The 57,671-nt window shown below is 36.1% G+C and carries 50 protein-coding genes and 3 tRNA genes (1 of these 53 running past the window's edge); 21 read left to right on the top strand and 32 right to left on the bottom strand.

The window, feature by feature from the left end; all coding sequences use genetic code 11:
• The 9 genes from HQN85_RS02530 to HQN85_RS02490 all read right to left on the bottom strand — a co-directional run.
• Positions 1-5,558: the 5' portion of a YDG domain-containing protein gene (locus HQN85_RS02530; protein WP_173268773.1), read on the bottom strand. Its footprint begins 4,954 nt before the window's first position; the window shows 5,558 of its 10,512 coding nt (coding positions 1-5,558); it begins with the start codon at positions 5,556-5,558; the stop codon falls past the left edge of the window.
• 714 nt (positions 5,559-6,272) lie between these two features.
• A complete protein-coding gene (locus HQN85_RS02525) occupies positions 6,273-6,569 on the bottom strand; it encodes a hypothetical protein (protein WP_173268772.1) in 297 nt (98 codons plus the stop codon).
• Between the two features lie 8 nt (positions 6,570-6,577).
• Positions 6,578-8,104: a class I SAM-dependent DNA methyltransferase gene (locus HQN85_RS02520; RefSeq protein ID WP_173268771.1), complete on the bottom strand. Its 1,527-nt coding sequence runs from the start codon at positions 8,102-8,104 to the stop codon at positions 6,578-6,580.
• A gap of 145 nt (positions 8,105-8,249) precedes the next feature.
• Complete coding sequence (gene tnpA, locus HQN85_RS02515; RefSeq protein WP_173268770.1) at positions 8,250-8,708, bottom strand: IS200/IS605 family transposase; 459 nt, start codon at positions 8,706-8,708, stop codon at positions 8,250-8,252.
• A gap of 104 nt (positions 8,709-8,812) precedes the next feature.
• Positions 8,813-10,135 carry a restriction endonuclease subunit S gene (locus HQN85_RS02510; RefSeq protein ID WP_173268769.1) on the bottom strand — a complete coding sequence of 441 codons (1,323 nt, stop codon included), beginning with the start codon at positions 10,133-10,135 and terminating at the stop codon, positions 8,813-8,815.
• Positions 10,135-12,954, bottom strand: a complete 2,820-nt coding sequence (locus HQN85_RS02505; RefSeq protein ID WP_216847207.1) for a type I restriction endonuclease subunit R — start codon at positions 12,952-12,954, stop codon at positions 10,135-10,137. Before HQN85_RS02505 ends, HQN85_RS02510 begins: the two co-directional genes overlap by 1 nt.
• Before the next feature lie 168 nt (positions 12,955-13,122).
• The gene (locus HQN85_RS02500) at positions 13,123-13,386 is read right to left on the bottom strand and encodes a helix-turn-helix domain-containing protein (RefSeq protein WP_173268768.1); all 264 of its coding nucleotides are present in this window, start codon (positions 13,384-13,386) and stop codon (positions 13,123-13,125) included.
• A 93-nt stretch (positions 13,387-13,479) separates the two neighbouring features.
• On the bottom strand, positions 13,480-13,737 hold the full coding sequence (locus tag HQN85_RS02495) for a hypothetical protein (protein ID WP_173268767.1): 258 nt from the start codon (positions 13,735-13,737) through the stop codon (positions 13,480-13,482).
• Between the two features lie 36 nt (positions 13,738-13,773).
• Complete coding sequence (locus HQN85_RS02490; RefSeq protein ID WP_173268766.1) at positions 13,774-14,589, bottom strand: hypothetical protein; 816 nt, start codon at positions 14,587-14,589, stop codon at positions 13,774-13,776.
• A gap of 369 nt (positions 14,590-14,958) precedes the next feature.
• Here HQN85_RS02490 and HQN85_RS02485 point away from each other — a divergent pair, with 369 nt between their 5' ends.
• From HQN85_RS02485 to HQN85_RS02480, 3 genes are all read left to right on the top strand, one after another.
• Positions 14,959-15,597, top strand: coding sequence for a DUF6266 family protein (locus HQN85_RS02485; protein ID WP_173268765.1), 639 nt, complete (start codon positions 14,959-14,961; stop codon positions 15,595-15,597).
• 478 nt (positions 15,598-16,075) lie between these two features.
• On the top strand, positions 16,076-16,465 hold the full coding sequence (locus HQN85_RS15680) for a hypothetical protein (RefSeq protein ID WP_216847206.1): 390 nt from the start codon (positions 16,076-16,078) through the stop codon (positions 16,463-16,465).
• On the top strand, positions 16,384-16,908 hold the full coding sequence (locus tag HQN85_RS02480) for a C40 family peptidase (protein WP_173268764.1): 525 nt from the start codon (positions 16,384-16,386) through the stop codon (positions 16,906-16,908). The genes HQN85_RS15680 and HQN85_RS02480 overlap by 82 nt, the downstream gene beginning before the upstream one ends.
• 1,356 nt (positions 16,909-18,264) lie before the next feature.
• On the opposite strand, the gene HQN85_RS02475 is transcribed toward HQN85_RS02480, so the two are convergent.
• A complete protein-coding gene (locus HQN85_RS02475) occupies positions 18,265-18,927 on the bottom strand; it encodes a YceI family protein (protein ID WP_173268763.1) in 663 nt (220 codons plus the stop codon).
• Positions 18,928-19,806: 879 nt separating this feature from the next.
• Here HQN85_RS02475 and HQN85_RS02470 point away from each other — a divergent pair.
• Positions 19,807-20,694, top strand: coding sequence for a winged helix-turn-helix domain-containing protein (locus HQN85_RS02470; RefSeq protein WP_173268762.1), 888 nt, complete (start codon positions 19,807-19,809; stop codon positions 20,692-20,694).
• A gap of 207 nt (positions 20,695-20,901) precedes the next feature.
• On the opposite strand, the gene HQN85_RS02465 is transcribed toward HQN85_RS02470, so the two are convergent.
• The gene (locus HQN85_RS02465; protein WP_173268761.1) at positions 20,902-21,657 is read right to left on the bottom strand and encodes a hypothetical protein; all 756 of its coding nucleotides are present in this window, start codon (positions 21,655-21,657) and stop codon (positions 20,902-20,904) included.
• Between the two features lie 22 nt (positions 21,658-21,679).
• Positions 21,680-22,117, bottom strand: coding sequence for a hypothetical protein (locus HQN85_RS02460; RefSeq protein ID WP_173268760.1), 438 nt, complete (start codon positions 22,115-22,117; stop codon positions 21,680-21,682).
• Here HQN85_RS02460 and HQN85_RS02455 point away from each other — a divergent pair.
• Positions 22,096-22,455: a hypothetical protein gene (locus tag HQN85_RS02455; protein WP_173268759.1), complete on the top strand. Its 360-nt coding sequence runs from the start codon at positions 22,096-22,098 to the stop codon at positions 22,453-22,455. The two genes, HQN85_RS02460 and HQN85_RS02455, sit on opposite strands and share 22 nt — an antisense overlap.
• A gap of 150 nt (positions 22,456-22,605) precedes the next feature.
• Here the strand turns inward: HQN85_RS02455 and HQN85_RS02450 are convergent.
• From HQN85_RS02450 to HQN85_RS02435, 4 genes are all read right to left on the bottom strand, one after another.
• Positions 22,606-22,679, bottom strand: a tRNA-Pro gene (locus tag HQN85_RS02450).
• Between the two features lie 53 nt (positions 22,680-22,732).
• A tRNA-Pro gene (locus tag HQN85_RS02445) sits at positions 22,733-22,806 on the bottom strand.
• A 96-nt stretch (positions 22,807-22,902) separates the two neighbouring features.
• Positions 22,903-22,989 (bottom strand) — tRNA-Ser (locus HQN85_RS02440).
• A 65-nt stretch (positions 22,990-23,054) separates the two neighbouring features.
• Positions 23,055-25,061 carry an HD family phosphohydrolase gene (locus HQN85_RS02435; RefSeq protein ID WP_379115649.1) on the bottom strand — a complete coding sequence of 669 codons (2,007 nt, stop codon included), beginning with the start codon at positions 25,059-25,061 and terminating at the stop codon, positions 23,055-23,057.
• A 213-nt stretch (positions 25,062-25,274) separates the two neighbouring features.
• Between HQN85_RS02435 and HQN85_RS02430 the strand changes: the two genes are divergently transcribed.
• From HQN85_RS02430 to HQN85_RS02400, 7 genes are all read left to right on the top strand, one after another.
• Entirely contained in the window at positions 25,275-26,132 is an 858-nt protein-coding gene (locus HQN85_RS02430; protein ID WP_173268757.1) for an SPFH domain-containing protein, read from the top strand.
• The gene (locus HQN85_RS02425; protein WP_173268756.1) at positions 26,133-26,669 is read left to right on the top strand and encodes a hypothetical protein; all 537 of its coding nucleotides are present in this window, start codon (positions 26,133-26,135) and stop codon (positions 26,667-26,669) included.
• Positions 26,653-26,832 (top strand): Arc family DNA binding domain-containing protein, encoded by a 180-nt coding sequence (locus HQN85_RS02420; RefSeq protein WP_173268755.1) that lies wholly within the window; start codon positions 26,653-26,655, stop codon positions 26,830-26,832. Before HQN85_RS02425 ends, HQN85_RS02420 begins: the two co-directional genes overlap by 17 nt.
• Before the next feature lie 892 nt (positions 26,833-27,724).
• Entirely contained in the window at positions 27,725-28,903 is a 1,179-nt protein-coding gene (locus tag HQN85_RS02415) for an acetyl-CoA C-acyltransferase (RefSeq protein ID WP_173268754.1), read from the top strand.
• Positions 28,904-28,909: 6 nt separating this feature from the next.
• On the top strand, positions 28,910-29,839 hold the full coding sequence (locus HQN85_RS02410) for a hypothetical protein (RefSeq protein WP_173268753.1): 930 nt from the start codon (positions 28,910-28,912) through the stop codon (positions 29,837-29,839).
• Between the two features lie 108 nt (positions 29,840-29,947).
• Complete coding sequence (locus tag HQN85_RS02405) at positions 29,948-31,543, top strand: peptide MFS transporter (protein WP_173268752.1); 1,596 nt, start codon at positions 29,948-29,950, stop codon at positions 31,541-31,543.
• Between the two features lie 103 nt (positions 31,544-31,646).
• Positions 31,647-32,375 (top strand): polyprenol monophosphomannose synthase, encoded by a 729-nt coding sequence (locus HQN85_RS02400; RefSeq protein ID WP_173268751.1) that lies wholly within the window; start codon positions 31,647-31,649, stop codon positions 32,373-32,375.
• 68 nt (positions 32,376-32,443) lie between these two features.
• Here HQN85_RS02400 and HQN85_RS02395 read toward each other — a convergent pair whose 3' ends face one another.
• The 5 genes from HQN85_RS02395 to proS form a co-directional block, all read right to left on the bottom strand.
• The gene (locus HQN85_RS02395) at positions 32,444-32,950 is read right to left on the bottom strand and encodes a YdeI/OmpD-associated family protein (RefSeq protein WP_173268750.1); all 507 of its coding nucleotides are present in this window, start codon (positions 32,948-32,950) and stop codon (positions 32,444-32,446) included.
• A gap of 47 nt (positions 32,951-32,997) precedes the next feature.
• Positions 32,998-33,852: a TIGR02757 family protein gene (locus HQN85_RS02390; RefSeq protein WP_173268749.1), complete on the bottom strand. Its 855-nt coding sequence runs from the start codon at positions 33,850-33,852 to the stop codon at positions 32,998-33,000.
• Between the two features lie 81 nt (positions 33,853-33,933).
• On the bottom strand, positions 33,934-35,073 hold the full coding sequence (locus HQN85_RS02385) for a cystathionine gamma-synthase (protein ID WP_173268748.1): 1,140 nt from the start codon (positions 35,071-35,073) through the stop codon (positions 33,934-33,936).
• Between the two features lie 63 nt (positions 35,074-35,136).
• Positions 35,137-35,829, bottom strand: coding sequence for a hypothetical protein (locus HQN85_RS02380; protein WP_173268747.1), 693 nt, complete (start codon positions 35,827-35,829; stop codon positions 35,137-35,139).
• Between the two features lie 19 nt (positions 35,830-35,848).
• A complete protein-coding gene (proS, locus tag HQN85_RS02375; protein ID WP_173268746.1) occupies positions 35,849-37,321 on the bottom strand; it encodes a proline--tRNA ligase in 1,473 nt (490 codons plus the stop codon).
• A 163-nt stretch (positions 37,322-37,484) separates the two neighbouring features.
• Here proS and HQN85_RS02370 point away from each other — a divergent pair, with 163 nt between their 5' ends.
• Together HQN85_RS02370 and HQN85_RS02365 are read left to right on the top strand one after the other, a co-directional pair.
• The gene (locus HQN85_RS02370) at positions 37,485-38,399 is read left to right on the top strand and encodes a hypothetical protein (RefSeq protein WP_173268745.1); all 915 of its coding nucleotides are present in this window, start codon (positions 37,485-37,487) and stop codon (positions 38,397-38,399) included.
• A gap of 18 nt (positions 38,400-38,417) precedes the next feature.
• Complete coding sequence (locus HQN85_RS02365; protein WP_173268744.1) at positions 38,418-39,926, top strand: OmpP1/FadL family transporter; 1,509 nt, start codon at positions 38,418-38,420, stop codon at positions 39,924-39,926.
• A gap of 100 nt (positions 39,927-40,026) precedes the next feature.
• Here HQN85_RS02365 and HQN85_RS02360 read toward each other — a convergent pair whose 3' ends face one another.
• Both HQN85_RS02360 and HQN85_RS02355 read right to left on the bottom strand, forming a co-directional pair.
• Positions 40,027-41,859, bottom strand: a complete 1,833-nt coding sequence (locus HQN85_RS02360) for a UbiD family decarboxylase (RefSeq protein ID WP_173268743.1) — start codon at positions 41,857-41,859, stop codon at positions 40,027-40,029.
• 95 nt (positions 41,860-41,954) lie between these two features.
• A complete protein-coding gene (locus HQN85_RS02355) occupies positions 41,955-42,434 on the bottom strand; it encodes a Dps family protein (protein WP_173270187.1) in 480 nt (159 codons plus the stop codon).
• A gap of 175 nt (positions 42,435-42,609) precedes the next feature.
• Between HQN85_RS02355 and HQN85_RS02350 the strand changes: the two genes are divergently transcribed.
• Together HQN85_RS02350 and HQN85_RS02345 are read left to right on the top strand one after the other, a co-directional pair.
• A complete protein-coding gene (locus HQN85_RS02350) occupies positions 42,610-43,923 on the top strand; it encodes a LysM peptidoglycan-binding domain-containing protein (protein WP_173268742.1) in 1,314 nt (437 codons plus the stop codon).
• Positions 43,913-44,551: a uridine kinase family protein gene (locus tag HQN85_RS02345; protein WP_173268741.1), complete on the top strand. Its 639-nt coding sequence runs from the start codon at positions 43,913-43,915 to the stop codon at positions 44,549-44,551. The genes HQN85_RS02350 and HQN85_RS02345 overlap by 11 nt, the downstream gene beginning before the upstream one ends.
• Before the next feature lie 71 nt (positions 44,552-44,622).
• On the opposite strand, the gene HQN85_RS02340 is transcribed toward HQN85_RS02345, so the two are convergent.
• The 4 genes from HQN85_RS02340 to HQN85_RS02325 form a co-directional block, all read right to left on the bottom strand.
• Positions 44,623-45,282 carry a 3-oxoacid CoA-transferase subunit B gene (locus tag HQN85_RS02340; protein WP_173268740.1) on the bottom strand — a complete coding sequence of 220 codons (660 nt, stop codon included), beginning with the start codon at positions 45,280-45,282 and terminating at the stop codon, positions 44,623-44,625.
• Positions 45,283-45,322: 40 nt separating this feature from the next.
• Entirely contained in the window at positions 45,323-46,036 is a 714-nt protein-coding gene (locus HQN85_RS02335; RefSeq protein ID WP_173268739.1) for a CoA transferase subunit A, read from the bottom strand.
• Positions 46,037-46,200: 164 nt separating this feature from the next.
• Positions 46,201-48,570, bottom strand: a complete 2,370-nt coding sequence (locus tag HQN85_RS02330) for an endonuclease MutS2 (protein WP_173268738.1) — start codon at positions 48,568-48,570, stop codon at positions 46,201-46,203.
• A gap of 5 nt (positions 48,571-48,575) precedes the next feature.
• Complete coding sequence (locus tag HQN85_RS02325) at positions 48,576-49,043, bottom strand: DUF4296 domain-containing protein (protein ID WP_173268737.1); 468 nt, start codon at positions 49,041-49,043, stop codon at positions 48,576-48,578.
• A gap of 71 nt (positions 49,044-49,114) precedes the next feature.
• Between HQN85_RS02325 and HQN85_RS02320 the strand changes: the two genes are divergently transcribed.
• The 5 genes from HQN85_RS02320 to HQN85_RS02300 all read left to right on the top strand — a co-directional run bounded on the left by HQN85_RS02320 (position 49,115) and on the right by HQN85_RS02300 (position 53,659).
• A complete protein-coding gene (locus HQN85_RS02320; RefSeq protein WP_173268736.1) occupies positions 49,115-49,801 on the top strand; it encodes a YggS family pyridoxal phosphate-dependent enzyme in 687 nt (228 codons plus the stop codon).
• Positions 49,801-50,271, top strand: coding sequence for a GNAT family N-acetyltransferase (locus HQN85_RS02315; RefSeq protein ID WP_173268735.1), 471 nt, complete (start codon positions 49,801-49,803; stop codon positions 50,269-50,271). Before HQN85_RS02320 ends, HQN85_RS02315 begins: the two co-directional genes overlap by 1 nt.
• Positions 50,268-51,068, top strand: a complete 801-nt coding sequence (locus tag HQN85_RS02310) for a DUF3298 and DUF4163 domain-containing protein (RefSeq protein WP_173268734.1) — start codon at positions 50,268-50,270, stop codon at positions 51,066-51,068. The genes HQN85_RS02315 and HQN85_RS02310 overlap by 4 nt, the downstream gene beginning before the upstream one ends.
• Positions 51,068-52,333 (top strand): aspartate kinase, encoded by a 1,266-nt coding sequence (locus HQN85_RS02305; RefSeq protein WP_173268733.1) that lies wholly within the window; start codon positions 51,068-51,070, stop codon positions 52,331-52,333. The genes HQN85_RS02310 and HQN85_RS02305 overlap by 1 nt, the downstream gene beginning before the upstream one ends.
• Before the next feature lie 147 nt (positions 52,334-52,480).
• Positions 52,481-53,659 (top strand): THUMP-like domain-containing protein, encoded by a 1,179-nt coding sequence (locus HQN85_RS02300; RefSeq protein WP_173268732.1) that lies wholly within the window; start codon positions 52,481-52,483, stop codon positions 53,657-53,659.
• A gap of 52 nt (positions 53,660-53,711) precedes the next feature.
• Here the strand turns inward: HQN85_RS02300 and HQN85_RS02295 are convergent, their stop codons facing one another.
• The 5 genes from HQN85_RS02295 to HQN85_RS02275 all read right to left on the bottom strand — a co-directional run bounded on the left by HQN85_RS02295 (position 53,712) and on the right by HQN85_RS02275 (position 57,327).
• Complete coding sequence (locus tag HQN85_RS02295; protein ID WP_173268731.1) at positions 53,712-53,909, bottom strand: cold-shock protein; 198 nt, start codon at positions 53,907-53,909, stop codon at positions 53,712-53,714.
• A gap of 84 nt (positions 53,910-53,993) precedes the next feature.
• On the bottom strand, positions 53,994-54,629 hold the full coding sequence (locus tag HQN85_RS02290) for a peroxiredoxin (protein WP_173268730.1): 636 nt from the start codon (positions 54,627-54,629) through the stop codon (positions 53,994-53,996).
• Positions 54,630-54,675: 46 nt separating this feature from the next.
• Positions 54,676-55,599 carry a DUF72 domain-containing protein gene (locus HQN85_RS02285; RefSeq protein ID WP_173268729.1) on the bottom strand — a complete coding sequence of 308 codons (924 nt, stop codon included), beginning with the start codon at positions 55,597-55,599 and terminating at the stop codon, positions 54,676-54,678.
• A gap of 74 nt (positions 55,600-55,673) precedes the next feature.
• Positions 55,674-56,759: a S1C family serine protease gene (locus HQN85_RS02280; RefSeq protein ID WP_173268728.1), complete on the bottom strand. Its 1,086-nt coding sequence runs from the start codon at positions 56,757-56,759 to the stop codon at positions 55,674-55,676.
• A 1-nt stretch (position 56,760) separates the two neighbouring features.
• Entirely contained in the window at positions 56,761-57,327 is a 567-nt protein-coding gene (locus tag HQN85_RS02275; protein ID WP_173268727.1) for an RNA polymerase sigma factor, read from the bottom strand.
• Positions 57,328-57,671 lie beyond the last annotated feature (344 nt).

Here is a 57,671-nt window from a genome sequence, read left to right as displayed (position 1 = left end):
TTTGTCGGTGCTTCGTTTACGTTAGTAACTGTGATGGCAACTACCTTTTCGTAAGTTAATGCGTCTTGATCGGTAATGCGCAAACGGATAGAATAGCTACTTTTTGCTTCATAATCTGGTACACCAGTAAATTTCAAACTCGTACCGCTAATGGTAAAGAATGCATTATCCGTATCCCCTGTTCCTGACACCAACGAATAGCTGTGGCTACCTGCAGGATCTGGATCACCTGGACTTAAAATACCTACCGTTGTGTTTGCAGCCGAATTTTCTGCTATCGTTGTTTGGGTTAGGAAAATATCAGTTGGTGCTTCGTTCACATTAGTAATGGTAATGTTAAACACCTTTTCAAAGCTTAATCCACCCTGATCTGTGGTACGTACTCGAATGCTGAAACTATTTTGGTTCTCGAAATCTGGAGAATTATTAATTTTTAAGCTGTTGCCACTAATGGTAAAGGCGGCATTGTTCGTACTTCCAGTACCCGCGACCAAGGTATAGGTGAAGGTATTTCCAGCATCAGGATCAATAGTACTTAAAGTGCCAACAGTTGAATTTGCAGCCACATTTTCATTAATTGATGTTGCACTTAAAGATAGATCTACAGGAACCTCATTTACATTGTTAACGCTAAGAGTTAATACTTTCTCAAAGGCTAGGCCCCCTTGGTCAGTAGACCTTACTCTCACAGAATAACTGCTTTTGGTCTCAAAATCAGGTGAGGTAGTAATTCTCAAACTTGTAGCAAAAATAGAGAATAAGGCATTATCAGTATCGCCTGTACCAGACACCAGCGTATAGGTAAAGGTATTTGAAGCATCGGGATCTGTTGAGGAAAGTAAACCAATAGGCCCAGCTGATATATTTTCATTAAATGAACTTGAGCTCATGGCAATATCGGTTGGTGCTTCGTTAAGGTTGTTAATGGCAATGGCAAATACTTTCTCAAAGCTTAATCCGCTTTGATCTGTTGTTCTAATGCGCACTGAGTAACTCGATTTGGTTTCAAAATCTGGTGAAGCATTGATTTTTAAATCGCTTCCACTGATGGTAAAGGCTGCATTATCGGTATCGCCCGTTCCAGTGACTAAGGCATAAGTAAAAGTATTACCTGCATCTGGATCTGTGGTACTTAACGTTCCAATTGTCGTATTCGCAGCTACATTTTCGTTTATCGCAGTTGCACTTAAGGCTACATTCGTAGGCGCTGAATTCACCCTAGTAACGGTTAGTGTATATAATTTGTTCGTTATTCCATTTTCGGCGGTTACCAATATATCTATTGTGTTCGTTCCAACGTTCAGTGCTAAAGCACCAGAGGCAACACCGCTAGTTAAAGTAGCGTTGGCCCCTCCGTTCACACTTACTTTCAGTGTTGCACCAGCTTGAGCCTTAGTTGCTGTAACAGTAGTAGATGTAGTTGCATAGGGCACATTAGCTGTATAGGCTACTGTACTAGCGCTAAATGTAGGTAATAAGCCAGTTGCAGTTGTGGTTAATGCCGATAGGTCTGCATTATTTGATGCGATTAGCGCAGTTGCCGACGGGGCGCTTGCTCCAGCACTATTGCCTGGAATATCTGTAGCAGTACCCGCTGCAACTGAAATACCCAAGGTACCAGATCCACTTACTCCGTTTAAAGTTGCAGTATATGCCGAACCGCTTCCTGTTAAGCTTAAAGAACTATAGGTAGCTGTACCCGTAGCATTAACGGTAATGTTGCTCGACGTAAGCGTTGAAGTGTTAAAGTTAGCATCAACATACGCTATACTAAAGGCTGCATTAGCACCAGGAGCAACTATAGTAGCCGTTGGGGTGATGTTAATTGCAGGACCTGTTTTATCAAAAGTCAGAACTGTACCGTAGTCTGTATTGGATTGTGCTCTTACATTTCCAGCAATATCGGTAGCTGCAAATGTCCATGGCACATTGCCTTCTGTATCGCCTGTAGCTAAGGTGTAGGTAGCTGTCCAATTTTTATTTCCGTTAGATCCTGTAGCCGTTACCGTATGTCCCCCAATAGTAATGGTGGTAGATTGAAGAGGCTCATTGAAGCCAATAGATAGTGTCACCACATCGCCAACCTTAGCGTATTGGATTGATGAGCCATTGTTTGAAAAATAAGAACCAGTTGCTAACACTGGCGCTGTATGATCTAGCGTATACACCTGCCCTGAAAGGTAGGCTGCATTCAAATTTGGAGTTACACCCCTTGTACCGGTAAAATCAAGACGGAAAGTTCCATCTCCTGTAACTGAAGTAATAGGAACCGTCCAGGTGGTACCAGAACCCGTAGGCGTGCCAATAGTACCATTTGCTGTGCCTGTTTTTGTCAAAGTGAAATCACTTGCATCAACTCCGGTAACAGACTCAGAGAAAGTAACGGTATAGTTAATGCTAGTAGCGTTTGTGGTTTGGGCATCAACCCTTACAATTGAAGTTACGGTTACCGCTGGACTGATGGTCATACTCACCATAACCACATTGCTTTGCAAACTGCCATCACTAACCTTATACGTAAACGAATCGGTAGTTGTATTTGAGCCATTATGTGTATAGGTGAATGTTCCATTGGCATTCAATGTAAGCGAACCATTTGTTGGTCCAGTTACCAATATTGCAGTTAATACATCATTTTCCGGATCTGTATCATTAGCTAATATATTCGGCGAACTAACCGTAAGTGTTCCTGCGTTGTTCACACTATAGCTATCTGTAACAGCTACCGGAGCTTCATTCACATTGCTCACGGTAATCGCATAGGAGTTTTCAAAAGTTAACCCATCTTGATCCGTGATGCGAAGTCTGATCGAATAACTATTCTTTGCTTCATAATTAGGTACTCCTGTAAAACGTAAAGCATTCCCAGATAGATTAAATGAACCATTATCTGTATCGCCAGTTCCGCTTACCAATAAATAAGTATGGCCACCCGCTGGATCTGGATCTGAAGGGCTTAAGGTACCTACAGTTGTGTTAGCCACAGCGTTTTCGGCAATGGATGTACTAGAAAAGAAAATACCATTTGGTGCTTCATTCACATTATTAATGGTAATGTTAAACACTTTATCAAAAGTTAAGTTTCCTTGATCAGTTGTTCTCACTCTAATGCTAAAGCTGTTTTGATTTTCAAAATCAGGCGAAGCCTTAATGCTTAAACTATTCCCACTAATGCTGAATGCTGCGTTATCTGTATCGCCAGTACCCGCTACTAAGGAATAGGTAAAGGTATTTCCAGCGTCAGCATCGGTGGTACTCAATGTACCTACAACCGTATTCGCGGCAACATTTTCGTTAACTGAGCTAGCACTCAAGGCTATATTGGTGGGTGCTGAATTTGATGGCGCATTTATTGGAGATCCAACTTGGATATTGTTAACCCCAATCCAAATGTTTGAGGCAGGGGAATAAATCCTTACTTCATCAATATTATTAAAAGCAGCTGTTAATTGCCCTGCTTGATTAGCCGTAAATGAAGTGCCATTTGTAGGTATGTTTAAAGCGATTGAACCTACCGGTGTGCCATTGTCATATCCTGTTAATACGATGGAGCCCACAGCACCCCAATCTTGCATTTGAATTGATTTTAAAGAGAAATTTGATGCTTGACTAGCACTTTTGATAACCAATGCCGAGAAACCAGTGTTTGTGATACCTGGATCTGGACCTGGGGTAATACCGTTAAAACCATTTGCAGAAGCAAACCAAGCAGCATTTTCCCATCTCATTGTTGTTCCCGCAGTATATGTTCCACTCGCTTTATTTCCTGCAAAAATCTGAAGATCTAGATCACTGATTGTTGCCGAAGTACCATTTCCATCAACAGCCATACTGCTCATGCCTGTGCTATTGGTAAAGGTTAGAGTTGGCGAAGTTGATAAAAGCACACCTGTGGATGTCGTGGTGAAACTCTGTATATCTGAGTTATTATTCGTACCCACACTATTGGTTCCTTTTGCTCGATAATAATAGGTGGTGTTTCCGTTTAAGCCTGTAATATTTGCCGAAACTGAAGTAGCACTAGCACTTGCCGTTAAGGTGGCAGGTGATGCGGCAACGTTCACCACACCCGATGCTAAGGTAGGCGAAGTACTGTAATCGAAACTAATGGCACTTGTAGCTAAATTAGATGGATTTACCGAAGCGTTTAAGGTTGCCGTTGTACCCGCAACTGAAGTTGCCGCAGCATTGGTAATGGATGGTGTTGCGGTAAAAGCAAAATTGTCTATGGCAATATATTGGAAACCGCCACCTAAGGTAATTTCAAGCTCATCTATTAAGGTATTGCTATTATCTGTTCCCGTACTAAAATCAACTAAGGCAAAGCCATTGTAATTGGTACCTAAACTTACCGAAGTCTGAAAAATTCCAGATTTGGTAAACGTATATTGTTGAACTCCGTTTTTCTTTCCAGTGAAGGTAATCGTTCCTCCATTTGTAGGTGGGGTACCGCTTGCATTAGCAGATGGATAAACCCACATCGTTTTAACTGCAAATGGTGTTTTATTAGTCGTTTTGATGGTGTTTACCTGACCAGCTGCAGTATTTCCGTCATTGCCAATATAAAAATTAGAACCTATTGTTGCCGCTGGTGGATTAGCGGCATTTACACCATAACCCGTATAGTTTTGCACTGCCAATTTATTACCCAGCGTGAACTTCAACCCTGTTGTGGCATTGGTAAAGGTTTGTGCAGCTGCTGTAGCTCCTTCAAAATACTCTACATTTCCTGGACTTGCTGCCGGACCAGAACTACTACTATTTAAAAGACGGAAATTATCAACCGCAAATTCTTGAGTGCTACCTCCATCTGCGCTTACGCGAAAACGAAGTGACATTGTAGTTCCTGTACCTGTAATAGCCCAGTTAAACTCTCCAAAAGTACGCGTTAACTCTGTACCATCTCCAATCATATCACCATTGGTATCTTCTCTTAAATTTCCTCCAGTTCCAGCTTCAGTTCCACCATAAAACCCTCCTGCTCTAACCCATCCTGTATTATCAATATTGTATTCTACTTCCAAAAAATCGTAGGTAGATGGAAAGGAATTTTTATTTTGCCAACCTTGGCTTGGTAGGGCAGCAAATAAACCTTTAAATGTTAAACCCGATTTACCACTAATATCTATTCCAGTCCAAGTAATATTTTGTATTTTATCGCTTGCATTAGTGGTTGTAGTGCCTATCCTGTCAGTATCTTCGCCAGCCCAAAATTTACTCCCTTGCATACCCGAATAAACTGTTTGGGTATAGGGGGCAAAAGGCTGGTTTAAAACAATGTTACTTCCATCTGTTCGTAGAAAGTAACTGGTATAAGGTGAAGATAGCCCAGCCCCACCTTGATTATATGAGGATGTTCGTGTACCTGCACTTGGCGCACCAGTATCTTCAAACGTATCACTCCAAAATTGAGTTTGCGCTTTAACATCTGTTAACGTAAGCAATGCCAGCACAAGGCCTGCAACTACTGCCAACGAATGGCTTTTAATTGATTTAATAAATAGCGTAGCATTAATGGAACGTGTACGCGTACCAGCTGGTGAGATCATGTTCATCATATAATTTAGTCCGGAGTTTGAGTTTTGAGTAGAGTTTGTTTATTACCTTTCCTTACCTCGACCAAGCGAGTTGGTTGAGGCATATAGCAATCTTATGCATAAGCATTCTTGATACCTATGTATGGATTAATCATTCGGAAAATTCTGGTTAACTAGGCTGCGATTTGACTAGCAAAAAACAAGATTGAGCGTAATTGAGATTAAGTGTCATGAGTTGAGAGGATAAGGGATGATATGGAAATGCTTTTATAAAAGGGATTGAAATTGATAATGAAATAAGAATTGAGGCTCTTCAGGCTTCCCACAAACAAAGCTATCCTTTCTGCTGAAGTAGGCAATTACCAGGCTTGTTATTTCCTTGTGCTTGCTATCTAGGTAGATTGCATAGCGAATACCCTTAATTTGCAGATACTGCAAACAGGGCAATGATGCGATTATACGGCTTGAGAGAGCGATAATTTTCACTGGTTAACGTTTATCTGGTAGTCGTTCTCTCTTACAAAAGAACGATTTCCCGAAAATAGAAATTTTACAGAAATTAAGCAAGGCAGATTAGCCTCGCTTTTCTAACATTTATGATACATTTCCCAGAATCGTATGTGAGGTTCTATACTTTATACAGTTTGCACAGTAAGATTAAATGCCAATAATTAGTACCCTATTTTTAAGAGGAGAGTAATAATTGAGAGAGCGTTAATTTAATTTTATATGAATTTATCTTTTTAATAAACCTAAATGCAATAGCAAACCTAAGGCTGGGGAATGAGTTCGTGGTACGAAGGGTCTGAAATTTTCTGTTCTAAAGTCCATTAGTTCTAAATAAGCTTGATGAACCTTTATCAAATCCATTGCCCATTTTTTACCACTAGACATACGTATGAAATTCATCATATTATCTTCTACACCCAAAACTTTATATTCTCTTCCATTTAAGCTTTTAAAATTTGTGATAGGCAAAACAAATTCTTTAAATTTAGCAAAACTGATTGTTGGATCCGTCTTTATATACATAATATTAATTAAACTTCTTCACTCTTCTCCAGCTCACTCACAATCTCCCTAAAACTTGCCAATCCTGCCTCAATATTATCAATAATCTCCAGTGCCAAAACATCAGGGTCCGGCAAATTATCCAAATCTGTTAAACTTTGGTCTTTGACCCAAAAGATATCCAAACTGGTTTTATCGCGGGCAATGATTTCATCGTAGCTGTATTTCCTCCAGCGACCGTCAGGGTTTTCTTCGCTCCAGGTTTCTTTTCTCTTATTGATGTTGGAAGAGTTATAGCATTTAACGAAATCTGATAAATCAGATTCTGCCAATGGCTTTTTCTTTAGGGTATGATGAACATTAGTTCTATAATCATAAAACCAAACTTCTTTAGTCCAAGCTTCTTTATTAGCGGGCTTGTTATTAAAGAACAATACATTCGCTTTTACACCATTGGCGTAGAAAATACCCGTAGGCAAACGTAAAATAGTGTGTAGTTCTGTTGTCTTCAACAATTGCTTTCTAATTTCTTCTCCTGCACCACCTTCAAACAACACATTATCTGGTAAAACAACTGCCGCTTCACCATCAATCTTCATTAATGATTTAATGTGCTGCAAAAAGTTCAACTGTTTATTACTTGTGGTTTCCCAAAAATCCTGACGGTTGTAGCTGATATCTTCTTTTTCAATATCGCCATCTTCATTGGTAACGGTCATCCCGCTCTTTTTGCCGAATGGTGGATTGGCCAACACATAATCGTAAGTCTGGCTTTCGGCTGCAATTAACGCATCGTTTGATTTTACCAAAGGTTCTGCATCTATTTCTCCGATACCATGCAGATATAAATTCATCAAACACATTCTGCGTGTACTGGCTACAATTTCATTTCCATGAAAAGTACTGTTCTTTAAGAACATCTTTTCGTCTTTATCCAGTTTATTGTTTTCAGTTAACCAATCATAAGCTGCCAGAAAGAAACCGCCCGAACCACAAGCCGGGTCAATAACAGTTTTCATAGGCTTAGGTTGTACACAGGCTACCATTGTTCTAATTAATGCTCTTGGCGTAAAATATTGCCCTGCACCCGATTTTGTATCTTCTGCATTCTTTTCCAGTAAACCTTCGTAAATCGTTCCTTTCACGTCAGCACCCATCAAACTCCAGTCTTCTTTGCCAATCATGGTAATGATGCGTTGCAGATTAGAAGGGTCCTGTATTTTGTTCTGACTCTTTACATAGATTTGTCCCAACATTCCTTTTTCTGTACCCAAAGAACGTAATGCCTGAATGTAAAACGATTCCAGTTCTGCACCGTTTTTTGAAACTAAGTTCTCCCATGAACAAACTTCTGCACCTTCCACTTCTTTTCCTTCTACATCTTTAAGTCTTGGTAGTTTCAGGTTTCTGTTATAAGGTGGTTTATTTAACTCGTCCACCATTTTAAGAAATAGCAGATAAGTGATCTGTTCCAAGTAATCTCCATACCCAACGCCATCGTGGCGCATTACATTTGCCAGGTTCCATATTTTTGATACGATTGCTGCTTCTGTCATTTTAATTTGTTATTTGTAGCTCCGGAGGAGCGAAATCCTAATAGCTCTATTTTTTTAGATTGTCAAGCTCCGTAGGAGCGAAATATTATTAGCCACATCGTGGCGAATTATCAATAGCTCCGTAGAAGCGGAATATTAATAAAGTTTATTCTTCATCAAACAAATATTCATCTTTAAAATCTATTTGATAGGCTTTTAAAAATTCCATATATTCTTCTTTAAAGGTTTTTTTTCTATGATGCTCTTCTTGATTTTTGATGTATTCAATTACATTGGGAACAACCGATTGACTTACGGTAAATGCACCAAAACCGGTTTGCCATTCAAAATTGATGTTTGTCAATTTTTTCTCGTTTACCCATTTAGATGAATTGGCTTTTATATCCCGAATTAAATCGGATAAATTACAATTGGGTTTGGTACCTATTAATAAATGAATGTGGTTTGGCATTCCATTTACAATCATTAGTTTCTGGTTTTTATTGGAAATAATACCCGAAATGTATTTATATAATTCGTCTTTCCATTTTTCTGAAATGAAATTGTTTCGTCCTTTTACAGCAAAAACAATATGAAAATATAATTGTGTGTAGGTATTTGCCATTATAATTAAAATGTTGCTATTTATATGCCGCTCCTACGGAGCTAAATATTGATGTTTGATTGTTTTGCTATTCATATTTCGTCACGATGTGGCTGTTTTTGATTTTATTTCTTTTGTTTAATTGCTTGCTTTTGTTCCGCTTTTATCCGTTCCAGCAGTACACTTGCAGGTTCATAATCTGCAGCTTTTTTGCATTCTTCCAATTCCTTTGCAGTTAACAAACTACCCTCAAATGCTTTTTTAAGGATGCTCTGGCGCAAGGCTTCGGCTTTTTCTAAACTTTCTTTGATGTTTTGTTCGATAGAATCACAAACGGATAAACGGGATTCGATTTGTTTGACGATTTTGTATTGTTCATCAGGATTTGGAACAGGTATTTCTAAGTTCTCTAAAAAATCAACATTAATATTTTTTTGAGCCGTTGCTGATGCAACTCTATCAATCTCCTGTTTTGTAAGTTGAATATAATAATTAAGATAATACAAATTAAGAACTTTGATGTCAGAAGTTATTCCAACAACACTATCAGGAAAACAAGCATCAAATCCGAGAAATGCTGTTTCACCTATATTTGCGGCTATGGTTAAACATAAAGTTCCTTTTGGCCATAATTTACTTTGAGCTAATCCAAATTCAGAATAGGCATTTTCATATTCTTTTACAATACCGCCATTTGCTTTTCTTATCTCTCCAGTTTGAATAAATGGATAATTTCCTCCAAATAATCTTTGGTCATTCCTTGGTCGGTGTTTAGACTTACCTCTTTTGACAACACTTACGTCACCTAATAACTCTCTTTTCCATTCCCCCTCAAAAGCCTTTTTCAAAACCGCTTGCCTGTAAATTTTTAATTGCTGTTGTGCTTTTTTTAAATCGGTAACACCGGCATCTAAACTGCTAAATAAACTTTCTAATTTTTTAACAATGGCTCGTTGTTCGGGAAGGGGTGGTAAAGGTATTGGTATATCAGCAATAGTTCTTGATGATAAATGTTTCACTGTTACTGAAGATGTTTCAGAATGTATCGCATTTAAATAAGGCTGTAACACAAAGAATAAAAACTGTTTGTTGTAAAGTTTTGATTCATTTCTTAATCTGCAAACTCGCTGATTTAAAAGCCCTCGTTCTCCTGGCCATTTGGATAACTTAAAGTCACCATCCATCCCAATCAGGAAATCTCCTTTTTGTACTACAAAATCGTCTGAGTATTCTCCATTAAAATAATTTTCAGTTTGTTCATCCGCAATATCTCTAATCCTAATAAGAGGCACACCTTCTTCTCTTGTAAAATATATAGAAGAAAATGCGTATCCATTTTGTATTTCAATAATATTACCAAGAAATACCCTTTCCCAGTCATTACAAATATTTAATAAGGGGTATTTATTTTTCTCAATAATCTGTTTCGGTGCTAGTCCTAATGCCATTATGCAGCTAATGCTTCATTTAATTCGTTAATAATACTATCCATTTCATTACCAAATAATTGGTACATCTTTCCTCTTCCGCCTTTGCTGTCAAACGGGTTATAATCTAAATCGTCCAGTTCAATATGGTAAGAACTTACAATGTGGTCTTTTATCATTCGCAGCCAATCCATTTGCTCGGTGCTAAAGCGGTTGTGCTGTCCAGCATTTTGTGCAAAAATCCAACGCTTAAAATTCTCGTCAATGGTTTTATCAAAAGGTTTCAGTTCTTCATCTATGCCACACACTTTTCTAATTAAAGAAACCAATGCCGTCAGTTCATCTTTCGGGCAGTCGCTTTTCACTTCTTCTATACCCGCATACGCATTCCAAACGTGAGCCGGAGCCAACAACGGTTTTTCCAGTTTCAGTTTATCCATTACTTCTTTTATCATTTTAAAAGTAATGTTGCGGCGGTTATAAGGCTGGTCGTAAAAAATACTCAGCGCCTGTATCTCGTCTTTATTGGCTTTCAGGTATTCGCTGAAATCGTTAATCAGGGCTTTGGCTTTGTCCATCGATTCTGTGTCCCATTCTGCTTTGGTCACTTCATCCAGATTAATATGGTCAATAATCTGGTCGTGCTGTTTGCGTACATTATCAATATGGTCGTTCAGTTTGCCGTTAAAGGTGAGTGACGCGGTTCTCAGCAAAGCTTCCTGCGCTTCTGCTCTGGCTTCTGCTTCTTTGGCAGGCGTACGTTCATCAACCGGGATTTGTGCAATAATTGCATTTGCTTTATCGGCAATAACATCGGCATCAAAAGCCTCAATCAGTTCGCGGGTCATCTGCTTTAAGCTTTTCCCTTTTGCCAATTCCTGTATTTTCTCTTTTTCGGCATCGGTCAGTTGTTTTTCCAGACGGATGAGTCGGTTTGCCAATGAAAGATACACGTCTTCTTCCTGCACACCCATTGTCACGGCCTGCAACAAATCTTTCAACGGAATAGTTGGCTGTCGCTCCAATGGACGGCTGTCGGTCTTTTTAGATTTGGTGGCACCTACTGCATCCACAATCACGAAATGCGTTTTAGCATCGGCAGTTTTGGTCACCAGTTTTAATTTATCAGCAGAAATGGTACGGGTACCACGTCCTTTCATCTGTTCAAAATAATTGATGCTTCTCACATCCCGCATAAACAGCAACACCTCCAAAGGTTTCACATCGGTTCCGGTTGCAATCATATCAACCGTTACGGCAATACGCGGATAATAGTCGTTCCTAAAACGGTTAAGCACCGATTTCGGGTCTTCTTCTATTTTATAGGTTACCTTTTTACAGAAATCATTGCCTTCTTCAAATACTTCTCTGATGATGTTGATGATGTCATCAGCGTGGCTGTCGGTTTTGGCAAAGATCAAAGTTTTCGGCACTTCATATTCACCATTTTCATCAAAACGATTCGGGAAAATATCCTTTCTTAATGCATCTCTATAAGCAGTGATAATTGTTCTGATTTGGCTGATGTTGACTACCTTTTTATCTAAATCATTTCGCAGATAAGCGGTATCTTCATCTTCCTGTTGCCAGCGTTTGGCTCTGGAAAGTTTATCTCTTCTGTCCACAAACCAACCTTTCTCTATCAAGGCTCCTTTGGTGGAAATATCGGTTTCTATTAAATAAACATCGTAAGGAACGTTCACTCCGTCAATCACCGATTCTTCATATGTATATTGGCTGACTACATTTTCATTAAAGAAACCAAAAGTTCTTTTATCAGGCGTTGCAGTTAAGCCCACCAAAAAAGCATCGTAATAATCTAACACCTGTTTCCAAAGGTTATAAATAGAACGGTGACATTCATCGATAATAATAAAATCAAACTGCTCAATAGGAACTTTCGGATTGTAGGCAACCGGAATGGCATCTTTTTTTGCCAACTGTTTTTCTATCCACGATGAATTTTCATTGGGATTGATTACATCTTCATCCTCCTCCATTTCTTCACCCTGCAAAATAGAATACATCCGCTGTATAGTAGAAATACAAACCTGACTTTCATCGGCGATATAGCTCGACGTCAATCTTTGTACGTTATACAACTCTGTAAACTTGCGGTTATCATCCTGTGGCTGAAAAGCTCTGAACTCCTGCTCGGCTTGCTCTCCTAAGTTTTTGGTATCTACTAAAAACAAAATGCGTTTAGCCTTTGCAAATTTCAGTAAGCGGTAAATAAAAGTAGCGGCAGTAAAGGTTTTTCCGGCACCCGTCGCCATTTGAATTAATGCTTTTGGTCGGTTGCCTTTAAACGATTTCTCCAAATTATTAATGGCAATAATCTGCGCCGGACGCAAATTTGTTTCATCCAATACGGGATAATCAGCAAACCTTCCTCTTAAACTTTTTTCTCTCTTCGACCATTCCAATAAAGTCTCCGGCTTATGAAAACTGAAAACATTTCTGCCCCGAGGCTTTGGGTCGGTATAATCGGTAAATCGGGTAACAACACCCGTGCTTTCGTAAATGTATTTTAACCTTTCTGTATTTTTGAAAAACTTCAGGTCAGCAGTTGCATATTCTTTTGACTGCTCTTCAACAACGGTAAGCCGATGACCTTCATCTTCCTTTTTAGCTTCAATTAAACCTAAAGGTTTTTGATTTACGAAAAGCACATAATCTGCCGGACCAACACTGGTTTGGTATTCCCTAACAGCAATGCCTAATCCTACGCTGAAATCTATATGATTTTTTGATTGAACATGCCAACCTGCCAGTTGCAACATCGCATCAATTTGGTCGCGAGCTTTTTGTTCTGGATTTTGATTGAGTTCGTTATTCACCGAGTTGTATTACTTAGTTTTGTTGCAAGATAATAATTTAATTTAGCTATTGTTTAAATCTTTATTGCTTCCAAAACGTAGTCAATTCTAATATTAACTTTTCGCCATTACCAAATTATAGCATTGTTTTAAATAAAAGTATGGTTTTCCGTAATTCCATTCCCACACTCACCCCTTCTCCAACCTTTCCATCATCTTTTTATGATAATAACATTTACCACCAATCACTACTGGCTTAACGAAACCTTGTTTACGCCAACGATACAAGGTGCGTTCGGTTATTTTTAATTCGCGACATAGATCGTTATTATCTAACCATTCATCAGTATTAAAGGCATTGCCATGGATGTGTTCTAGCAAGAGCATCATTTGCTGTTGCATCACGAGTAATTGCTGTAACTGTTCTTGTAAGGCTATCATTTCCATGGGCATGTGTTTTAATACCACAAATAGAAATTTTTGGCTATCAATACACAGGTTGCAAGGGTTGCAAATTGAAAGGCAACTCCGCAGATATGTTTAGTCCTATTTAAGCTGGTTTAAGGCATTCACCATTTTAATAAGCTTCCCTTTAAGATGAGTGATGGTACTACTTTCAGCGAGGTAATACTTATTCCGTAAGCTTTCAAAAGAAATGTCTTTGCCTTTTACTGTGGTGTAATAGGTAATGACAAAATTTAAGAGTTTAGAAATATCTGTATCCTTAAAAATAGCCTGTTCCTTAAAAAGTTTGAGCAGTAGCGCCAACTGATCTACCGATAAATTCAAGGCTATTTTTTCCATGTTGGTCGAGTGCATGGGTTCAGGTGCTGTAATTTCTCACATCGTTTCTAAATAGACACGCTCGGCTAAAATCCACGAACTCAATACCTCAATTACACTGTCTGTAGCTGGCTCGAAAGCATAGCCTGGTTTAGGCTGAATTAAGCGCAAAGTTTTGAATTGAGCACTTAACACGTTTAGTTTGGCTGCTTTGCCATCTGCTTGAGCTAACTCCGCCATATGCAAATTTCTGCAATACACCATAAAGGGCAGGTAGTTAAAATTTAGTCGAACAAGTAATAAAATCACCTGCTCGGTACTGTTTAACCTCGAACTTTTAAAATGGATAGCTTCCAGCTCTGCCAGCAGCAACTCATTGTAATGATACTGCGCATACGACATTTCCTGTTGCTTTTGTATCGCTTGATGATGCTTCGCTAGCACCAGTAACAATTTTTTGTCCACCCTATGCTTTCTAAAATATGCAGTTAAGCTAACTTTTTTCGCGTTAAAGCAATGTCGCAAGGCCTTTAAGTTGAAATGGCTAATCACATTTTGCGAATCTAGTTTCGCTGTATGCTGATCCTCTATTGCATTAATGAGCTGTTGCAAGGGTGCAAGCAGCAAACTCAAACCCCTAAAATCTTTAGGATGTTGACATAAGGTATTGCACATCGTCACTAAACAGCGATGCGTATAACTGATAAATGCAATGAGCTGAGCTTCCGAATCATTGGCTAGCACCTTTTCAGTCAATAATTCATTTACCTGCAAACAGCATTCTTCAAACCTTGTTTTCAGGTTATCGGGTAGCTCCTCATGTCCTTCCGACTGCTGTATCAAGGCAGTCATTTCTTTTAGTCGGTCTTTCATCAACGCCTAATCTTGTCTTACAATTTGTAGCAGGGATGATTTCGGCTTAAAATCTAAACTAAACAAATTATGATCTCTTAGAGAAGATGCGCTAGAAATGTAACATATTTTAACATCTGGTTTTCTCCCAGATTGCGCCTACACTCCTCCTAGAAAACTGCGTTTGAACAGAACAATACCAGAACAAACCTAGGAGAAGTCTAGGAGAAAACTACTTTTTCACTGACAAATCCAGACATTTTCGGACATCTTCGGACATCCGCCCGTCGATGCTTTTTTATCTCTACTAGGCACCCTACTTTCGTTTAACATTCGTTGTCGACACTCGAAGTTTTAACAGATTATTAACCCTTTAAAAACAAAGAAAAAATGGGAACATTTAAAAAAGGAATCCTAGGTGGATTCTCAGGAAAAATAGGCAACGTGATTGGTGCTAGTTGGAGAAACTTAGATGTAATGCGCAGCTTACCAAAAAAGAGCAACAAGCTACCAAGTGAAATTCAAATGGAGCAACGAATAAGATTTGCTTTGGCAATCGGATTTTTATCGCCGATCAAAGGTCTCTTAGAGCAAGCATTTGGCAGCACACAGGGCAACAAATCGAGGTTTAATTTAGCTACAGCTTATCATATTCAGCAAGCGGTAACGGGTATCATGCCCAATTTAGACATCGACTTTACCAAGGTGGTGATTTCAAAAGGCGAATTATTGGGTGCAAAAAACGCAGCAGTAAGCGCTACCAATGCGGGTGTAGTAGATTTTATCTGGGAGAATAATGCGGGCACTACTTTAAGTGCGATAGATGATCAAGCCATCTTATTGATTTATAACCCAGCTAAAAAGCTGTACGTAACTGATCTTTCATTTACAAGACTGGTGGGGGCTGCATCCATAGTGGTTCCGGCAGAATTTGCTAATGATGTGGTGCATTGTTATATGGGCTATCTTGCTGCTAATGGCAAAAACGCTGCTACCAGTGTGTACTTGGGTACGGTAACGGTGTTGTAAAAAAACTCATGCATTTAATATCGGCGGTGCTAAGGCGCCGCCGATATATTACATGAAATTGGGATAAGCATAGCTTTTTATAGCTATCACAATGGTCGTGATTTAAAAATCATTGATCTTGAGATCTATTTGTAGTTCTGTCGCTTCGCGGACAAACTTTTATTCACGAGTTTTTGTGTTTATAAAGGTATTCATGCTTGCTTCGCAGGTTTCCTATAGATGAAAAAAGTATGCAAATACCGCAGCAAAGCGAAGCTCATTTATACAATTTACAAATATATGCTCATAAATAAATCCACGGCTGCGCCCTGTTCTGTTAACATCAGTAGCTAGGCTAATTTCTGCATCCCGAACAGGCCAAGGCCGACTTTAGTAGAACGAAGAGGATGTACTTAGGCTTGAGTTAGTTGAACAGCGAAGTGCTTAGTCCGAATTCACGTTAAAATTAGTTTAGTATTAACCCTGGGTTTGCTTTAGCATGCCCTTAAATTTTAAAATGATGAACATTACCTTAAAAAACGTACCAACACGCTTCAGAAATATAGTCATGCTCAAATGGCTATTCCCTTTGTTGGTGACCATTTGGCTAATTATGCCAAAACTTATTCAGTTTCTTTATCCGCTTTCGGGGATGATAGACGCTGGTATTTTACAATTAATTGGATTAGGCTTTGCCTGTTGGCTGCTGGCACTCAGCTGTGCAATGCTCCTTAGCAAACCTATACACCGACATTTCACCTTGCTGTTAGTGCAAGATCATGTAGCACCTTTAACATCACTTACATCATGGCAACAACACGTATTATACTTGGCCTTTTATGCTGTATTGGTACTCTCGGCAACGGGATGTCTAATCGCCATTTGCTAGTACAACATAGCGCACAAAAAGAACTTGTAGCTATTGCCATTACACAACTGGGCGTGAGAGAGACGGGATCAAATAACCACGGTGCACATGTAAAGAAATACTTAGCTTATACGCATTTAAAGGAAGGACATTCCTGGTGTGCTGCTTTCGTGAGTTGGGTTTTTGGTCAGGCAGGATATAGTCAACCACAAACGGCATGGTCGCCGGCTTTATTCCCCAAAGGAAAGCAGGTGCTCGTTCCGCATTCTGGTGATGTATTAGGTTTGTATTCGACTGAAAAAGGTCGGATTGTACATTGTGGATTGGTAGAAAGAACGCAAAGTGATTGGGTGATTGCTATTGAAGGGAATACCAATGTTAATGGGAGTAGTGATGGTGATGGGGTGTATCGGAAGTGGCGCCATCGAAAGACTATTGCGTTATATGCGCATTGGTTGCCATGATTTGGTTTTATTTAGTTGTTAAAAGATACCTTCTCTTGAAATTAGAGAGGGTTTCTTTTTTAGTTCACGTCAGCTCTTTGGGGCACTGCTTTCTAGACTCGTCATACCCAACTCGATTGGGTATCCTAATGCGAAATACATTCAAAAAGTTTAGTTAACCTAAATAGTGTCGATCTCTTGCCGCGGGGGCAAATAAGCTATCGTCATTTCGAGCGTAGCCGAGAACCACGTTTGCTCAGCGAAGCTAAATCTTTACACTAAATAATAAGTTCAAAGATTTAGCTTCGCTTTCTTTTAGTTCTCCATTTCGCTGCGCTACAGTCGAAAGGAGGGATTATTGTTTTTCCGCTCTTTGCCGCGGGGGCATCAAACTTTTCCCTTGATGGAAAAGTATGCAAAAGATCAAGCCAGGAACGAAGCTTCCCCGCTATAGGCTCACGCATGGCCCGCCGTTCCTGTCTACCCTACGCTCTTGGGTTCCTGCCAAGACAATTTGATAGTGATGAGAGTAATGGATCGTCATTTCGAGCGTAGCAGAGAAATCTTTACACTAAGTAATAATTCAAGGATTTAGCTTCGCTTTCTTTTAGTTCTCCATTTCGCTGCGCTCCAGTCGAAATGACGGATTATTATTTGTCCGCTCTTTGCCGCGGGGGCATCAAACTTTTCCCTTGATGGAAAAGTATGCAAAAGATCAAGCCAGGAACGATGCTTCCTCGCTAGGCTTACGCTGGCCCGCCGTTCCTGTCGGCCCTACGCTCTTGGGGCAGTGCTTTCTAGACTCGTCATACCCAACTCGATTGGGTATCCTAATGCGAAATACATTCAAAAAGTTTAGTTAACCTAAATAGTGTCGATCTCTTGCCGCGGGGGCAAATAAGCTATCGTCATTTCGAGCGTAGCCGAGAACCACGCTTGCTCAGCGAAGCTAAATCTTTGCATTTTGCACTTTTTGTTGTCCGCTCTTTGCCACGGGGGCATCAAACTTTTCCCTTGATGGAAAAGTATGCAAAAGATCAATTCAGGAACGATGCTTCCTCGCTAGGCTTACGCTGGCCCGCCGTTCCTGTCGGCCCTACGCTCTTGGGTTCCTGCTAAGACAATTTGATAGTGATAAGAGTAACGGATCGTCATTTCGAGCATAGCCGAGAACCACGCAGTGCTCAGCGAAGCTAAATCTATGCACCAAAACCACGCTTGCTCAGCGAAGCTAAATCTTTCCATTTTGCACTAAGTATTAGGTCCAAAGATTTAGCTACGCTTTCTTTTAGTTCTCCATTGCGCTGCGCTCCAGTCGAAATGACGGATTGTTGTTACCCTTTCAGTGCAATATAGGTTTTACGGTCTTGTCTACTCCTATTTATGCTTTGCTACAACTTTGATGTCGAATTCAAGGGTGTCGGAAATGGTTTGATCGGCTAAATTCTCTAAGAACTTCCCAGATTTATAACGGATCCCCCACTCCGTTCGGTCAATATTCAGTTTGCCACTTGCATTAACAACTCCGTCTTTAATTTGTACTTGAGCAGTAAATGTAACTGGTCGTGTGATGCCTTTAATGGTAAGGTCGCCTGTAATTTGCATCATTGCTGTATGTAGTGGCTCAACTGCAGTAATTGTTATCGTAGCAGTAGGAAAATTTTTGACATCAAAGAAATCAGGGTTTTTTAAGTGATTAATTAATCCATTATTTTTTCCATGCTTATTGTCTTCAATCGTATTCATGTCTACCTCCAATGTACCACCTATGAGTTGATTGTCTTCTACCTTCAACTCACCTTTCGAGAAATAAACATATCCTGTATGTGCATTAGCGCCAATTTGCATTGCACCTCTCCAAACTACTACACTTTCCTTTGTATCGATTGGCACGTATTTTTCATCGCCCACATGTAATGATACCGGATTTGCTGATGCATTTGCATTGTTTTTCTTTTCTTCTTTTATTGGTCTACTGCAAGCAAAGGACAAGGTTGTAGTGATAATAAGGAGGTAATTTAGGGGTAGTTTGTTGTACATAATTGTAGTTTTTAAGGGTTTAAATATTTAATTAATTCAAGTTTTAAAGTCAATCCTTAGTTGTGTATGCTCTTTGTATATTCACATTTATGCGTCATACCACGAAGCCTTAGCTGTGTCCGCTCTTTGCCGCGGGGGTGAATAAGCTATCGTCATTTCGAGCGTAGCCGAGAAACCTTTACACAAAATACTAGGTTCAAAGATTTCTCCATTTCGCTGCGCTCCAGTCGAAAGGACGGATTGCTATTTGTCCGCTCTTTGCCGCGGGGCATCAAACTTTTCCCTTGATGGAAAAGTATGCAAAAGATCAAGCCAGGAACGATGCTTCCACGCTCTGGGCTCACGCTGGCCCGCCGTTCCTGTCTGCCCTACGCTCTTGGGTTCCTGCTAAAGTATCGTCATTTCGAGCGTAGCCGAGAAACCTGTGCACTTTGCAAAAGATAGGTCCAAAGATTTCTCCATTTCGCTGCGCTCCAGTCGAAAGGACGGATTGTTGTTGGTCCGCTCTTTGCCGCGGGGCGAATAAGTTATCGTCATTTCGAGCGTAGCCGAGAACCACGCAGTGCTCAGCGAAGCTAAATCTTTGAACTTTGCACCAAAACCACATTTGCTAAGCGAAGCTAAATCCTTGCCCTTTGCACTAAGATAACTTCAAAGATTTAGCTACGCTTTCTTTAGTTCTCCACTTCACTGCGCTCCAGTCGAAAGGACGGATTGTTATTAGTTTCGTTGGTATCATAATTTATTTTTAATATTGACAATTGTTTTAACGTCCAATAATGATTGAGTGGAACGGCAGCGAAATTACTTTGATGGGTGTATGCTGAGGAATTTGGATTGTAAATAAAAATGTAAACTTTGTAAATAAAATAATTGACAATGTTTGATCGGCAAAATCTCCTGTTCGGGAAAGGAAAGTACCTGTTAGGATCAATACTATTCTTGTTTATTGCTATCGCCTGCGTGGCTTTTCGCATGGAGGATAAGGATGATTTTGAGCATTCTAGAAGGGAAATTTCGCTTCGCAAGATTGGTGATGAACTCCTTTTGCAATCGGGCGATAGTACTTCTCGAGTACTTCCCTTAAAAAAGATCGCTGACAACGAATACCAAATCAGCTTTGAGCATGACCTTAGCTTTCAACCAGAGGTATTAGTCAATACCATTAGAAATTTGCTGATTAAAGATCCACTTACTAGCGACTATATTGTTAACGTACTTAACTGTAAAAAGGACAGTATAGTTTATGGCTATGCGATTTCAAAAGATAAAAAAGATGATATCGTGAGCTGCATAGGAAGAAAGCAACCTAAAACATGTTATACTATCAATATAAAATTTAAACCAAAGGGTGTAGCTATCGCAAAGAATGAATACTTTTTAGGCGGTCTGTCGTTTTTAGCTTTTATTGGGTTTGTGTTCTTAGGCACGACAAAACCAAAAAGGGCTTTACTTCGCAATGATCAAGAAACCGGTGTATTTACCTTAGGATCTATGTTCTTCGATATGAAAAATCGAATACTTACCATACATGGGCAACCGATAGAGTTGACTAAAACTGAAAGTCGTGTACTTGGCATTTTTGCATCCAGTCCTAATGAAACGATCGAACGCAGCAGGCTGCAAAAAGAAATATGGGAAGATGAGGGTGTAATTGTAGGTCGCAGCTTGGATATGTTCATTTCTAAATTGAGGAAGAAGCTCGAAGTTGATCCGAATATCCAAATTGTTGTGGTTCGAGGTAAAGGATATAAGTTGGAGATTTAATGCCTTTTGTTTAAGGTTTTCTTTGGATTTCGTCATGCTCAGCTTGACTGGGCATCTTAATGCTGTAGCGAGGAAATATTAAGCTCAAGGGAATGACTAGCCAAAAATGTGAAGTATATTTATCGCATTACGATTCCCGTCTTCACGGGAATGACGAACACGTTTTAATGGGAATAACGAAGATCAGACGTTACTCATTTACTTTTATTACTCACAGCCTGTAAAATCAATTTTAAGGAATTTACTCGACTTCCATTGTATCCAACCCTCCATTGGTATATATTCCCTTGACTCATCCATACATTCGTTAGTTGAGCGTATTTTGATTTGATCTCCTTTCACGTCTAACACCGTAAATACTTGGGATGCGCTTTGATCAAGGATTTTTCCTGAGGCATCTTTTAACAAATTGCAGGGTCTTAGCACTACTATACTATTTTTTAGGTAATCACTCCAATTAGTGTAGGTAAACTTCACATCGGCCTTTTTAACTTTTCTCTTTTCCTTGTTCACATAAACAATTAAATATTCCTTATTGGTAGCTGGGTTTTCTGCATCAAAATCAAATGCGGCAAAATCGTAATTCGTCACTAATTTTCTAGCGACGGTTTTCTGTGGCATATCAAGGGTATAGTAGGACTGGTTGTCGTTTAGGACCAAGAAACCAAAAATACTTCCATCCATATCATAGAAATTTAACCTCTTGTGCAAATCCAGCTCAAAAGAGATAATACCCTCACCTCTGATTTGGTCTTCCGTGTAGGTAGAAAAAACATTGGGCTCTTCATATTCCAAGTGTTCGCCTGGCTCACATGGGCCTTGATTTAATGAAGCCTTTACTTCCTTCTTATTTGCTGAATCTGGTTTCGCCTCCCCTTTCACGTTTGGCGTTTTTGCAGCTTGCTGGCAAGCAAATAGTGTTATGGTGATCGCTAGAAAGGTATAGATGAGTCTATTTTTCATGAGGACAGATTTTAGTGCTAAGCTATAGATATCGCAAAGCGTTAGTTTGCAAAATCCATAAGAAGATTAATAAAATAGGCAAAATGGAAAGGATAATTTTCACTGGTCTTTTTAATGTAGTATGGCTTTGTCGATTAGTAAGGACGTTAAAGACGCCTATTACCCCCCATATATATAGGCCTAAGGAGATGATAAGATAAGGTGTGAAATTCGAGGTACCGATGCCTAAGGCCACCTCGTAAAACAATGGCGAGGTAATAAGCATACAAAGAGCGCCGATGATAGCAGCAGTTTTACGCTGGTAAAGCGCTAACGTGGATGCGCCTACAAATAGCACAACCGAACTTCCTAAATTAATGTAAGGTAAAACATCAGTAGGTTCGTCGAATCCCCAAAAGAACATGGTGAGATAAAAGATAAAAAATCCATATCCAAAAAATGGAATATACAGTTTCAGCATATACGCTTAGATTACGTCGAACAATTTTAAGTGAAAATTCGATCATTAAATTCATTTTAGGTAACGAATGGGAACTAACATTAGTTTTAAAAGTACAACAAAATCATCTAGCAAAAGCTAATCTGTTTACTGTGTTGAATGGCTCAGATCCTGTGATATGGGTATTTGAGACAAACTCAAGCCTGCCATCTCGTGCCTCAATGCTTGCATTTTTGTTTCCCACCATCCATAAAGCCTTTGGCTTCATGCTGTTTGAAAACAAAAAAGCCTTTTCTGCTATGCAGAAAAGGCTTATCATGTGTCGGGATGGCAGGATGACCTACGTTTCACTGCGGTGAACCTGAGAAGGGGAGATCCAAACCAAAACCCTTCGCCCCTCTCATTTTTCGGGACTTGTTTTTTGTGTTGCCCCTGCGCTTTCAAGCTTTGAGCTTGAGCTGGCTGCAAAACAAAAAACCCCGTAGCAAAAGCTACAGGGTTTTAGTTTGTCGGGATGGCAGGATTCGAACCTACGACCTCCTGCTCCCAAAGCAGGCGCGATACCGGGCTACGCTACATCCCGAACTTGGTATCACCTTTTTTGACCCTTTTGCGAAAGTGGAATCATACTTTTTGTCGGGGTGGCAGGATTCGAACCTACGACCTCCTGCTCCCAAAGCAGGCGCGATACCGGGCTACGCTACACCCCGAAAACTTAGTATCACCTTTTGACCCTTTTGCGAGGGATTGCAAAGTAACGGTTTTAATATGGGAAAAACCATTAAATTGAAGTTTTAAATTTGATGCGGAGGAAGAGGGATTCGAACCCTCGGTACCGTTGCCAGTACGACAGTTTAGCAAACTGTTCCTTTCGGCCACTCAGGCATCCCTCCGTATACTCAAAATATCCGTTTTGAGGTTGCAAATATAGCAATTCATTGATGTTTACAAAAAAAAATTATGTTGTTTGTAAATAATCTATTCTTACATGATAGATACTCATTAGCATTGTCTTGAATATCAGCTTTATAGTTTCTAAATCTTTTAATGTTAAATCGCAATTATCTAACTGATCCTGCTCTAGTTTGTAGTTAATTATTCTTTCAACCAGGTCATTTATACTTTGAGCATCTGGATTTTTTAAACTTCTTGAGGCTGCTTCCACAGAATCTGCTAGCATTAAAACGCCTGTTTCCTTAGAGAAAGGAATGGGTCCGGGGTAACGGAAAATATTCTCATCAACAAATTTCTCAGGTGAGTTCTTTAAAAAAGATTGATAAAAATAATCTACACGTGTATTACCATGATGCGTTCTAATAAAATCGATTACATTCTCTGGCAATTTATGCTTGCGTGTAATCTCTATGCCTTTATGTACGTGTTTAATAATGATTTGCGCACTTTGTTCATAAGGCAACTTATCGTGGGGACTGGTTGAGGTATTTTGGTTCTCGATAAAATATTGTGGGTTCTCCATTTTACCAATATCGTGGTATAATGCTCCTGCCCTTACCAATAATGAATTTCCGCCAATTTTAAAAATAGCTGCTTCTGCAAGATTTGCTACTTGTAGTGAGTGCTGGAATGTTCCTGGAGCTTTGAACGCGAGCTCCCTCAACAATTTATTATTGGTATTGGTAAGCTCTATTAAAGCCACATCTGAGGTAATTCCAAATACACGTTCAAATGCATAAATTAACGGATATGCCAATAAGGAAAGTAATACACTAAAAATAAAAGGCAAGAAGTTCATCCATTCTATTTGTTTGATAGATCCTTCTCTTAACAAGGCTATACCCACAAAAGACACAAAATACGCTGCCAAAATAAAGAAAGCAGACACTAACAATTGCTCTCTCTTAATTAGGTTTTTAATGCTGTAGATAGCCACCATACCCGCAGTAGTCTGATAAAACACAAACTCGAAGCTATTTGGCACAAAAAACCCTGCCACTAAAATTACCAGCAAGTGCAAATTGAGTGCTAAACGCGTATCAAACAATATCCTGATAATAATGGGTACAATACAAAAAGGAATGTAATATAAGCTAGGTAAGTTGAGTTTTATAGCCCAAGTTAATGCCAATAGCATAGATGTAATGACCAACAAAAGCAAGGATAGCTGACGATTATCGGCAAAAATATCTTTCCTAAATAGAAACAAAAATACCATCAACAAGGTAATGATAAAGCCTACTAGTAATACTTGCCCTAAATAAACCAATCTATTGTCACCTATGGTTTTGGTTTGGGCTTCATAAGCATCTTTATAGGATAGCAGTTTTTGATACACTTCATCGTCAATAATATTACCCTTTGCCACAATCAACTCACCTTTTTGCACCATACCTTTCGTTGTAGAAAGACTATTAAGTGTACTATTTTGAACGGTGAGGGTTAATTCTTCATCAAAAATAATGTTGGGTTTTAAATGGCTTTCTACTAAATCTATAACGGCATCTTTAACTCTTGCGTTAATAGACCTGTAGTTGCTTTTAAAATAATCTAAGGCACTTTCTACAGTGAAAACATCCTGAGAATTACTTTTTATGGAAACGTTATTATTGAGCAACGAGAAATCGTAATTTTTCCCATCTTTTTGATGTTTAGCGGTTAATCCGATGATCCCTTTCTTGTATACCAGCTCTAGCATTTTATAGGCCGCTTGCTTAGCGCCCTCCTTTTCATTTTCTGCAAATGCGTTGGACTTCCATTTTACGTCGAATTCATTCAAAAAGGCTTCGCTTTGTCCTTTAAATACATCCTCATCATATTTATAAATAGGTAGTACATTATTTAATGCGTCTTTTTTATCGATCACTACCTGAGGTGAGGTTTTTAAAATAGCAAAACTAAATGGAGAAATTAAATCTTTATTCATCCAGGTCTTGCCCTTCTCAAATTCATATCTAAATCGTGGTTGTTTTGGCAAATAAAGTGTAATGACAAACACACAAACTACCATCATCACATACTTAATGTTAGATGAATATTTACGATAAAGTACTTTAGGATTTTTTCTGATTTTGGCCAAAATAGTACAGGTTGATTTACCCAAAATTAAGATTATTTCATCATAATTAACCTATTAGCGAATTAACTAATTGACTTATTGTAAATTTTATTTGCTTATATCGAAATTTATGCTTCACTTTATGATATCAAATTAATATCAATCATGTATCAAGAAAAAATTATCAATCCACCATCTGGCTACTTAGCATTAGTTTTATTTTTAGGACTTTTAGCTACTGCCATATTTTGCTTCGTCGCAGAAATGTTTGTTTTTGGGAGCATCATTTTAACGCTTAATTTCTTGCTGGTTATGCCAGGATTAATTATTGTAAACCCTAACGAATCAAAAGTATTAACCCTATTTGGGCAATATGTGGGCACCGTAAAATCGGACGGTTTCTTTTGGGTGAACCCTTTTACTTCTAAAAGTAAATTATCACTTCGTGCACGTAACTTAAACGGTCAACAATTGAAAGTTAATGATAAAATGGGTAATCCAATTGAAATTGCGGCAGTTATTGTATGGCAAGTTAAGGAAACGGCAAAAGCCACCTTTGCTGTAGAAAATTATTTGCAATATGTGAATATACAGAGTGAGGCGGCAGTTAGACATTTGGCAAATAGTTTTGCCTATGACCATATGGAAGATGAAAGCGCAGAGATTACCTTAAAAGATGGTGCCGAAAAGGTAAGCGTTCTTTTAGAAGGAGAATTAAACGAGCGTCTTTCTAGAGCTGGAATTGAAGTAATTGAAGCACGTATTTCTCACTTAGCTTATGCACAAGAAATTGCAAGTGCCATGTTACAACGTCAACAAGCTACCGCCGTTATTGCCGCAAGAAGATTAATTGTGGAAGGTGCAGTTGGTATGGTGGAGATGGCTTTAGACAAATTATCTCAAAAAGGTATTGTAGAGTTAGATGAAGAACGTAAAGCCGCAATGGTGAGCAATTTATTAGTGGTACTTTGTGGAGATAGACATGTGCAACCTGTTGTAAATACTGGTACACTATACAATTAGATGGAATTTAGAGAAGTACAAAAGTTAAAATTATGGTGGTTATATATTCTTTTGGGTATAGAGACCATCATAACTGGAAGTATTTTATTTTTAGATAAGGGTGGAATAACGATGCACGATTTAAAAGCAAGTTATTTTGCCCCCATTTGGGCATTGGTATTGCCTTATGTGTTAGTTCATTTTATTACAAACAACTCCCTTACTTTAGTGATTGATCAATGTGGGCTAAGTTATCGATACTGGCCATTTACAAGAAGACGAGAAATCTCATGGACTAAGATCACTAAAATTTACCTTCGAAAATATGATGCATTTGGGGAATATGGTGGTTGGGGAATAAAATATCGCCTTTGGTTTAAATTTAGTGACAAAGCTTATATTTTTAACGACAACAACGTAGGTTTGCAATTAGAATTGAGTAATCACAAAAAACTACTTTTTAGCACCACTAAAGCAGATGAGCTTTCACTTTTTCTCATCAACTTAAAACGCCAATATAACATAGGAGCTATAGAAACCGATGTCAGAGAAAGATAAAAAAGCATTTGTGTTAAGAATAAACCCAGCATTGCTTAAAGAAATAGAGCAATGGGCGGCTAATGAGTTTAGGAGTACGAATGGGCAAATTGAATTTCTATTAAACGAAGCTATTAAAGCAAAAAAGAAAGTTAAAGCTAAAAAATCAGGTTCTGAAGAATAAGCTATCGTCATTTCGAGCGTAGCCGAGAACCACATTTGCTCAGCGATGCTAAACCTTTGCACTCCTAAAGATAGGTTCAAGGATTTCTCCATTTCGCTGCGCTACAGTCGAAATGACGGATTGTTATTGTCCGCTCTTTGCCGCGGTGGCATCAAACTTTTCCCTTGATGGAAAAGTAAGCAAAAGATCAAGCCAGGAACGAAGCTTCCACGCTATAGGCTTACGCTGGCCCGCCGTTCCTGTCTGCCCCACGCTCTTGGGTACGAGCTAAATCAATTAGACAGTATAAGAATATGCTATCGTCTTTTCGAGCGTAGTCGAGAACCACGTTTGCTCAGCGAAGCTAAATCTTTGCATTAAGTATAAGTTCAAGGATTTAGCTTCGCTTTCTTTTAGTTCTCCATTTCGCTGCGCTCCAGTCGAAAAGACGGATTGTTATTCCGCTCTTTGCCGCGGGGCATCAAACTTTTCCCTTGATGGAAAAGTATGCAAAAGATCAAGTCAGGAACGAAGCTTCCACGCTGTGGGCTCCCGCTGGCCCGCCGTTCCTGTCTGCCCTACGCTCTTGGTTCCTGCCAAGACAATTTGATAGTGATAAGAATAAACGAATCGTCATTTCGAGCGTAGCCGAGAACCACATTTGCTTAGCGAAGCTAAATCTTTGCACTAAATATACGTTCAAAGATTTAGCTACGCTTTCTTTTAGTTCTCCATTTCGCTGCGCTTCAGTTGAAAGGACGGATTGTTATTTGTCCGCTCTTTTACTGGGCGTATCACGCTGTCGGTCAGCTTTAAATCATAAAGCTAGCGCTCGGAAGTAAAAAACAAGGTTTAATGCAGAAATCTGTGCTCAAATAGCTAAATTGCGCCACCAAATATTAAATAATATTATATGAAAGATGTAGTCATTGTAGCTGCAATCAGAACGCCTGTTGGTAGTTTTGGAGGCTCATTAGCTGGTTTTTCTGCTACTCAATTAGGCGGATTTGCCATTAAAGCAGTTGTAGAAAAAGCAGGTTTAAAACCAGAAAATATTCAAGAAGTTTATATGGGCAATGTGCTGTCTGCCAATTTGGGACAAGCACCTGCTACACAAGCTGCAAAATTTGCAGGCTTACCAGATTTACCTGCCACTACTGTAAATAAAGTTTGCGCATCGGGAACTAAAGCCATTATGTTAGCTGCACAAAGCATTGCGCTTGGACAAAATGATATTGTAGTAGCTGGTGGTATGGAAAGCATGAGTAATGTACCTTACTACTTAGACAAAGCTCGTAACGGCTATCGCTTAGGTCATGGGCAGCTTACAGATGGCTTGATAAAAGATGGCTTATGGGATGTTTATAACGATTATCACATGGGTTCGGCAGCAGAATTATGTGCCGAAACGTGTGGCATTACTCGCGAAGCACAAGATAACTTTGCAACAGAATCATACAAAAAAGCACAGGCTGCGCAAGCAACTGGAAAATTCAGTGAAGAAATTGTTCCTGTAGAACTTAAAGATCGCAAAGGCGAGATTACTTTATTTAGTAATGATGAAGAACCATTTGCCGTAAAATTTGATAAAATACCTAGCTTAAAGCCAGTATTTAAAAAAGACGGAACAGTTACAGCTGCAAATGCATCTACTTTAAATGACGGCGCTGCAGCTTTAGTGTTAATGAGTGCAGATAAGGCAAAAGAAATGGGCATTAAACCGTTAGCTAAAATTTTAGCGTATGCAGATGCACAACAAGCTCCAGAGTGGTTTACAACTGCCCCATCTAAAGCTATTCCTTTGGCATTGAACAGAGCTAATTTAACTGTAGCAGATGTAGATTACTTCGAAATTAATGAGGCGTTTTCTGTAGTTTCGTTAGCAAATAACCAAGAGTTGGGCTTGAAAGAAGATACCGTAAATGTAAATGGTGGGGCTGTTGCTATTGGCCATCCACTAGGTGCTTCCGGAGCTAGAATAGTGGTAACATTACTTTCTGTTTTACAACAGAACAATGGTAAGATTGGTGTTGCTGGTATTTGTAATGGTGGTGGTGGCGCCAGTGCAATAGTTGTAGAAAACTTGCGTTAATCAACTATGGTTAAAGCTTTTAAAGGTTATTTATTACTTTTTGTTATAGTAGGCGTATGGTGTGCAAAATCAAGCGCACAACACACTTACAATGTTAATGGCAATCCAAAATTAGATCTTTATCAAGATTCCTTAGTTGTTTTAAGTGAAGCCACTTTTGCAGCTAAGGATGATCTTTCTCGTTTTGAAAAAAATGCGCAGTTTGTTAAAAAATTGGTTACAGCATTAAAAGTTAATGACTCATTTAAATACAACTTTGATTCTTTAAAACGAGTTTCTATCTTAAAATCACCTGATAATTCCTTTCGCATTATTACTTGGTTTGTACCTACAGACCAAGGAACTTATCGTTATTATGGTACCATTCAGCTTGGAACAGTAAATGGGAGTTTGAATTTAATTCCATTAGCAGATAGTACTCCTACTATAACAGATGCAAATGCTATTACCAATGGAAAAAATTGGTATGGAGCTCGTTATTATGAAATGATTCCTGTTATTGTGAATGGAAAGCAACCTTATTTTATCCTTTTAGGTTGGAAAGGGAATGATCAGAAAACGACCAAAAAAGTAATTGAAGTATTGTCCTTTGAAAAAAATGAAGCTATTTTCGGAAAGAATATTTTTGAAACGGTTAAAAACGGAGCGTTAAAAAACAGGGTTATTTTTGAATATAATAAGCTTAATTCGATGACTTTGACTGTTGATGCAAAAACGAGCATGATTGTTTTCGATCATTTAGCGCCATACGACCCTAAAATGGTTAATAATTTTGAATATTATGGCTCTGACCTAAGTTTCGATGGCTACAAGTTAACTTGGGGCAAATTATCGTTGGTTGAGAATATAGAATTAAAAAATGACCCCTCTCCAAACGATGATTTGTATGGCAAACCAGTAAAAGCATCTACTATTGTTACAAAATCAATTCACTGACGCACTCTTAGATGCATTTTAAAATTTGTTACTATGCGTACATGTACTTATCTTGCAAGTTGAAAATTACACACAAATTAAAAAACTATAAAACTTTAAACGTTTAAGATGGCAAATAAAACAACTAGCCTAAGCCAAGATCAGGCGCTTGATTTACACCTACAAGAAAATGGTGTAGAAACTCAAAAAATCCTCAATCATCCCGTTGGATTATTTGTGCTCTTTTTCACTGAAATGTGGGAGAGATTTAGTTATTACGGCATGCGAGCTTTGCTTGTGCTTTTTTTGGTTAGCGAAGCAAGTAAAGATGGTTGGAACTGGACTAGACCAGACGCATTAAAGTTATATGCTTGGTATACTGGATTAGTTTATTTTACGCCAATTATTGGTGGTTTAATAGCCGATCGATTAACAGGATATAGAAAAGCTGTTGTTATAGGTGGTCTGATTATGACCTTAGGGCATGCTTCGATGGCTTTAGAAGGTTTTAACATGAACTTTTTCTACATGGGATTATTTCTTTTAATTACAGGAAATGGTTTATTCAAACCAAATATCTCTTCAATTGTAGGTCAGTTATATCCATCAATTAGCGACAAAAAAGATTCTGCTTATGCGATATTTTATATGGGTATTAATTCAGGAGCATTTTTAGGAATTTTAATGTGCGGTTATGTAGGTGAAACTCAAGGATGGCATTGGGGATTTGGATTAGCGGGTATATTTATGTTCTTTGGTACACTACAATTTTATTTTGCAGAAAAGATATTTGGTGTATTAGGTAAAAAAATTGTTAAAGCTGAAGTGGTTGTTGCAAATGAAGATACATCTGTAGATAGTGCAAAAGCAAAAACCATTGAAAAACAAAGATTATGGGTAATTGGTGTATTCTCTATTTTTACCATTTTCTTTTGGATGGTATTTGAACAAGCGGGTGGTTCGATGACTATTTTCGCTAAAGATTATACCCTTCGTGATTTAACAGGTTCTTCGGGCACGGCATTTAGGTGGATAGATTCGATCTTAACAATATTTCCATTAATAGCTGTAACAGTTGTTTTAATAGCACTTGCTAAGCAGATATTCAAAAAATATCCTGTAACTATACTTTTCACTGCATTGAGTTTTATTATTATTTGGTGCTTAGGAATTTGGAAAGTACAGAATGTATTTTCAGCAGCTAATACTGAAGTACCAGCATCGTGGTTTGGAATTTTAAACTCTTTCTTTATTGTTGCATTGGCACCATTTTTCTCTAAAATATGGGAAAGTAAATTCAATCCAAGTGGTCCTGCTAAATTTGGAATGGGGTTAATTTTCGTTGGTATTGGTTTTGCCGGACTAGCTTACGGCGGAATGGACATTGCTCCTGGTGCTAAAGTTGCACAAGTAAGTATGTTTTGGTTGATATTTGCTTATTTCTTCCATACCGTGGGCGAATTATGTGTATCTCCAGTTGGATTATCTTATGTGAGTAAATTAGCTCCTGCAAAATTGGTTGGTTTAATGTTTGGCGTGTGGTTCATCTGTACATTTGCTGGAAACACTTTAGCAGGATTAACAGGTAGTTTAATTGATTCAATCAGCGAAAAATATTCTATTTCGACGTTTTTCTTAATCTTCACTGCAATTCCAATTGTAGCAGGTTTAGTTATGTTTGCCTTAACCCCACTGTTACGTAAATGGATGCATGGTGTTCATTAATAGATTTTAACATGATTTAACTAAAAGCCCGTAAAGAAATTTCGGGCTTTTAGTTTTTAATCCCTAATTTCGCCTATCATAATAATTCTAATATAAATTAATAGTGTCCGATAGCTTAGTCATTATCCCAACGTATAACGAGAAAGAAAACATTGAAAAAATTATTCGTAAAGTTTTTTCGTTAAACTATGTATTTGATTTGTTGATTATAGATGATGGCTCTCCGGATGGAACAGCAGAAATTGTAAAAAGATTACAACTAGAATTTCCGAACCAACTCCATCTCGAACAACGTGCTGGTAAACTTGGCTTAGGTACAGCTTATATCCATGGTTTTAACTGGGCGCTTAAACGTGCATATCAATATGTTTTTGAGATGGACGCTGACTTTTCTCACAATCCAAAAGATCTAATCAGGTTACATGAGGCTTGTGTAAATGGTGCCGATTTAGCTATAGGTTCTAGATACGTTAAAGGCGTAAATGTGGTTAACTGGCCAATGGGTAGAGTTTTAATGTCGTATTTTGCTTCGATGTATGTGAGATTTATTACCGGAATTACCATACAAGATGCCACCGCAGGATTTAAATGCTATCGTAGAAAGGTGTTGGAAACCATCCCAATGGAGAAGATTAAGTTTGTAGGCTATGCTTTCCAAATCGAAATGAAATTCACTGCAATTAAATATGGCTTTAATGTAGTCGAAGTTCCTATTATTTTTACTGATAGAACGGAAGGAACCTCGAAAATGAGCACTCGTATTTTTAGGGAAGCTTTTTTAGGAGTGATACAAATGAAAGTAAATAGTTGGTTTAGGAATTATAAACATTAGTCTGAAGGCCGAAAGTCAGAAGCTTGATGAAATTAATCTTTCAGACTTTACTGACTAAAGACTTTTTACTAATTGCTTTTATTATTTCTTATCATTTCTCCAAAATTGTATTTCTGAGCCATTGCATTTACAATCATAACAATTCGTTTAGTACGCGTAGCATCTGTTTTAGCAGTATTTAACCAATTGATAAAATAGTTTTGGTGAGATTTTGGCATTGATAAAAATTGTTGAAGCAAGGCTTCCTCATCAGCCAAACAGATTTCAAGATCATCAGGCATTTCAATTTTAAAGTCTGCATCGAAGCTTAGGGCTAATTCTACAACAGCGCCAGCTTCTTTTCGTAATTGTTTTCTTAAGGAAGTTTTTAACGCTATAATAAAATCTCCTTCACCCATCGGTAATAAACCAATTCCACTTACAGTAATGTTATCAATAGTTCCTTTTACTCTAAAACTTCTTTTCTCCTCTGGTTTAATTTGATTAGCAATAGCTTGAGGAATAAAAACATAACTCCATCCAGTTTTCTCCCCCATTGCATCGAATTTCTCTATTTCAGCTTTAAATTTTACCATGGACTAATTTAATTAGAAAACTATGGAATGAAAAGAATATTAATATATTAAAACTTCTCCTCCACTCCTAAACCAAAAAGGGCAAAATCATATTTTACGGGATCATTCGCATCAAATTCTTTAAGTTTAGCGGTAAGTTCAACAGCAGTTTGCCAATCGGTTTGTTTACGGTTAATTAAGCCTAATCGTCTGGCTACCCTATCCACATGAACATCACAAGGACAAATCAATTCTGAAGTCGGTATTGTATTCCAAATTCCGAAATCGACACCACAATCATCTTTTCTGACCATCCATCTTAAAAACATATTTAAACGTTTACATGTAGATTTCTGCAAAGGCGATGAAATGTGTTTGATTGTTCTTCCAGGAAAATCTTCTAGGCTAAAAAAGTAACTTCTAAAATGATTTAATGCCTTTTCTGCGGTGAAGTTTTCAATCGTAAATTCAGTTAGTAAACAAGCTGAAGATGACAATTCTAAATCAGCTTTGCTCATTTCTGGCAAATAATCCGGATTAATATTTTGTTGCGGTAAAAAGGCGGTTTCTAAGCTATTCGATTTTGAATAATGATGTTTAAAAAATGAAACGAAATACAATAAATCTGTATCGTTAAAGGTGCGATGTTTAAAGCCTAGCAGTCCTTTTAAATCCTTATCGCTATGGTTTAACATAAACTGATACGGTTGATTACCCATCCTTAAGAAAAGCTCATTACACTTATTGATGATTGTTTTTCGTTGGCCCCAAGCTAAAATTGCCGCAAAGAATGCGGCAATTTCAATGTCTTGTTTGTTAGCGTATTGGTGTGGAATAGAAATCGGATCATTTGCAATAAAGTTTGGTCTGTTATATTGATCAACCTTAAAATCTAAAAAATCCTTTAATTCTAAAAACTCCATTTTAATGTTCAATAGATTATTAGTTCATTAGCGCATTGGTTCAAACATCATATAAATGAATAAACGACACAAATGAACAATTTAGGCTAGTGCTTGCTCTAAATCTGCTAATAAATCATCAATATCCTCTACTCCTACACTTAAACGCAATAAATTGTCAGTTACACCAACTTTTTCACGTTCTTCTTTCGGTATCGAACCATGTGTCATACTTACTGGATGATTAATTAGGGATTCTACTCCGCCTAAAGATTCTGCCAATGAGAATACTTTAAATCTAGATGCTACTCTAAATGTTTCTTTTAAATCTGCGCCTTTAAGTGTGATAGAAACCATTCCGCCAAAGCCACGCATTTGTTTTTTCGCAATATCATGATTAGGATGATCTTCAAAGCCTGGCCAATAGATTTTATCAATTTTCGGGTGTTTTTTCAGGTAATGCGCTATTTTCTCTCCATTTTCACAATGTGCTTTCATACGCAAATGCAAAGTTTTAATTCCTCTTAGCACCAAAAAGGCATCTTGTGGTCCCGGAGTTGCGCCACACGCATTGTATACGAAGAATAAATCTTTGTACAATTGTTCGTTATTGGTTAATAATGCACCCATCACTACATCAGAGTGGCCGCCAATGTATTTTGTAACAGAATGCATTACGATATCTGCACCTAAATCTATTGGGTTTTGCAAATATGGAGAGGCAAAAGTATTATCAACTGTTAATAAAATATTGTGCTTTTTAGTGATTTTAGCTACACCTTCTATATCAATAATACGCATTGTTGGATTGGTAGGTGTTTCTATCCAAACCAATTTGGTATTTTCGGTAATATAAGGTGTGATGTTTTCTGGTTTAGATAAATCTAGAAAATGAAATTTAATACCATATTTCTCATAAACTTTAGTGAAAATTCGGTAAGACCCACCGTATAAGTCATTTCCTGTAATTACTTCATCACCAGGCTTTAATAAACGTAATACAGCATCGGTTGCACCCATTCCGCTGCTAAATGCTAATCCAAATTTACAATTTTCAAGTGCAGCTAAACAATCTTCTAAAGCCTTACGTGTTGGGTTTGTTCCTCTAGAATATTCGTAGCCCTTATGCTCTCCTGGCGATTTTTGCCAGTAAGTAGAAGTTTGATAAATTGGTGTCATTACCGCACCAGTTGTTGGATCTGGTTCTTGACCAGCATGGATAGCTTTTGTTGCAAATTTCATCTCTTTTCTATTTTATTAAGATGGATCTAGAAGATTTAAATATTTTATCTTGTAGCTCCGTACTTATTGATTATTATTTTGCTGTATTTCTGAATTGAATAAATAACCTAAACGTTTACCTGTTGGATATCCACTTGCTGCAACTATAGATTGTTTCTGATGAAGCGTAACATCTTTAACCTGCGCAAAAGGAGGAATCAATAAATCAGTATTGATGCATAAAAGTATTGCCCGTTCTAAAATATCATTCAGTTTTTCTTCTGTAACTATATTTGTGGCTAAATCATCATATAAGAAACCTAAGGCTCCCTCTCCTTCTACAACAAAATGTTTTTCTTTATTAATTAAAACTCTGGCAATTAAAGACCCCTCATCAGATAATCGATTATATTTAATAGAATCTGCTAAAAAATTATGAATATATATTACACTGCAATAACTTAAATCTTCATTAGCTTTAACGTATGGGCTTTGTAAAATAGAATGACCAGCACCAAAATTGAAAACATTACTGTGCATGGAAATCATCAATACATCACCAGAAAATTTTAAATGCGATTCGAATTGATTAATTTCTTTATAGCTCACTTCAACCGAAGGATCCTTTATCGTGTAATCTTGATATAATTTAGCAGCAAGCTTTGAAAGTACAGTTTTCATTTGTCCAAACACTTCAGATGAACTTCTGTATATCGCTTGCTTTAAAGAAGCTTTACGCTTTAATTTTTCTAAAATTTCTTGATAATTGTCTTCCATTTATTTCGCAAAAAGATGATTAATATGCTCTAGCAAACAAAACTCTTTGCGTAGATGGCTTACCAGTTAAGATACAAACACCGGCTTCTTGTTTATTGTTTAAAGGAATACACCTTATCGTTGCTTTAGTTTCTTCTTTAATTTGCTTCTCTGTTTCTGCAGTTCCATCCCAATGAGCAGAAATAAAACCTGTTTTACCATCTAGCAATTCTTTAAACTCTTGATAAGAATTTGCTTCTGTTATATGTTCTTCTCTAAACTGATGCGCTCTATTGTAAATATTTTCTTGAATTTCCTCTAATAAATTGGCAATGTAAAAATCTAATCCTTCTTGTGGTACAGTAAATTTTTCTTTTGTATCTCTTCTTGCCAATTCAACTGTACCATTTTCCATATCTCTGCCACCAATTGCTAAACGAATTGGAACTCCTTTTAGCTCGTATTCTGCAAACTTAAATCCTGGGCGTTGACTATCTCTGCTATCGTATTTTACAGAAATCCCTAATCCTTTTAATTTTAGTGTAAGCTCATCAACAAATGCTGATATTTTAGTTAAATCTTCTTCTCCTTTATAAATAGGGACAATGACTACTTGAATTGGTGCCAATTTTGGAGGCAACACTAAACCAGCATCGTCACTATGAGCCATTATCAGAGCTCCCATTAAACGTGTTGAAACACCCCATGATGTGGCCCAAACGTGCTCTAATTTCCCTTCTTTATTGGTAAACTTCACATCAAATGCCTTTGCAAAATTTTGTCCTAAAAAGTGCGAAGTTCCTGCCTGCAATGCTTTTCCATCTTGCATCAAAGCTTCGATACAATAGGTATCTAATGCACCAGCAAAACGCTCTGTTGGTGTTTTCTTCCCCTTTACAACAGGAACAGCCATCCAGTTTTCTGCAAAATCTGCATATACATCTAACATTCGTTCTGTTTCCTCAATCGCTTCTTGGGAAGTTGCATGTGCGGTATGTCCTTCTTGCCATAAAAACTCAGTTGTTCGTAAAAATAATCGAGTTCTCATTTCCCAACGCACCACATTTGCCCATTGATTAATTAACAAAGGTAAATCACGATAAGACTCTATCCAGCCCCTATAGGTATTCCAAATAATAGTTTCAGAAGTTGGACGAACGATTAATTCTTCTTCTAGTTTTGCAGTTTCATCTACAATGATATTACCATTACCATCATTTTTTAGACGATAATGAGTTACTACTGCACATTCGGTTGCAAAGCCTTCTACGTGTGCTGCTTCTTTAGAAAAATATGACTTAGGAATAAATAAGGGAAAGTAAGCATTACTATGACCAGTATCTTTAAATTTTTGATCTAAAACTGCCTGCATTTTCTCCCAAATAGAATAACCATATGGCTTAATTACCATACATCCTTTAACAGATGAATGCTCTGCTAAATCTGCTTTTATAACAATATCGTTATACCACTGAGAATAATCGTCATTTTTGCTTGTAATACCTTTACTCATAACTATTTGGAACGTTTTTTGTGTTAAATTTCTTGTAATATCGTTTACAAAGCTATAAATTTATAGCTACAATTTGATTGCACACACAAACAAAACACACATAACATGAACTAAGCCCTTTAGGCTAACTCCATGTGACAATTGAAACCATAAATACACACACATGAAACCTAATCATTTACTCACCAGTATGCTCGCAGTAACTGCTTTGTTGGTTACCTCCTGCTCTACTCCTAAGTTGGCGCAGAATAATGCCATTCAGGATGATGTGTACAACACAACTGCACAAGCTAAAGAATATAAAGCTTCTGAACCAGTTCAAGCTACACAAACAACTAATTCTACAAGTGATTATTATGGTAAAACAGATCCGTATTACGACATGGATTATTCTTCTCGTATAGACAGATTTTATTACGGTAATCCTTATAGACCATATTACGATCCATATTACAATTATTACGGCTACAGTTCTTATTATAGCCCTTATGGCTATTATGGTGGCGGTTATTATGGTTATAATAATTGGTATAGCCAATATTATTACAGCTATTTTGGTAGTCCATATTATAATCCATATTGGGGCATTTATTCAAACTATAACTACTATGGAACAGGATACTATGGTGGTTATTACGGGGGTAGTTACGGTGGTGGCTACTACGCAGGTAGAAACTACAATAGTCCAAATTATGGCGCAAGACCAAGCAGAGGAAGTGAAAATGGCGTGGGCAGAAATGGAAGTGGTTATTATGGTGGAAATCAAGTTGGCCCACCTACTAGAGCAAATAGTGGAAACAATACTACCGTTACAAGAAGCAGAGCCGAAATGTATAATCCAACAAATAATGGAAATACTACTCGTCCAAATAGCACTAGTGATAGTAGACCTACTAGAAGTACTGAATCTTCATCTAGACCAACAAGGACTAGTGAGGCATCTTCAAGACCTGCACCTACTTATAACCCTCCCCCACAACAGAGTTCACCACCTCCAGCAAGTAGTGCTGGTAGATCTGAAAGTTCTGGCGGTGGAAGCAGTGGTGGTGGTAGACCAACAAGAGGTGGTGGTAGATAATCTAAATTAACTGAACACATGAAAAAATTTATGACAATGCTAGTGGTAGCTATAGTAGTTACCACAAGCAATATATATGCTCAATATGCGAGCGATGCTCTTCGTTTTTCTCAAACTAATTATGGAAGTACTACTCGTTTTAAAGCAATGGGTAATGCTCAAATTGGTGTTGGGGGAGATATAAGTTCTTTAGGTGGAAACCCTGCGGGATTAGGTTTATTTACAAAATCTGAGTTTAGTTTAACACCAGAATTCAATCAAACTGGTATAAATGCAAATTACCTCGGCCAAAATACAAATACAGATAAAAGCGAATTAAATGTAAATCAAATTGGTGCCGTATTTTTTACGCCTTTATATAAACAAAAAGGAGAGGATACAAAAAAAGGATTAATAAGTGCAGTTTTTGGTCTGGGATATAATAGAACTAACGATTATAGCGGAGAGATAAACTACGGGGGATCTAATAATAAAAATTCAATAGCTGACTATTTTGCCGAACTTGGCGGAAGTACATCTCCTAATAATTTGGCATCAGGAGGTTTAGAAACAATGGCTTATAATAATTATTTGATAAGTTATGATAATGTTGCAAATAATTACTACCCTGAAACCTTTGCAGATAATGCACAAAGTAATGCACAGCGTAAAAATGAAATAAGAAGCGGTTCTGTATCTGAGTTTAATTTTTCAGGAGCTGCTAATGTTTCAAACCAATTTTACATTGGTGCTAGTATCGGTTTAGTTGATATTAAATATAACAGCGACGCCCAGTATGAAGAAAGCGGAAAAGCCAGAGAATACGATGGTACTGGAAACCTAACTGGAGCTAATATTAATTATAAATTGTTATTTAATCAAAGCCAGACTACAAAAGGTTCTGGAGTAAATGCTCGTTTAGGCGTTATATTCAGAGCGGCAGAAGGACTTAGACTGGGTGCAACAATACAAACTCCGACATGGTTTGTAATTGATGATAGCTACACTGAAGGCCTTGACAATAGAGGAACGATTAGAGGGACTACTGAAAGTAAAACCTATGATTTTACCTATAATTTACGTACACCATTAAAAGGATCTTTTGGTGCAAGTTACATCATTGGTGGTCAAGCTATTATTTCTGCTGATGTTGATTTTATTGATTATGCAAGTACTAGATTCTCAACTGACAATAGTGCCGATAATGCCTTGATTAGCAGCAATAATGCTGATGTTAGAAATAACTATAAAAGTGCAGTTAACTATAGAGTTGGAGCAGAATACAAACTTCAAAATATAAGTTTGAGAGCTGGTTATGGCTTAAATGGAAGTCCATATAAAAGTGATAGTGATGGATTCTTTGATACTAAAATGTATAGTGGTGGTTTAGGTTACCGTGTAAATAATTATTACATCGACTTAGCTTATCAAAGAGTAGAAGTTGAAAATAGCTTTAGTCCATATACATTAAATAACGGAACCGAACCAGTTGCTGCAATTAAAAACACTAAAGACAATGTTTTTCTAACTATTGGTTTAAGATTTTAAAGCATCATAATCTATAAAGAAAGCCATTTAGTATAAACTAAATGGCTTTCTTTTTGTAGATAGAACTTCTCTGTAGGTATTACAATATAAAATTATTACGCTAGATAATTCCATATAGCGGGCCACCAACTTCTGCCATTTTATCTATTTTCTTTTCAATTCCAGGATCTTTAATTAATTCTGGTGCATGATGAGGTTTTTTACGTGCGTCTATAATTAATGGCCCATTGCATCCCCAATGCTTATTTACCGTAAAATCATTAACACCATCAATGTCTGAAGCAGGATTACTTCTTGTAAAAGTTACCCAAACTAAATTGTTGACATTGGCAGCGGTAAACTCGGCATCATCACATAAAACTATTAAAGGTAAACCTGAAAGATTTTGTGATTTAAGATGTTCTTTTAAGCTAGCGATTTCTTGTTTACTTGCTATTTCATTTTCATACCTATCTCCTTGCACAGCCAAAACACCAGGAATAGCTATTTTATGATTATATTCCTCTGACAAACTAAATTCACTTGGTAATTTTTCTAGTAAATCTCTTTTTTTAGCACCAGCAGCTGCAAAAACCACTTTCGAACCTGAGTTCAATCCATCTCCAGAATAATCTAAAGTATCAATAGTGGTATTGGTGTGAAAATGTAAATCTTTAGTTAAATCAATTCTTTCCAGCATATGCTGAAGAAAAAGTGCAATATTATTTGTGCTTAGTCTTTCATCATCTTCCCTTGCAGCAATAAATAAATACTTTGCCAAACTCAATTGATTTTTACCTAAGATATGATTGGCGATAGTTAAGATTTCTTGTGGTTTGCGTTCCTTTAAATAAGGCGTGTAACGCTCACTTCCTATTGCAAACAATAATGGATGCACGCCCGCCGCATCAACTGCATTTACTTCTTTTAATCCTGGAATTTCTTGAGGAATCGCTGAACCCGTAATCTCATGAATTAGTGCTCCAAAACTCGTATCTTCTTGTGGTGGTCGACCAACTACAGTGAAGCTCCAAATTGCATCTTTTTTATGGTACACATTGCTCACTTTCATTAATGGAAAAGGATGTGTTAAACTATAATAGCCTAAGTGATCTCCAAATGGGCCTTCTGGTTTATTTTCTTGAGGATAAACTGTACCGGTAATTACAAAATCAGCATCGGCTGAAATACAAAAACCTTCCTCATCATAAAAATAGCGAAAGCGTCTGTTCCCTAATGCACCTGCAAAAGTAAGCTCTGATAATCCCTCTGGTAAAGGCATAACAGCAGCTAGTGGATGAGAAGGTGGTCCACCAACAAATACACTCACTTTTAAGGGTTGTCCTTTGGCATTTGCTTTGGTTTGATGCACACCAATGCCTCTATGTATTTGATAATGCAAACCAATTTCTTTATCAACTATATACTCATTACCAGCTAATTGAATACGGTACATCCCTAAATTCCCATGCATTACCCCAGGTTGATCTATATCTTCAGTAAATACCTGAGGCATAGTGATAAACGGACCACCATCCATTGGCCAATTTACAATTTGAGGCAAAGCTGATATGGTAGTTTTTTGAAATGCGCTTTTAAATAATGATTGTTTTAGGGGCAGCGCCGATAACGCTGTTAAAGCCGAACCAGCTGACTTAACTGGATTTTTTAACGCTTTAATTGGGTCAGAACGCAAAGCAACTAGCTGTTCTACTTTTGGCAAACTATCTCTAAACATAAATTTTGAGCGTTCCAAAGTTCCAAAGAGATTTGAAACTGCTGGAAATTTGCTTCCTTTTACATTCTCGAACAGCAGTGCTGGGCCCTGATTTTCGTTTACACGTAAATGAATCGCAGCCATTTCTAAATATGGATCTACCTCTTCTTTAATTCGAATTAAATGGCCGTTTTTTTCAAGATCTGCAACGCATTCGGCTAAATTTTTGTAACCCATGCCCAAAGATAAATATTAGTGTGTTCTTAATACAAAAAAGCCACAGATTTGGAGATTTAAATCTACACATCTATGGCCTATTAAATTTTAATTGATTACTTCTTTCCTAAGAAAGAGCGCAACATCCAAGTTGTTTTCTCTTTAAATTGCATAAAGCGGTTTACCATATCATTACTACCATCGTCACCAGCTTTATCTGTTGCCTCTAGTAAATCTCTTTCCAACTCAATCAATTTCGACATATCGTCTATTATAGTTTCAACCATCGTCATATCGGCCATGCCTATTGTGTTCACTTCTTTAATTTTCGATTCTTTTATGTAATCTGAAAAACGACTGTGTGGTGGTTTCCCTAAAGTTAATACTCGTTCTGCAATTTCATCAATTGTAAGTTGGGCGTTTGTATATAACTCTTCAAATTTGATATGCAAGGTAAAAAAGTTTTGCCCTTTTACATTCCAGTGGCAGCCTCTTAATTTTTGATAATGTATATGATAATTGGCTAAATAATCATTTAACATATCTACAACAGGTTTTACTTCTTTTTCATTTAAACTAATTTCTTTTGCGTCCATGGTATTTTTATTTTTAGCGTTTTTTGTTTGTGTATCAACAACAATGTGTGTTAAGATTGGTTTGTTAAATTTAAGTTTTTTAAACAATAGATATGTCATAATATCGTTTTACATACGTTAATAACGTAAAATATATTATTCGTATAATTGTCGTTCCAAATATTTCAAGAAATTAATGCATAAAATATATATACTCTTACTGGCCACTTTTTCGCTCAGCATTTCTATTTCATACGCAAACAACAAAGTAGATTCTATTGGAGTTGAAAACAATAACGGAAAAAAATTAATTATCCATAAAGTAGAAGCTAAAGAAACTTATTATTCCATAGCTAGAAAATACAGTGTTAATTATAAAGATATAATGACTTATAATGACAATAAGTTTTTGCAAATTGGAGTAATTTTAAAAGTTCCAACCAACATTGCATTTACTGCAGTTGCTACTCCTACTCTAACAGATAACACAGCCATCACTGAGCATATTGTAAAAGCAAAAGATAATTTAAATATGCTTGCAGAAAAATATGGAACAACCGTAAATGAAATTAAGCGAGTGAATAATTTGACTTCAATTAATCTTCAAATTGGTCAAGTTTTAAAAATTCCTGCAAATGGAAATTCTGCTGTGCAAGAAACTTCAGTTGTGGCTAATCCTGTTGTTCATAAACCTGCTTTGGCTAGTGTCGATAATTCAGCAACTGTAGAACATGCTGTTAAACCAAAGGAAAATTTGAATCTATTAGCAGAAAAATATGGAACAACAGTTGAAGAAATTAAACGTTTAAATGGACTTTCTTCAAGCAATTTACAAATTGGACAAGTTTTAAAAATTCCATCGGCTTCTGCCAATACTACAGAAACAGTAGCTGAAAAAGCAATTCCTACTCCAACACCTAAAAATTATCAAAAACCAGTTAATGAAACTGTAACGCCTAATAATAATGTAACCGGTGGTTTTGAGCACACCGTTATTACTGGTGAAACAATTTACACGATTGCTAAAAAATATGGGCTAACCACATACCAACTTAAATCTCTTAACAATTTGACATCTAACGAATTAATCGTTGGTCAAAAGTTAAAGATTATTGGTGCTAAACAAGCAATAAGTGAAACTTCAGAAGATGAAAATACTGGAGAAAATACGAATACAATAAAAGATCCTTCTTTAAAATATGCACCAAGTAGATACGGACTTACTCAAATTGAAGAAAAAGGTACTGCCGTTTGGATATCAGATCAGGATTTAGATCCTACTAAAATGCTTATTCTACACCGCACAGCTCCAATTGGCACTATTGTTAAAATAACTAACCCAATGAGCAACCGATCAACTTTTGCAAAGGTTGTTGGTAAATTTACAGAGAATGAATCGACAAAAGATGTTATCATTGTAATGACAAAAGCAGTAGCAGATGCTGTTGGTGCTTTAGATAAACGCTTTTTTTGTAATATAACGTACGGTGCTCAGGAAAATGAACAATAAAACTCCATTAATTATCGGTATTGCAGGTGGCAGCGGTTCTGGTAAAACATTTTTTCTAAATAGTTTTTTACATCATTTTAAGAATGATGAGGTCACACTTTTATCGCAGGATGATTATTACATCCCAGCCGGAGAAATGACTCAAGAAGAAAATAAATTGTACAATTTTGATTTGCCTTCTACTATTGATGATGAGCAATTTTTAATCGACATCAAGAAATTAATTAAAGGAGATGTGGTTTATAAGAAAGAGTATAATTTTAACAATCCATTGGCAGTAGTAAAGATTTTAGAAATAAATCCTGCACCAATTCTTATTGTAGAAGGCCTTTTCATTCTTCATTTTAAAGCAATAGCTGATTTATTAGATCTTCGCATATTTATAGAAGCTGATGAAAAAGTAGCTTTAGAACGCCGTATCAAACGCGATGGCATGGAACGCGGTTATCCGGAAGATGATGTTCTTTACAAATGGAATAATCACGTTGTACCAGCCTACAATGAATTTTTATTGCCTTATCGAGAAAATTGCAATAAAATAGTTATCAATAACAACGATACCCCTGATGACATTATCAGAATTACTGAGGAAATTTCTGATGAATTAAAAGCGAAGTTTTGTAAGTAAGATCTTATCACCGAAATAAAAAAAAGGATTTCTTTTATTAATTAGAAATCCTTTTTTTATTAGAGTGAAATTTATTCAATATTCATTTCGGGCACATTATCGTCGGCATACAATTTGCCCAATGTTGCATTTCTTATAAAATCTACGCTTACCCCAGGCGCTCTCTCAATCAATTTAAAGCCACCTTCTGGTAAAATATCGAGCACAGCTAACTCCGTAACTACCTTCTTAATACATTTTATTCCTGTTAAAGGCAGTGTACAATTTGGCAGTAATTTACTCTCCCCTGCCTTGTTTACATGCTGCATAGCTACAATAATATTTTTGGCAGAAGCTACTAAATCCATAGCGCCGCCCATGCCTTTAACCATTTTACCTGGTATTTTCCAATTGGCGATATCTCCGTTTTCAGAAACTTCCATTGCACCTAAAATTGTTAAATCTATTTTTTGAGCTCTAATCATTCCAAAACTCATTGCAGAATCAAAAATTGAAGATCCTGGTAAAGTTGTAATGGTTTGCTTCCCTGCATTTATTAAATCTGGGTCTTCCTCTCCTTCAAAAGGAAATGGTCCCATGCCTAGTAACCCATTTTCTGATTGTAAGACGATATTAATTTCATTTGGAATATAATTAGCCACCAGTGTTGGAATGCCAATGCCCAAATTCACATAATAACCATCTTTTATTTCTTTTGCGATACGTTTCGCAATTCCGTTTTTATCAAGCATTTTTTTGAGGAATTAAATTAATAGGATTTTTTGCAAGCTCCTAATGACTTCCGACTTCTTTCTGTCTAACCGTTCTTTGTTCTATTCTTTTTTCGTAATTATTTCCTTGAAAAATACGATGAACATATACACCTGGAGTATGAATATGGTCAGGATCTAATTGACCTGCTTCTACTAATTCTTCTACTTCTGCTATTGTAGTTTTGCCTGCCATTGCCATCACAGGATTAAAATTTCTACTAGTAGAACGGAAAATTAAATTTCCTGCAGTATCGCCTTTCCAAGCTTTAACGACAGCAAAATCTGCTTCAAAAGCATATTCCATTAAATAGTCTTTACCGTTAAAATTTCTCACTTCTTTGCCTTCTGCAACTTCGGTTCCTACTCCTGCTGGAGTAAATATAGCCGGCATACCATATCCTGCAGCTAAACAGCGTGTTGCCAATGTTCCTTGTGGGATTAGCTCAACTTCTAATTCACCGCTTAACAATTGACGTTCAAACTCAACATTTTCGCCTACATAAGAAGAAATCATTTTTTTAACCTGACGGGTTTGTAAAAGCAATCCTATGCCAAAATCATCTACACCAGCATTATTAGCAATACAGGTTAGATTTTTAACTCCACTTTTCACTAATGCAGCAATGCAATTTTCTGGAATACCACACAAGCCAAAACCTCCAAGCATTAAGGTTTGTCCATCACAAATATCTTTAATTGCTTCATCAGCACCAGCAACAACTTTATTAATCATACACTCTGTTTTATGGCTAAATTATAAAGTTATTAGGCCGTTTCCAAATGCATTAACGGATTAGTGAATTGTATATTTTACACTAAGACACACTGAAAAACATCCACAATTGTAAGGAATTAAGGAGATTAAGAAATCATTCTGATCGTATTTTACGATTTAAATTATTTTAAGTGAACATAGGTAATTCCATCTCCTCCTCTATCCGCATGTTCATCTTCCAAATGAGTAACTTCTTTGTATTTTCTGAGCTGTTCTCTTATCAATTTTCTTAAAATACCATCTCCTTTACCGTGAATTAACTTAATGGATGGAAAACCCAACATAATAGCTTTATCTAAATAATTTTCGACTTCTTGTACTGCATTTTCACCACGCATTCCACGTAAATCTAATTCAGGTTTAAAGTTGGTAATCGCCTCAGATATTCTGCCTGAAAACGAATTGCTTTGCACTACTTTTTTAGCTTGGCGATTACTAATTTTTTGTACCCTATTTCTTTTAACTACAGAACGTAAATCTCCCAAAGCTAAAACCAAATTATCTCGGTTAATTTCTAAAACCTGGCCACTGGTTTCAGTCTGGATAAGTTGAACCCAATCACCTACTTCAATTGCAGAATTATCTGTTTTAACAATTGGTTTACGCTCTTCTTTAACTTCATTTTTAGCTAAACCTTTTTGCAGATTTTGCCTCAATTCTTTCGTTACAACTTTATCAGCTTGTTTTTCCTTTATTTGGGCAATTGTATTTTCAACTAGTTTATTCGCATCGCGGATAATAGTTTGGGCTTCCAATTTAGCTTCCTTAATTAAAACCTTTTTATTTTCTTCTAAAAACAGTTTAAGCTTTTCATTCTCTGCAACTAAGTTTTTAACCTTATTTTGCTGATTTGCCAAATTGATTTTAGTTTCGTGGATTTGTCTTTTCTCTTTTTCTAAATCCACCAATAAACTATCAATGCTATTCTGATTTGTCCCTGTTTTTTGTTTTGCCAATGCTAAAACCTCTTTTTGCAATCCGATATTTTGTGCAATTTCAAACGCATAAGAACTTCCAGGTTTACCTAAATCTAAAATATAAAGTGGTTTCATTTTGCTATTATCAAATAACATAGATGCATTTTCTAATCCATTAGTATTACCTGCAAATAATTTTAAATTAGAATAATGTGTAGTGATTACCCCACGAACTTTTTTGGTATTTAAGACTTCTAAAACTGCTTCGGCCATTGGCCCACCAAATTGAGGATCAGTTCCAGTTCCAAACTCATCAATCAAAACCAGTGTTTTTGGCGATGCATGTTCAACAAAATACCTCATTTTTGTTAAATGAGCACTGTAGGTACTCAAATCAGATTCGATAGATTGATCATCACCAATATCTGCAAAAATCTGATCGAATATCCCCATTTCGCTAGCTTCATCCACAGGTACAAGTAATCCCGTTTGCAACATCATTTGTAATAAGCCAACCGTTTTCATACAAACCGATTTACCACCAGCATTTGGCCCTGAGACTAAAACTATCCTTAAATTTTCATTCATATGAATGTTTAACGGAACAACCGTTTTCTTTTCAGTAGCAAACGACAATAACAATAACGGATGTTTTGCATTGATCAACTTTGTTTTAGCTTCTTTTACTAACACAGGCATATTAGCCTGAATATCAATTGCAAACAATGCTTTTGCTCTTACGAAATCTAATTTGGTTAAGAAACCATGATACGACAATAAAAGTGGTGTGTATGGTCTTAATTCGGTTGTTAACGCAATTAAAATTTTAATAATTTCTCTACGCTTATCGAATTCTAAATCTCGAAGTTTATTATTTAAGGTAAAAACCTCTTCTGGTTCTAAATACACAGTTTGTCCACTTGCAGATTCATCGTGAATAAATCCTTTCAGTTTTCTTTTATTTTCCGCTAAAATTGGAATACAAATTCTTCCATCTCGAACTGTTAAACTGCCATCTGCAACCCAGTTTTTACTCACTGCCATTTTGTAAATAGAATCCATTCTTTTACGCACTTCTTGTTCGCCTTTAGCAATTGCTGCAGTAATTTCTTGTAATTCTGAAGAAGCATTAGGTTTTATTTTCCCTTTCGGATCTAAAATGACTTCTATCTTTTTGAGGATATTTTTCTCTATTGGTAAATGTTCAAAAAGAGCTTCGAGATTAGGATATATTTCTTTGCGTTCATCAAAAAATCTGATTACAGAAAAAACGGTTTGCAAGGATGCATAAATCTGGAAAAGTTCATCTTCCATTAAATATGTACCCTCTACCCTAATTTTATCTGCTAGGACTTTAATATCGAAAAACGTACTAATTTGTAGTGGTTCTTGGTTTTCTAAAATACTTTTAAATTCATTAGTTTGACGAAGAAATTTATTTATTTGATCGTATTTGGTCATCACCTGCATTTTATTAACCAATGCTTGGCCCATCGTACTTAAACAATGTTGATGAACTAATTGTCTAATTTCATTAAAACCTAAACGTTCTTGGCAGTTTTCAGGATATAACATATACTTTATTGAACTTGATAATCAACTGAATACATTTTTAATGGATTGCTACCCAATTTAAAAGTTGTATCTAAGGGTTTTGCAGGAGGTGCTAATAATGCAGCACCAGATAAGGAAGTATTACTATTTTCTAATGCAATAGTTCTTGACAAACCCTCTTTTTCTTTATTCAAATTAAGACTGATGTTATCATACATTGTTTTCATCACATCGGGATGCTTGTAATAGTAATCTAAACTTTGATTGTATAAAGCAGAATCTATTCCATACTTTTTATAAATACCTTTATAGAGTGAAGAAATAACTTTTTTTGAGCTGTCAGCATTTGCAAAAGATGCTGAGTACCCATCTACAATATGAATATCATATAATACTTTCTCCATTTTATCTGGCTGGATAAGGTCTTTTGGAATACCAGGTTTACAGGCATAAAGCAAGGCACAAAGTATAAGGATGACAAAAAATCTTTTCATTATTAATAAAACCTTTCTATTTCTTAGCCAAATTGCGCTAAGGTTGTTAATTTTACCAAAAATACTGATAAATGAGCATTGCAGATAACTTATTAAAATATAAAAATGAATTAGAACAAGTTGGCGTTAAGTTGGTAGCGGTTTCTAAAAATCATCCGGCAGATGCCGTACTTACAGCTTATGATGCTGGACAAAGAGTTTTTGGAGAGAATTTAGTGCAAGAGATGGTAGAAAAACAAGCTCAATTGCCACTAGATATAGAATGGCATTTAATTGGTCATTTGCAAAGCAATAAAGTTAAATACATTGCTCCTTTCGTAAAACTGATAGAATCTGTTGATAGTCTTAAATTATTGAAAGAAATTGATAAGCAAGCTGCAAAAAACAATAGAATAATAGATTGTTTATTGCAAATTTATATTGCTGATGAGGATACTAAATTTGGTTTGGGATTTGACGAAGCCATTGAGCTTTTACGTTCTGAAGAATTCGAAACTTTAAAAAATGTTAGAATTGTAGGCTTAATGGGAATTGCAACCAATACTGCATTAGAAGGACAAACTAAAGCAGAATTTCAGGAATTAAAAGTACTTTTTGAGGGCATTAAACTAAGTTTCTTTAGAAAAGAAGATAGTTTTAAAGAAATTTCTATGGGTATGTCTTCAGATTACAAATTAGCAATTGAGCAAGGGAGCACTATGGTAAGAATTGGAAGTAATATATTTGGAAAAAGAGTAATTAAACATTGGAAAGCCTAATGAATGTAACTATAAGAGTAGCGGTTAAGGAAGACTGCGTAAGATTATTAGAATTAATTAACGAATTAGCTATTTATGAAAAAGCGCCCGAAGAAGTTACGGTAACATTATCCGAATTTGTTGACGCTGGTTTTGGACAAAGTCCCGTTTGGAAAGCTTTTGTTGCAGAGGAGAACGGTTTGATTATCGGTTTTGCTTTATTTTACACGAGATACTCAACATGGAAAGGCTGTCGTTTATATTTAGAAGATTTCTTGGTAACTGATGCATGCAGAGGAAAGGGTGTTGGCAAATTGTTATTTGAAAAAGTAATTCAGGAAGCAAAAAATGGAAATTATAATGGCATGGTTTGGCAGGTTTTAGATTGGAATGAACCAGCTATAAATTTCTATAATAAATATGCTGCTGATATTGAAAGTGGTTGGCTAAATGCCTCATTTTCAAAAGAGCAAACACAAAAATTAATATGAAAAAATTAGCTATATTTTTTATTGGGATTTGCATTTTTTCTGCATGCAGAAATGAAAAAAATAGAGATAGCAGCAAAAATGAGATTACTGTTGATACTTTAACTTACGCTTACGATTCTGTTAAAATTTACAGTAAAAATGTAGTTAAAACGGATTTTAAAATTTCGGATACGACAAAGGCAGTGATTACCTATCCAATATTTAAAAACGAAATCTTAAATAATTACATTTTAAGGCAAGTTTTTAATTATATAGGTGAAGAAGAAAAAGCCACATCTTATAAAGATATTGCTACTAGTTTTGTAAATGGATATGATGATTTTCATGCACAAAATAAAACTAGTGCTCAAACATGGTGGTTAACTATTAGTGTTAAGTTGCTTCGCCAAACCAACAATTACATCGCTTTGCAATATATAAACTCTGATTATTCTGGTGGTGCTCATCCAAATACTAGTTTTTCTTATCTAAATTATAATACAAAAACTAATAGTGCACTTACGTTAGATTCATTAATAGCAACTAATCAGCGTGAAAAATTAGTAAGCGTTGCTGAAGCTATTTTTAGAAAAGATGAAAAATTAACGACAACAGAACCACTAAGCGGAAAATATTTTTTTAGTGATGATAAATTTCACCTACCAGAAAATTTTTATGTGAGTAATAAAGGTCTAGTTTTTCTTTATAATCCGTATGAAATTAAACCCTATTCTGAAGGAATAACAAAATTAACCATCCCATTTTCAACTTTAAAAGGCATTGCTAAGCCAAATACTATTTTAACAGAAACAAATTAATGCAAGTATTTAAATTCGGAGGAGCTTCTGTAAAAGATGCAGAAGGCGTTAAAAATTTGGCCAAAATTGTACAGGGTTATCCTTCAACTAATTTATTGATTGTAATCTCTGCCATGGGAAAAATGACCAATAAACTAGAAGAATTAACCTGGGCCTATGTTAAAGGTGAAGAAAGAGCCCATCAATTATTTGAAGAAATAAAAGCCTATCATTTCGAAATTATATCAACATTATTTACAGATCATAAAAACCCTATTTATGATGATGTAGCAAATACTTTTGTAGAGATAGAATGGCTTTTGGAGGAAGAAGCAAGCGATAGCGCTGATTATTTATACGATCAAATTGTTTCGATTGGTGAATTAGTTTCTACCAAAATTGTTGCGGCATATTTAAATTTAATTGGTTGTTTTACTATTTGGACTGATGCTAGAAATTATATAAAAACCGATAACAATTACCGGGATGCGAATGTAATTTGGGATAAAACAGAGCAAGAAATCCAGAAGCATTTACCCACATATTTAAGTAAAGGGATCGTAGTTACACAAGGTTTTATTGGAGGTACTAGTGAAAATTTCACGAGCACTTTAGGCAGAGAGGGTTCTGATTATTCGGCTGCTATTTTTTGCGCTTGTTTAAATGCAGAATCAATGACTATTTGGAAAGATGTACCTGGTGTTTTAAATGCTGATCCGAAATGGTTTGATGAAACTGAGAAAATACCGCAGTTATCATATCATGATGCGATAGAATTGACTTATTATGGAGCAACGGTAATTCATCCAAAAACAATAAAACCTATTCAAAACAAAGGAATTCCACTTTATGTTCGTTCTTTTTTGCAACCTGAAGCTATAGGAACAGCTATTACTGGTGTGCCAACGCCTTTGCCTGTACCTTCTTTTATTTTTAAAGTAAATCAAGTTTTGATTTCCATCTTTCCTAAAGATTTTTCTTTTATCATCGAAGAAAATTTAAGCCATATTTTCAATATTTTACACAAAAACAAAGTGAAAGTGAATACTATGCTTAATTCTGCTATCAGTTTTTCTGTAAGTGTAGATAACGATGAGGAAAAAATTAAGCAATTAATAACTGACTTATCTGAAACCTTTAAAGTAAAATATAACAAGGGATTGGAGTTGGTAACTATCCGCTATTATAACCAGCAGACTATCGACAGAGTCATTGTTAACAAAAATGTATTATTGGAAGTAAAAAGCCGTCATACATGTCAAATTGTAATGAAAGACAAAGTGTAAGCTGCAAACTCATCATTGCGAGGCACGAAGCAATCTTACAACACTAGGATTAACAGTTTTCGCATTAAGATTGCTTCGCAATGCTCGCAATGACGCACAAATTTTAGAAACTAAAAAAGTAAATAGTTTTCAAAAACAATAAGACCAATGAATGAAAACATTTTAAACAATGAAGTTCAACTCTACATTATTGAGCATATTAATGCAGATGTAAATAAAATTGCACTGTCAAAATCGTTGTTTAAAAATGTAAGTTCAGCAGAATTAGCTGGACAAATTGCAGCGAAGAAAAAGTCTGTTCACAAACTTCCAACTTGGTTTAATCAGCAAGGGATTTATTATCCAGTTTTACTTTGTATAGAACAATGTTCATCTGAAGCTACCGCCGCTTATAAAGCTAATTTAGCAATTGGAAGTTCATTAATTGACCTTACAGCAGGTTTTGGAGTAGATAGTTATTTCTTTTCTAAAAAAATAAATGAAGTTTATAGTTGCGAAATCAATCCAGAATTATCAGAAATTACGGCCCATAATGCGAAAATTTTAGGTGCAGGTAATATCAATTTTATAGCAGAAGATGGAATTGAATTTCTAAAAAACAATCCTCAAAAATTCGATTGCATTTATATTGATCCCGCAAGGAGAAGTCATAGCAATAAGGTTTTTAAACTTAAAGATTGCACACCAGATGTAACTGAACACTTATCGCTTTTTTTAGAGAAAGCACAAAGAATAATTATCAAAACTGCCCCTTTGCTTGATATTTCGGCTGGTTTAAGTGAGTTACAATATGTAAGTGAAATTCATATTGTAAGCGTAAAAAACGAATGTAAAGAGTTGTTGTGGGTAATTGATAAAAATTTTATAGGTGAAACAAAAATTGTTTGTACCACTTTAAACACTACTCATAAAACCTTTTATTTTCCTTTAAGTGATTTACAGCTAACTACAGAAATAGCAACTTCCGCACCTTTTGGATATTTGTATGAGCCTGATGTAGCTCTATTGAAAAGTGGAGCATTTAATTTAATAGCAAAAAGATTTGGGTTGAAAAAATTGCATCCGCAAAGTCAATTGTATTTTAGTGATGATGTAAAACAAGAATTCTTAGGTAGAATTTTCAAAATTAATTCACTCTTAACCTTAAACGAACTTAAGAAAGAAAAAAACCTAATAGGAAATGTTATTGTTCGAAATTTCCCCGAAAAATCTGAACAATTGGTCAAAAAATATAAAATCAGTTCAAGCCACGACGATTTTATTGTATTCACTCAAACCAATGAAGGTTATTTAGTTTTAAAAGCTAAGATCATTCAACATTATTAAATAAAAAAAGCCTTACAAATTCGTAAAGCTTAATATGTTATGTTAATGTTGCCTATACTTTTTTGACATTAACGGCTTGTAATCCTTTTTTACCTTCTACAGTCTCAAATTCAACCTCATCATTCTCTTTAATACTGTCTATTCCTCCTACTACATCTTTAAAGTGAACAAAAATCTCTTTATTACCGTCATAAATAATAAATCCATAACCTTTTTGAGTATTAAACCATTTAACTTTTCCCGTATTCATAAAATTTTAAATTGTATTGAAATTTTTAATAGTAACTGATTTAAAGTTAATTACAAAAAATTTTAAATCGAAAAAAAATTGAGATTACTTATTTGGTTGAGGAGTTGTTCTTAAATAAGGCTTTATCACTTTGTGGCCTTTTGGAAACTTAGCTGGAATATCTTCTGTTTTAATGCTATTTACAACAATTACATCTTCACCATCTTTCCAATCTGCTGGTGTTGCCACGCTATAATTAGCTGTTAATTGCAAAGAATCTATTACTCTTAAAACCTCTGTAAAATTTCTTCCTGTAGATGCAGGATATGTAATCATCAATTTTACTTTTTTATCAGGAGAGATAACAAATAATGAACGAACTGTCATCGTTTCAGATGCATTAGGATGAATCATATCATACAAATCAGCAATTTTCTTATCCTGATCTGCAATAATTGGAAAGTCTACATTAGTGTTTTGAGTTTCATTAATATCGCTAACCCATCCTTTATGCGACTCTACCGAATCAACACTTAACGCTAAAACTTTAACATTTCTTTTCTCAAATTCGGATTTTAAAGCTGCTGTACGTCCTAATTCTGTAGTACAAACCGGTGTATAATCTGCTGGATGGGAAAATAAAACGCCCCAACTGTCACCCAAATATTCGTAAAAATCTATTTCACCAATAGAGGTTGTTGCTTTAAAATTTGGTGCTGTATCGCTTAGTCGTAAACTCATATTCAATTGTTTTTAATATATAATAATTGAAGTTACAAAAAGTCTATTAAAACAGTAGATTATTTTTTGTAATAAAATTTATGCGTGACAAACCACTACCAAAATGTTTATTAAATTCTTGTATGGTATAATCTGCAATTAGTGGTGTATCGGCTTCATCATGCTGGTGCAAAAAGAAATAAACACTTTGTAAACCATTATCTAACCAATTCTTAATTCTGATTACCCATTCATCTACCCTTGCTTTATCAGAACTTAAATACTTACCTCCATTCCCTACAAATCTTATAAAAGCTTCTGGAGTTGGTAATTCCATATGCAGACAATCTCTTCGTCCGCTAGCATCAGTAATTGCTGCCCCTTTTTTAAGTTTTGATAACATGCTAAACAGTTCTTTCTTTGCATTACCTACAAACCAGTCCTTATGTCTAACTTCTACGAAAACCTTTAAATCTATTGGCAATTTTTTAAGGTAATTTTCTAATATTTCAATGTTATTTGGACCAAAATTATCGCTTACTTGTAAAAAGCAAGGCCCTAAATATTCACCAAATGCTGAAATTGCTTTAATGTATTCATCTGTTAAAAAATCAGCCTCTTTTAACCTTTTGATATGTGTTATCGTTCTAGAAAATTTAGGACAAAATATAAAATCACTTTTTGTATTTAACGCAACTTGTTCTTTCCATTTTAAAATTTGTTCTTCTTTTGGAATGCTATAAAAAACTGCATTCAATTCAATAGAATTAAAATGTTTTACATATTCAGCTAAAAAATCTGCTTCTTTGGTTTTCTTTGGATAAATGAGGTCTTTCCATTCCTTTCTTCCCCATTTAGCACAGCCAACATAATATAGTGGTTTGTCTACGGGTTTTAAATCATGTAAAGTAATAACAGTTTGCTTACCATCAGGTGGTAAAGTAAAATCAATTGTATTAATTTCTGCTTCTGTAACTTTTCCAAATTCCATTCTGAGTATTTTATAACTAAAAACCCCGAAACTTACTAAAAGTTCGGGGTTTCAAATTTAATATTTTGGGAATATTAATACACTTTAATCATAAAAACATAATCTTGCATTTTCTCTACCTGCTTATTACGTTTTAAGCCTTGCAATAAACTTCTTTTCCCGTAAGGAATTCTTTTACTTAATGAATCTTGTGGGATAGAATTTACTGCCTCTACAATATATCTAGATTTTACTGCAAAAGCAGCACCATCTGTTTTATTTTCTTTACCATTAATTACACCAACAATGTTACCAGCATTATCTAATAATGGACCGCCACTATTCCCTGGGTTTACTGGAATAGCCACTTGATAAGCTAATGTATCACCGTTCAGACCTGTTTTAGAGCTGATATAACCATCACCTAAAACTACATCATCTTTTGGATAACCTAAGGTATATACAATTTCGCCAATACCCGCACCAGCTTTTTTAATACTGTATGGAAGTGAACCTAAATGATCAAAAGAGTTATCGTTTATTTTTAAAATAGCAATATCGTTAACTGGATCTGTATAAAATCTTTTTGCTTTAAATGAAGATCCTTTACTATTTTGAACATAAATAGAGTCTGCATCTTTAATTACATGATAATTAGTTAAAATGTAACCGTTGCTAGAAATTGCAAATCCAGAACCACCAAACTTTGCTGGTGTTATGGTAGTATTTTGCACTTTGGTATTAATATTTCTAATTAAATTGTTCTGAGAACGTTTAATCTGACTAACTTCTCTATTTAAGGCTTCAAAACTACCATCTTGTTTAGTTTGATTTTGTATAGAATACAACATCACCATAGCTAAAATCAAAAATGAAGCAGCAACTGCAATTGCAGATTTATTATTACGCCAAATTCTAACAATTTTAGATGAATGTGGTCTTACTGTCGCACTTATTGCAGCAACATCTATTTGATTATGAGCAGCATCCATTTGTTCTTTTAAAACTAAAATGTCTGCATATTGCTTCATCGATTCTAAAAATACTTTATGTGCAACTACCTTATGGTCAACAATTGGGTCATTATTTCTCAATTGCTCAAAAGCTTTTTGCTCATCAGCAGTAAGTTTACCGTTTAGATAATCTTCAATAATCGCTTCTAATTCTATCTCGTTCCTCATTTTATGATTGAAAAAATAACTTTTTTAACCTTTGTAAACACTTATATTTCTGTGTTTTAGCATTATCAGTATTTGTATAACCAAATTTTTCACATATATCATGCATAGATAAACTATGTATGTAAAAATCTTCAATTATAGTTTTACAAGGTTCGCCCAAACTTTCCAAGGCTACTTTCATCTTGTCAAACTGCATATCTTTTTGTTCGTGATGCTCTATATCTTCATCAACAATTAACACATCTTCAAAGTCGGCTATATTGTTTGTTTTTTTGCTCTGCTGCGTAAGCTTTTTTAACCAAATTCGTCTACTAACTGAATACAAATACGTTTTTAACTTACTGCTGAGCTCAAAATTACCGCCCTTAATCTTATTATATAAAACAATAATAGTTTCTTGATACACATCTTTCGCGTCATCCTCCCCACCATTATTATTTAAAATAAATTGTAAAATCATCGGATAATACCCTATGTACAATTTATTTAATGCCTCTTCTGAGTTGTTAAGTATACCTAATACTACCTCTCTATCTGTTGGAACTGAACTGCTTAACTTAATACTCACCAATTAATACATTTAAACGTGAATGGTAACCCAATGATAGACAAAAAAAATATTTTTTTGTTGTAATATGACTTTTCAAATAGTAATTTTCTTTTTTAGAAAGCAATAACAATCGCAGCCATTAATGCTAGTCCTGCTTTTTGTTTCAATCTTTTTGACTACCCGTGTTTACAAAAAATCGACGTTTCTGCAACAAAAAGTATTTTCACTACAATCAGGTTTATTTAGCAAAAACTGTGCAAACTACTTTAGTTATTAATACCAGAAAACATGAAATAGTAACCTGCAAAAAAATAAAATAAATTTTTAAAATTATTGGGTTACCTTTTTAGAATTTATGCATT

The organism is Pedobacter boryungensis (assembly GCF_013204825.1).
Lineage (GTDB): Bacteria > Bacteroidota > Bacteroidia > Sphingobacteriales > Sphingobacteriaceae > Pedobacter > Pedobacter boryungensis.
The sequence above is the reverse complement of the archived record's forward strand: the minus strand, read 5'-3'. Positions and strand labels throughout refer to the sequence as shown.

Bases quoted from the DNA above. Each gene is read 5' to 3' on its own strand.
- HQN85_RS02525 (WP_173268772.1), bottom strand. From the start codon at position 6,569: ATGTATATAAAGACGGATCCAACAATCAGTTTTGCTAAATTTAAAGAA.
- HQN85_RS02520 (WP_173268771.1), bottom strand. From the start codon at position 8,104: ATGACAGAAGCAGCAATCGTATCAAAAATATGGAACCTGGCAAATGTA.
- tnpA (WP_173268770.1), bottom strand. From the start codon at position 8,708: ATGGCAAATACCTACACACAATTATATTTTCATATTGTTTTTGCTGTA.
- HQN85_RS02510 (WP_173268769.1), bottom strand. From the start codon at position 10,135: ATGGCATTAGGACTAGCACCGAAACAGATTATTGAGAAAAATAAATAC.
- HQN85_RS02500 (WP_173268768.1), bottom strand. From the start codon at position 13,386: ATGCCCATGGAAATGATAGCCTTACAAGAACAGTTACAGCAATTACTC.
- HQN85_RS02495 (WP_173268767.1), bottom strand. From the start codon at position 13,737: ATGGAAAAAATAGCCTTGAATTTATCGGTAGATCAGTTGGCGCTACTG.
- HQN85_RS02490 (WP_173268766.1), bottom strand. From the start codon at position 14,589: ATGAAAGACCGACTAAAAGAAATGACTGCCTTGATACAGCAGTCGGAA.
- HQN85_RS02485 (WP_173268765.1), top strand. From the start codon at position 14,959: ATGGGAACATTTAAAAAAGGAATCCTAGGTGGATTCTCAGGAAAAATA.
- HQN85_RS15680 (WP_216847206.1), top strand. From the start codon at position 16,076: ATGCCCTTAAATTTTAAAATGATGAACATTACCTTAAAAAACGTACCA.
- HQN85_RS02480 (WP_173268764.1), top strand. From the start codon at position 16,384: ATGGCAACAACACGTATTATACTTGGCCTTTTATGCTGTATTGGTACT.
- HQN85_RS02475 (WP_173268763.1), bottom strand. From the start codon at position 18,927: ATGTACAACAAACTACCCCTAAATTACCTCCTTATTATCACTACAACC.
- HQN85_RS02470 (WP_173268762.1), top strand. From the start codon at position 19,807: ATGTTTGATCGGCAAAATCTCCTGTTCGGGAAAGGAAAGTACCTGTTA.
- HQN85_RS02465 (WP_173268761.1), bottom strand. From the start codon at position 21,657: ATGAAAAATAGACTCATCTATACCTTTCTAGCGATCACCATAACACTA.
- HQN85_RS02455 (WP_173268759.1), top strand. From the start codon at position 22,096: ATGGAATATACAGTTTCAGCATATACGCTTAGATTACGTCGAACAATT.
- HQN85_RS02460 (WP_173268760.1), bottom strand. From the start codon at position 22,117: ATGCTGAAACTGTATATTCCATTTTTTGGATATGGATTTTTTATCTTT.
- HQN85_RS02435 (WP_379115649.1), bottom strand. From the start codon at position 25,061: ATGGTAGTTTGTGTGTTTGTCATTACACTTTATTTGCCAAAACAACCA.
- HQN85_RS02430 (WP_173268757.1), top strand. From the start codon at position 25,275: ATGTATCAAGAAAAAATTATCAATCCACCATCTGGCTACTTAGCATTA.
- HQN85_RS02425 (WP_173268756.1), top strand. From the start codon at position 26,133: ATGGAATTTAGAGAAGTACAAAAGTTAAAATTATGGTGGTTATATATT.
- HQN85_RS02420 (WP_173268755.1), top strand. From the start codon at position 26,653: ATGTCAGAGAAAGATAAAAAAGCATTTGTGTTAAGAATAAACCCAGCA.
- HQN85_RS02415 (WP_173268754.1), top strand. From the start codon at position 27,725: ATGAAAGATGTAGTCATTGTAGCTGCAATCAGAACGCCTGTTGGTAGT.
- HQN85_RS02410 (WP_173268753.1), top strand. From the start codon at position 28,910: ATGGTTAAAGCTTTTAAAGGTTATTTATTACTTTTTGTTATAGTAGGC.
- HQN85_RS02405 (WP_173268752.1), top strand. From the start codon at position 29,948: ATGGCAAATAAAACAACTAGCCTAAGCCAAGATCAGGCGCTTGATTTA.
- HQN85_RS02395 (WP_173268750.1), bottom strand. From the start codon at position 32,950: ATGGTAAAATTTAAAGCTGAAATAGAGAAATTCGATGCAATGGGGGAG.
- HQN85_RS02390 (WP_173268749.1), bottom strand. From the start codon at position 33,852: ATGGAGTTTTTAGAATTAAAGGATTTTTTAGATTTTAAGGTTGATCAA.
- HQN85_RS02385 (WP_173268748.1), bottom strand. From the start codon at position 35,073: ATGAAATTTGCAACAAAAGCTATCCATGCTGGTCAAGAACCAGATCCA.
- HQN85_RS02380 (WP_173268747.1), bottom strand. From the start codon at position 35,829: ATGGAAGACAATTATCAAGAAATTTTAGAAAAATTAAAGCGTAAAGCT.
- proS (WP_173268746.1), bottom strand. From the start codon at position 37,321: ATGAGTAAAGGTATTACAAGCAAAAATGACGATTATTCTCAGTGGTAT.
- HQN85_RS02370 (WP_173268745.1), top strand. From the start codon at position 37,485: ATGAAACCTAATCATTTACTCACCAGTATGCTCGCAGTAACTGCTTTG.
- HQN85_RS02365 (WP_173268744.1), top strand. From the start codon at position 38,418: ATGAAAAAATTTATGACAATGCTAGTGGTAGCTATAGTAGTTACCACA.
- HQN85_RS02360 (WP_173268743.1), bottom strand. From the start codon at position 41,859: ATGGGTTACAAAAATTTAGCCGAATGCGTTGCAGATCTTGAAAAAAAC.
- HQN85_RS02355 (WP_173270187.1), bottom strand. From the start codon at position 42,434: ATGGACGCAAAAGAAATTAGTTTAAATGAAAAAGAAGTAAAACCTGTT.
- HQN85_RS02350 (WP_173268742.1), top strand. From the start codon at position 42,610: ATGCATAAAATATATATACTCTTACTGGCCACTTTTTCGCTCAGCATT.
- HQN85_RS02345 (WP_173268741.1), top strand. From the start codon at position 43,913: ATGAACAATAAAACTCCATTAATTATCGGTATTGCAGGTGGCAGCGGT.
- HQN85_RS02340 (WP_173268740.1), bottom strand. From the start codon at position 45,282: ATGCTTGATAAAAACGGAATTGCGAAACGTATCGCAAAAGAAATAAAA.
- HQN85_RS02335 (WP_173268739.1), bottom strand. From the start codon at position 46,036: ATGATTAATAAAGTTGTTGCTGGTGCTGATGAAGCAATTAAAGATATT.
- HQN85_RS02330 (WP_173268738.1), bottom strand. From the start codon at position 48,570: ATGTTATATCCTGAAAACTGCCAAGAACGTTTAGGTTTTAATGAAATT.
- HQN85_RS02325 (WP_173268737.1), bottom strand. From the start codon at position 49,043: ATGAAAAGATTTTTTGTCATCCTTATACTTTGTGCCTTGCTTTATGCC.
- HQN85_RS02320 (WP_173268736.1), top strand. From the start codon at position 49,115: ATGAGCATTGCAGATAACTTATTAAAATATAAAAATGAATTAGAACAA.
- HQN85_RS02315 (WP_173268735.1), top strand. From the start codon at position 49,801: ATGAATGTAACTATAAGAGTAGCGGTTAAGGAAGACTGCGTAAGATTA.
- HQN85_RS02310 (WP_173268734.1), top strand. From the start codon at position 50,268: ATGAAAAAATTAGCTATATTTTTTATTGGGATTTGCATTTTTTCTGCA.
- HQN85_RS02305 (WP_173268733.1), top strand. From the start codon at position 51,068: ATGCAAGTATTTAAATTCGGAGGAGCTTCTGTAAAAGATGCAGAAGGC.
- HQN85_RS02300 (WP_173268732.1), top strand. From the start codon at position 52,481: ATGAATGAAAACATTTTAAACAATGAAGTTCAACTCTACATTATTGAG.
- HQN85_RS02295 (WP_173268731.1), bottom strand. From the start codon at position 53,909: ATGAATACGGGAAAAGTTAAATGGTTTAATACTCAAAAAGGTTATGGA.
- HQN85_RS02290 (WP_173268730.1), bottom strand. From the start codon at position 54,629: ATGAGTTTACGACTAAGCGATACAGCACCAAATTTTAAAGCAACAACC.
- HQN85_RS02285 (WP_173268729.1), bottom strand. From the start codon at position 55,599: ATGGAATTTGGAAAAGTTACAGAAGCAGAAATTAATACAATTGATTTT.
- HQN85_RS02280 (WP_173268728.1), bottom strand. From the start codon at position 56,759: ATGAGGAACGAGATAGAATTAGAAGCGATTATTGAAGATTATCTAAAC.